Annotated in this window: 40 protein-coding genes, 11 tRNA genes and 1 pseudogene; 35 read left to right on the top strand and 17 right to left on the bottom strand. The window is 61.5% G+C overall.

The genetic code is table 11. The features are described from left to right. The first annotated feature begins 153 nt into the window (after positions 1-153). On the top strand, positions 154-1,542 hold the full coding sequence (gene mdtD / locus HKD46_RS04230; protein ID WP_010675801.1) for a multidrug transporter subunit MdtD: 1,389 nt from the start codon (positions 154-156) through the stop codon (positions 1,540-1,542). A gap of 9 nt (positions 1,543-1,551) precedes the next feature. Here the strand turns inward: mdtD and HKD46_RS04225 are convergent, their stop codons facing one another. The 3 genes from HKD46_RS04225 to folB all read right to left on the bottom strand — a co-directional run bounded on the left by HKD46_RS04225 (position 1,552) and on the right by folB (position 3,032). After that, a complete protein-coding gene (locus tag HKD46_RS04225) occupies positions 1,552-2,034 on the bottom strand; it encodes a YbaK/EbsC family protein (protein ID WP_042864868.1) in 483 nt (160 codons plus the stop codon). A gap of 117 nt (positions 2,035-2,151) precedes the next feature. Then, the gene (gene folK / locus HKD46_RS04220) at positions 2,152-2,661 is read right to left on the bottom strand and encodes a 2-amino-4-hydroxy-6-hydroxymethyldihydropteridine diphosphokinase (RefSeq protein ID WP_041211771.1); all 510 of its coding nucleotides are present in this window, start codon (positions 2,659-2,661) and stop codon (positions 2,152-2,154) included. Next, entirely contained in the window at positions 2,661-3,032 is a 372-nt protein-coding gene (gene folB / locus HKD46_RS04215) for a dihydroneopterin aldolase (protein WP_010675798.1), read from the bottom strand. The genes folK and folB overlap by 1 nt, the downstream gene beginning before the upstream one ends. A gap of 171 nt (positions 3,033-3,203) precedes the next feature. On the opposite strand from folB, the gene plsY reads away from it, so the two are divergent. From plsY to HKD46_RS04185, 6 genes and pseudogenes are all read left to right on the top strand, one after another. Next, complete coding sequence (gene plsY / locus HKD46_RS04210) at positions 3,204-3,866, top strand: glycerol-3-phosphate 1-O-acyltransferase PlsY (RefSeq protein ID WP_029314836.1); 663 nt, start codon at positions 3,204-3,206, stop codon at positions 3,864-3,866. Positions 3,867-3,913: 47 nt separating this feature from the next. Then, a tRNA-Phe gene (locus HKD46_RS04205) sits at positions 3,914-3,989 on the top strand. 52 nt (positions 3,990-4,041) lie between these two features. After that, a tRNA-Thr gene (locus HKD46_RS04200) sits at positions 4,042-4,117 on the top strand. Positions 4,118-4,120: 3 nt separating this feature from the next. Next, positions 4,121-4,196 (top strand) — tRNA-Phe (locus HKD46_RS04195). A gap of 8 nt (positions 4,197-4,204) precedes the next feature. Beyond that, positions 4,205-4,280 (top strand) — tRNA-Asn (locus tag HKD46_RS04190). A 98-nt stretch (positions 4,281-4,378) separates the two neighbouring features. Further along, positions 4,379-5,424: pseudogene (locus tag HKD46_RS04185) on the top strand (IS3 family transposase); the annotation flags it as partial. Positions 5,425-5,606: 182 nt separating this feature from the next. Here HKD46_RS04185 and HKD46_RS04180 read toward each other — a convergent pair. Then, positions 5,607-6,086 (bottom strand): MarR family winged helix-turn-helix transcriptional regulator, encoded by a 480-nt coding sequence (locus HKD46_RS04180; RefSeq protein WP_010672813.1) that lies wholly within the window; start codon positions 6,084-6,086, stop codon positions 5,607-5,609. A 163-nt stretch (positions 6,087-6,249) separates the two neighbouring features. On the opposite strand from HKD46_RS04180, the gene HKD46_RS04175 reads away from it, so the two are divergent. Together HKD46_RS04175 and HKD46_RS04170 are read left to right on the top strand one after the other, a co-directional pair. Then, a complete protein-coding gene (locus tag HKD46_RS04175) occupies positions 6,250-6,777 on the top strand; it encodes a hypothetical protein (RefSeq protein WP_010672814.1) in 528 nt (175 codons plus the stop codon). A 9-nt stretch (positions 6,778-6,786) separates the two neighbouring features. Further along, positions 6,787-8,385 carry a BCCT family transporter gene (locus HKD46_RS04170; RefSeq protein WP_010672815.1) on the top strand — a complete coding sequence of 533 codons (1,599 nt, stop codon included), beginning with the start codon at positions 6,787-6,789 and terminating at the stop codon, positions 8,383-8,385. A 70-nt stretch (positions 8,386-8,455) separates the two neighbouring features. Here the strand turns inward: HKD46_RS04170 and mutS are convergent, their stop codons facing one another. Continuing rightward, positions 8,456-11,026 carry a DNA mismatch repair protein MutS gene (gene mutS, locus HKD46_RS04165; protein ID WP_171864944.1) on the bottom strand — a complete coding sequence of 857 codons (2,571 nt, stop codon included), beginning with the start codon at positions 11,024-11,026 and terminating at the stop codon, positions 8,456-8,458. 263 nt (positions 11,027-11,289) lie between these two features. Next, a complete protein-coding gene (locus tag HKD46_RS04160; RefSeq protein ID WP_171864943.1) occupies positions 11,290-11,697 on the bottom strand; it encodes a Spy/CpxP family protein refolding chaperone in 408 nt (135 codons plus the stop codon). Between the two features lie 199 nt (positions 11,698-11,896). Between HKD46_RS04160 and pncC the strand changes: the two genes are divergently transcribed. The 12 genes from pncC (at position 11,897) to HKD46_RS04100 (ending at position 19,391) form a co-directional block, all read left to right on the top strand. Next, positions 11,897-12,388 carry a nicotinamide-nucleotide amidase gene (pncC, locus tag HKD46_RS04155; protein ID WP_029313644.1) on the top strand — a complete coding sequence of 164 codons (492 nt, stop codon included), beginning with the start codon at positions 11,897-11,899 and terminating at the stop codon, positions 12,386-12,388. A gap of 80 nt (positions 12,389-12,468) precedes the next feature. Beyond that, complete coding sequence (gene recA / locus HKD46_RS04150) at positions 12,469-13,533, top strand: recombinase RecA (RefSeq protein ID WP_043154135.1); 1,065 nt, start codon at positions 12,469-12,471, stop codon at positions 13,531-13,533. Positions 13,534-13,574: 41 nt separating this feature from the next. Beyond that, positions 13,575-14,081, top strand: a complete 507-nt coding sequence (locus tag HKD46_RS04145; RefSeq protein ID WP_171864942.1) for a regulatory protein RecX — start codon at positions 13,575-13,577, stop codon at positions 14,079-14,081. A gap of 272 nt (positions 14,082-14,353) precedes the next feature. Further along, positions 14,354-16,978 (top strand): alanine--tRNA ligase, encoded by a 2,625-nt coding sequence (gene alaS / locus HKD46_RS04140; protein WP_171864941.1) that lies wholly within the window; start codon positions 14,354-14,356, stop codon positions 16,976-16,978. Positions 16,979-16,994: 16 nt separating this feature from the next. Beyond that, the gene (locus tag HKD46_RS04135; protein WP_171864940.1) at positions 16,995-18,242 is read left to right on the top strand and encodes an aspartate kinase; all 1,248 of its coding nucleotides are present in this window, start codon (positions 16,995-16,997) and stop codon (positions 18,240-18,242) included. Positions 18,243-18,335: 93 nt separating this feature from the next. Continuing rightward, complete coding sequence (gene csrA / locus HKD46_RS04130; protein ID WP_005315760.1) at positions 18,336-18,524, top strand: carbon storage regulator CsrA; 189 nt, start codon at positions 18,336-18,338, stop codon at positions 18,522-18,524. Between the two features lie 212 nt (positions 18,525-18,736). Next, positions 18,737-18,829, top strand: a tRNA-Ser gene (locus tag HKD46_RS04125). 4 nt (positions 18,830-18,833) lie between these two features. Continuing rightward, positions 18,834-18,910: transfer RNA gene (locus HKD46_RS04120), tRNA-Arg, on the top strand. 94 nt (positions 18,911-19,004) lie between these two features. Continuing rightward, positions 19,005-19,081 (top strand) — tRNA-Arg (locus HKD46_RS04115). Positions 19,082-19,106: 25 nt separating this feature from the next. Beyond that, a tRNA-Arg gene (locus HKD46_RS04110) sits at positions 19,107-19,183 on the top strand. 27 nt (positions 19,184-19,210) lie between these two features. Beyond that, positions 19,211-19,287, top strand: a tRNA-Arg gene (locus HKD46_RS04105). A gap of 27 nt (positions 19,288-19,314) precedes the next feature. After that, positions 19,315-19,391 (top strand) — tRNA-Arg (locus HKD46_RS04100). A 329-nt stretch (positions 19,392-19,720) separates the two neighbouring features. Here the strand turns inward: HKD46_RS04100 and pbpG are convergent. The 6 genes from pbpG to pepA all read right to left on the bottom strand — a co-directional run bounded on the left by pbpG (position 19,721) and on the right by pepA (position 27,935). Next, the gene (gene pbpG / locus HKD46_RS04095) at positions 19,721-20,506 is read right to left on the bottom strand and encodes a D-alanyl-D-alanine endopeptidase (protein WP_370736847.1); all 786 of its coding nucleotides are present in this window, start codon (positions 20,504-20,506) and stop codon (positions 19,721-19,723) included. Between the two features lie 178 nt (positions 20,507-20,684). Next, positions 20,685-21,350 (bottom strand): DedA family protein, encoded by a 666-nt coding sequence (locus tag HKD46_RS04090; RefSeq protein ID WP_010672956.1) that lies wholly within the window; start codon positions 21,348-21,350, stop codon positions 20,685-20,687. 18 nt (positions 21,351-21,368) lie between these two features. Next, positions 21,369-22,661 carry a hemolysin family protein gene (locus tag HKD46_RS04085; RefSeq protein WP_029313724.1) on the bottom strand — a complete coding sequence of 431 codons (1,293 nt, stop codon included), beginning with the start codon at positions 22,659-22,661 and terminating at the stop codon, positions 21,369-21,371. 207 nt (positions 22,662-22,868) lie between these two features. Then, the gene (locus HKD46_RS04080) at positions 22,869-25,733 is read right to left on the bottom strand and encodes a valine--tRNA ligase (protein WP_171864939.1); all 2,865 of its coding nucleotides are present in this window, start codon (positions 25,731-25,733) and stop codon (positions 22,869-22,871) included. A 65-nt stretch (positions 25,734-25,798) separates the two neighbouring features. Further along, positions 25,799-26,254, bottom strand: coding sequence for a DNA polymerase III subunit chi (locus HKD46_RS04075; RefSeq protein WP_161470422.1), 456 nt, complete (start codon positions 26,252-26,254; stop codon positions 25,799-25,801). Between the two features lie 169 nt (positions 26,255-26,423). Beyond that, positions 26,424-27,935: a leucyl aminopeptidase gene (gene pepA / locus HKD46_RS04070; protein ID WP_010672960.1), complete on the bottom strand. Its 1,512-nt coding sequence runs from the start codon at positions 27,933-27,935 to the stop codon at positions 26,424-26,426. A gap of 172 nt (positions 27,936-28,107) precedes the next feature. Between pepA and lptF the strand changes: the two genes are divergently transcribed. Then, positions 28,108-29,220: an LPS export ABC transporter permease LptF gene (gene lptF, locus HKD46_RS04065; protein ID WP_029313726.1), complete on the top strand. Its 1,113-nt coding sequence runs from the start codon at positions 28,108-28,110 to the stop codon at positions 29,218-29,220. Between the two features lie 25 nt (positions 29,221-29,245). After that, complete coding sequence (gene lptG / locus HKD46_RS04060; protein WP_010672962.1) at positions 29,246-30,316, top strand: LPS export ABC transporter permease LptG; 1,071 nt, start codon at positions 29,246-29,248, stop codon at positions 30,314-30,316. A 144-nt stretch (positions 30,317-30,460) separates the two neighbouring features. Here the strand turns inward: lptG and HKD46_RS04055 are convergent, their stop codons facing one another. Beyond that, the gene (locus HKD46_RS04055) at positions 30,461-30,973 is read right to left on the bottom strand and encodes an RDD family protein (RefSeq protein WP_162540538.1); all 513 of its coding nucleotides are present in this window, start codon (positions 30,971-30,973) and stop codon (positions 30,461-30,463) included. A gap of 143 nt (positions 30,974-31,116) precedes the next feature. Between HKD46_RS04055 and HKD46_RS04050 the strand changes: the two genes are divergently transcribed. After that, positions 31,117-31,201, top strand: a tRNA-Leu gene (locus tag HKD46_RS04050). Between the two features lie 233 nt (positions 31,202-31,434). On the opposite strand, the gene HKD46_RS04045 is transcribed toward HKD46_RS04050, so the two are convergent. Then, positions 31,435-31,803, bottom strand: a complete 369-nt coding sequence (locus tag HKD46_RS04045; RefSeq protein ID WP_043154157.1) for a VOC family protein — start codon at positions 31,801-31,803, stop codon at positions 31,435-31,437. 533 nt (positions 31,804-32,336) lie between these two features. Here HKD46_RS04045 and amt point away from each other — a divergent pair. The 4 genes from amt to HKD46_RS04025 all read left to right on the top strand — a co-directional run bounded on the left by amt (position 32,337) and on the right by HKD46_RS04025 (position 36,221). Beyond that, entirely contained in the window at positions 32,337-33,764 is a 1,428-nt protein-coding gene (gene amt / locus HKD46_RS04040; RefSeq protein ID WP_010673021.1) for an ammonium transporter, read from the top strand. A 231-nt stretch (positions 33,765-33,995) separates the two neighbouring features. Continuing rightward, entirely contained in the window at positions 33,996-35,348 is a 1,353-nt protein-coding gene (gene rlmD / locus HKD46_RS04035) for a 23S rRNA (uracil(1939)-C(5))-methyltransferase RlmD (RefSeq protein ID WP_052816281.1), read from the top strand. 111 nt (positions 35,349-35,459) lie between these two features. Beyond that, on the top strand, positions 35,460-35,969 hold the full coding sequence (locus HKD46_RS04030; RefSeq protein ID WP_171864946.1) for a GNAT family N-acetyltransferase: 510 nt from the start codon (positions 35,460-35,462) through the stop codon (positions 35,967-35,969). An 81-nt stretch (positions 35,970-36,050) separates the two neighbouring features. Beyond that, a complete protein-coding gene (locus HKD46_RS04025; protein WP_171864938.1) occupies positions 36,051-36,221 on the top strand; it encodes a DUF5363 family protein in 171 nt (56 codons plus the stop codon). Here HKD46_RS04025 and tppF read toward each other — a convergent pair. Beyond that, positions 36,190-36,804: a type IVa pilus pseudopilin TppF gene (gene tppF / locus HKD46_RS04020; RefSeq protein WP_029313748.1), complete on the bottom strand. Its 615-nt coding sequence runs from the start codon at positions 36,802-36,804 to the stop codon at positions 36,190-36,192. The two genes, HKD46_RS04025 and tppF, sit on opposite strands and share 32 nt — an antisense overlap. 40 nt (positions 36,805-36,844) lie before the next feature. Between tppF and HKD46_RS04015 the strand changes: the two genes are divergently transcribed. The 7 genes from HKD46_RS04015 (at position 36,845) to deoD (ending at position 44,063) form a co-directional block, all read left to right on the top strand. Continuing rightward, positions 36,845-37,633, top strand: a complete 789-nt coding sequence (locus HKD46_RS04015; protein ID WP_052816277.1) for a TatD family hydrolase — start codon at positions 36,845-36,847, stop codon at positions 37,631-37,633. Between the two features lie 213 nt (positions 37,634-37,846). Further along, positions 37,847-39,121: a NupC/NupG family nucleoside CNT transporter gene (locus HKD46_RS04010; RefSeq protein ID WP_010673026.1), complete on the top strand. Its 1,275-nt coding sequence runs from the start codon at positions 37,847-37,849 to the stop codon at positions 39,119-39,121. A 123-nt stretch (positions 39,122-39,244) separates the two neighbouring features. Next, positions 39,245-39,415, top strand: coding sequence for a XapX domain-containing protein (locus tag HKD46_RS04005; protein ID WP_010673027.1), 171 nt, complete (start codon positions 39,245-39,247; stop codon positions 39,413-39,415). 387 nt (positions 39,416-39,802) lie between these two features. Continuing rightward, positions 39,803-40,576, top strand: a complete 774-nt coding sequence (deoC, locus tag HKD46_RS04000; RefSeq protein ID WP_039039946.1) for a deoxyribose-phosphate aldolase — start codon at positions 39,803-39,805, stop codon at positions 40,574-40,576. Between the two features lie 82 nt (positions 40,577-40,658). Continuing rightward, positions 40,659-41,990: a thymidine phosphorylase gene (gene deoA / locus HKD46_RS03995; RefSeq protein ID WP_043153005.1), complete on the top strand. Its 1,332-nt coding sequence runs from the start codon at positions 40,659-40,661 to the stop codon at positions 41,988-41,990. A 14-nt stretch (positions 41,991-42,004) separates the two neighbouring features. Then, a complete protein-coding gene (locus HKD46_RS03990; protein WP_039039948.1) occupies positions 42,005-43,213 on the top strand; it encodes a phosphopentomutase in 1,209 nt (402 codons plus the stop codon). A 133-nt stretch (positions 43,214-43,346) separates the two neighbouring features. Further along, entirely contained in the window at positions 43,347-44,063 is a 717-nt protein-coding gene (deoD, locus tag HKD46_RS03985) for a purine-nucleoside phosphorylase (protein WP_005341325.1), read from the top strand. Between the two features lie 61 nt (positions 44,064-44,124). On the opposite strand, the gene HKD46_RS03980 is transcribed toward deoD, so the two are convergent. Then, positions 44,125-46,371, bottom strand: coding sequence for a PAS domain S-box protein (locus HKD46_RS03980; protein ID WP_043153008.1), 2,247 nt, complete (start codon positions 46,369-46,371; stop codon positions 44,125-44,127). Between the two features lie 65 nt (positions 46,372-46,436). Further along, positions 46,437-47,045 (bottom strand): AhpA/YtjB family protein, encoded by a 609-nt coding sequence (locus HKD46_RS03975; protein WP_010673032.1) that lies wholly within the window; start codon positions 47,043-47,045, stop codon positions 46,437-46,439. Positions 47,046-47,076 lie beyond the last annotated feature (31 nt).

The raw sequence follows: 47,076 nt of genomic DNA, 5'->3' as shown, positions 1-47,076 counted from the left end.
GGACAGTCAGGCGCGATTCTCATCGTGGCGCGGAGAACATTCTCCATCAAGACGCCGGATAGATTTAAGCAAGCCAACCACAACACCCGAAATCAAGGTTGCAAAAAAGGGGGTGACCATAGATTTTCTTATGTGATGAGGAGAGACAGAACCATGCCTGACAGCTCCCCGATGGTGACGCCCGCCCAGCGCAAATGGCTGCCCTGGCTGACAGCGGTCGGTTTTTTCATGCAGACCCTGGATGGCACCATCCTCAACACTGCCCTGCCCAGCATGGCCGAGGCCCTGGGCGAGAGTCCGCTGCAGATGCAGTCCGTCATCATCGCCTACATGCTGACGGTGGCCCTGCTCATTCCCGCCTCCGGCTGGCTGGCGGACAGATTCGGCACCCGCCGGGTCTATCTGGTCGCCATCCTGCTGTTTACCCTGGGTTCCCTGGCCTGTGCCATCGCCAACACCCTGCCCATGCTGGTGATCGCCCGGGTGTTGCAAGGGGTCGGGGGGGCCTTGCTGATGCCCATCGGGCGTCTGGCGGTGCTGCGGGTCTACAGCAAACATGAGCTGCTGAGGGTGATGTCGTTCGTCACCATCCCCGGTCTGCTCGGCCCCCTCATCGGCCCGGCCCTGGGGGGCTGGCTGGTGGAGGTGGCGAGCTGGCACTGGGTCTTCCTCATCAACCTGCCGGTGGGCCTGCTCGGCTTCGTGGCGAGCTGGCACTTCATGCCCGACCTTCGCCAGCACACCGCCAGGTTTGACTGGCAGGGGTTTGTGCTGTTCAGTGTCGGCATGGTGCTGGTATCCGTCGGTCTGCAAGGCCTGGGGGAGCACAGCATCTCAACCGGCTGGGCCCTGTTTGCGGTATTGTTCGGTCTGGCCGCCATGGCGAGCTACTGGCTCTATGCCGCCACGGCGGAGCAGCCCCTGTTCAGTCTGGCGCTGTTCAAGACGTCCACCTTCGCTATCGGTATCTGGGGCAATCTGTTTGCCCGCCTCGGCAGCGGCGCCATGCCGTTTCTCACCCCGCTCTTCCTGCAACTGGGGCTCGGCTTCTCCCCGAGCAAGGCGGGGATGACCATGATCCCCACGGTGATCGGCGCCATGCTGACCAAGACGCTGGTGAACAAGCTCATTCCGCGCATCGGTTATCGCCGCATCCTGATCGGCAACACCCTGGCGCTCGGGGCCATGATCGCGAGCTTCTATTTCATCGACAACCAGGTGCCCCACGGTGTACTGCTGGTGTGGCTGGCGGTCTTTGGCGCCATCAACTCCCTGCAATTTTCCGCCATGAACACCCTGACCCTGCAGGATCTCAGCAGCGAGCACGCCAGTAGCGGCAACGGTCTGCTGTCGGTGGTAATGCAGCTCTCCATGAGCCTGGGGGTGGCCATCGCCGCCAGCCTGCTGGGGCTCTTCTCCATCGGCCAGCCCGAGGAGAGTGGCCGCTGGCTGGAGGGGTTCCACCTCACCTATCTGTGCATCGGCCTGATGTCCATGCTGGCTGCGCTGATCTTCGCCCAGCTGGCGCGAGAAAAGCGCTGAGTCCCAGGCTCAGGGAGCTGGCAGGTAGCTCACGTCGCAGGGCAATCGGGCCAGCAGTCCGGCCAGGTGGGTGGTCTCCAGCAGGAAAGTCTGCTCGGGGTGGCCCGGCGTCCAGGTAAAGGCGTGGTGATTCATGAGCACGGGATCCACCAGCAGGGGGATGTCGGCGCGGGGCAGGAAGGGGCAGACGGCTCCCGGCAGGCAGCCAATCTCGGTCTGCATCTCGTCGGCGGTGCAGATGGAGGGTTTGGCACCGAGCGCCGCCTTGACCGCCTTGCTGTCGAGCCGGCCGTCCCTGTGGGTCAGCAGCAGGGCGAAGCGACCATCCTTGAATTTGAGGAAAAGGGTCTTGCTGAACTCGGCCTGCCAGCCGAGGCGAGCCTTGACCCGCTCGTCGGTGGCGTAATCGAGGATGGGTTCGTGCTCGAAGCGCTGGTGGGGCAGGTCGGTGAGCAACTGACGGTTGAAGTCGTGAATGGCATCGAGTGGCATGGGGTTCTCCTGTGATGGCGGTCATCCTGCCACTTGCACCGGCGCAGGCCCAATCACCGTTTCTTATCCATCATCAGCGGAGTCATCAACAAGGGCACCCGAGGGTGCCCTTGTTGTTCAGTGATGCTGCAATTCGCCCGCTTTCCAGTGGAAGGGAATGGGGTCAAGGCGCTGGGAGGCTTTGTCGTAACCTGCCCACAGCTCACCGATGGTGCGACCATCGATGGGATGGCGGAATGTGGGAGCCAGCTCCGCCAGCGGCCAGAGCACGAAGGCGTTGGTGAGGATCTCGCCGCGCGGCAGCACCAGCGGCGTCTCGCAGACCAGCTCGCCGTAGAGCAGCAGATCGAGATCCAGGGTGCGGGGGGCGAACTTCTTGGCATCCGGCTCGCGGCCGTGAGCGAACTCCATGGCGCGCAGCCGCTGGCACAGGGTCGCCAGGGGCAGCTCGGTATCGGCACCCACCACCAGGTTGTAGAAGGGGCGGCCGTTGAAGCCCACTGCCTCGCTCTCGAATACCCGGGAGACCTGCAACTCGCCGAATTCGGCGTGCAGGGCATCGAGGCCGGCGCGGATATGGCGTTCCCGTTCGATGTTGGATCCCAGACTGATATAGATGCGGGTCATCAGTTGGCGCTCGCAGCCGGCGTGCGATGGCGCAGGATCTCGACCCCGACGCCTGCCGCATTGGGCACGGCACCCGGTTTGGTCAGGGTCACCTTGACCCACTGTACCCGCTCGTCTTCCAGCACCAGAGCGGCGACCTGCTCGGCCATGGTCTCGACCAGCTCCACTATCTTGCCCTGGGCGTGATCACAGATCTTGCGAGAGAGGGTGGCGTAATCCAGCGCCAGATTGATATCGTCGGTTGCGGCGGCTGGGCGATTGTCAAACCCCATCTCGAGGTCGAAACAGAGCTTCTGGCGAATGCCCTTCTCCCACTCATATACCCCTATGGTGGTCAAAACCTCGAGTCCGCGAATAAACACCTTGTCCATGACAGTACTTCTTCTTTACTCTTGATGGGCTGTGAAAACAGCGCAGGGATGCAGGCCCGGCAAGCAGATTGCCGCTGGCGGCCGGTTTGGGCGACACGCTTTCGGGCAAGCCCGGGCCTGGGAATGTGGCCCGCATCATACCCCATTCATATCGTGGTAAAAACGACCAAGATGACGGCCCTGACGATTTTGATGATTATTCTGGCCTATCTGGGCGGCTCGCTGTCCAGTGCCGTGCTGGTTTCCCGCATCACGGGTCTGCCGGATCCCCGTGACCATGGTTCCCACAACCCGGGGGCGACCAATGTGTTGCGCCTCGGCGGCCGGATGGCGGCGCTGATCGTACTGCTTCTCGACGTGCTCAAGGGGATGGCCCCCGTCTACCTCGCCTGGTATCTGCAGATCAAGCCCGTCTACCTCGGCTTTATCGGGGTGGCCGCCTGTCTGGGCCACATGTACCCCCTCTTCTTCCACTTCCGTGGCGGCAAGGGCGTCGCCACCGCCCTCGGTACCATGCTGCCCATCGGCTTTGCCATGGGGGGCGCCGTCATCACCACCTGGCTGCTGGTGCTGCTGGTGAGCGGCTATTCGTCACTGGCGTCCATCGTGACCGTGTTGCTGACTCCGCTCTTTACCTATCTGCTCAAACCGGAATACACGTTGCCGGTCTCCCTGCTCTCCTGTCTCATCCTGATCCGTCATCACGAGAACATTACCCGCCTGCTCAAGGGGGAGGAGTCCCGCCTCTGGGGGCGCCGGGGAGCGGTCCCGCCAGCAGAAGTGATGAAAATGGATGATGCTGCGCAAAAAAGAGACGAACGAGACGAAAAGTGAAATTTCCCGTTGACCACCTGCCCTAAAATCCGTTTAATAGCGCCCACGCCCAGATAGCTCAGTCGGTAGAGCAGGGGATTGAAAATCCCCGTGTCGGCGGTTCGATTCCGTCTCTGGGCACCATGTTTTGGTGCCATGAAATAAAAACGTGTTCATGCACAATGGTTTGAAGTGTGCCGGCTTAGCTCAGTAGGTAGAGCAACTGACTTGTAATCAGTAGGTCACCAGTTCGATTCCGGTAGCCGGCACCATTTGCCCAGATAGCTCAGTCGGTAGAGCAGGGGATTGAAAATCCCCGTGTCGGCGGTTCGATTCCGTCTCTGGGCACCACGAATAATTCCTCCTTAGCTCAGTCGGTAGAGCGACGGACTGTTAATCCGCAGGTCGCTGGTTCGAGCCCAGCAGGAGGAGCCAAATAAAAAGCCCAGCAGCAATGCTGGGCTTTTTCTTTTCCCGTTGTCCCCGTCCTGAATATGGCTAATACCTTCTTCCCCGAATAGATGGAGATCTCGATGGGACAAGGTGTGAAACGCACACAGCGCGATTACTCACTGAGGTTTAAATTGTCCCTGGTCGAGCAGATTGAAAAAGGTGAACTCACCTACCAGTAGACACAATTCCAATATGGCATTCAGGGCAATTCGACCATTCTGGTATGGTTGCATAAGCATGGTCTGCAGGGTTGGAGCCAGGGAGCATCGATTAGAGCTGGCAGGATCACATCATGCCTGATCCCGACAACCAAATGTCTGAACAGCGTATCAAGGAGCTCGAGTAGCTGGCGCTGATGAGCCTGGAGGCTCAGTTCTTTGAAAGCGCCTCAATCGTAAAAAACGACCTGGTAAGCTCTCTCGCAGCGGTATGTCGAAAAGCTGACCATCTTCAGTGCTTGCTGGTTCCTCGGAATAAACCGTTAGGCTGACTACAATCGCAATCGGGTCGCCGACTTGCGTCATGCACAAGGGCAGCAGGTGGTGAGCTTTGTGCGCAAAGTTCACTACGGGTGGGCATCCACAAGTAGCATTATCTGCTGCAGGGCCAAGACGATGCTGGGCTGACGGTCTGGTGGGACAGACTGTTTAGGATATTGGCCGAGCACCGTCTGTTGGTGCAGCCCAAACGGGCCTATCACAAGACGCTCCACAGTTTTCAGCGTTTCTATCGCCATCCCAACTTGCTCAAACCCGGCCCGGTGAAAATCACTGCGGTGGCGCCAGGGCAGGTCTCGGTTGCCGACATCACTTACCTGCCAGCAAAGAGCGGGCCACTCTACCTGAGCCTGGTGACGGATACCTGCTCGCGTAAGATAGCGGGGCATCACACGCACGAAGGGATGCATGCTGAGTTGGTGGTGATGGCGCTCAAGAGAGCACTGAAGCAACGGTGTGGCAGCGGGGAGTTTATCCATCACTCGGACGGCAGGGTGCAGTATTGCTCAGGCTTGAATCAGACGCTGTATGAACGGTACGGAGTACAGTACTCGATGACTGATGGGTATGACTGTTATCAGAATGCGCTGGCAGAGCGGGTGAACGGGATACTGAAAGGAGAGTTGCTGTAGCAAAGCCCGTAGGGCCTAGTGTAGACGAGGAAGATGGTGCATAAGGTGGTGGGTAGTTATAACCTAGAATGATCGCATTAGGCCTCGCAATGCAGAATCCCCGATGCGGTACATCGGGTTCTGAGTGCCAGAAGTTAACTGAAAACATGTAAACGGACTTCAGGATTAGGCACTGCAGTTCAGGCCCGCTCTTCGGTCAGGGGGCTGACACTCAGCACGGGGGCGGCATCGATACCGTCGGCATTCATCATGGCGGAGATGCGTTGCAGGGATGAGAGCAACAACCCCTGCTCCCAGTTCTCCAGCGCCTGAAAGCGTTGAATGAAACTCTCCTGCAAGGGGGTCGGAGCCTGGGCAAGCAGGGCACGTCCCGCGTCAGTGAGCGTCGCATGCACCTTGCGTTTGTCGGTTTCGCTGCGAATGCGCTGCACCAGCTGGCGGCTCTCCAGTCGGTCCATGATGGTGGTGGCGGTGGCCTGGCTCATGTTGGTGTGATCCGCCAGCTGGCGCATGGAGATCTGGCCAAGCTCGTCGATCCCCTTGAGCAGCAGGAGCTGAGGCGAGGTCAGGCCGGCCTCCTTGATCAAGCGCTTGGAGTGCATGTCGATGGCACGGATGATCTGGCGCAGGGCGATCAGCACTTCATCATGTTTTTCCATGGGGTCTGGGTCATCGCAGGGCTGTGGAGAGGCGCGAAATTCTCCGCCTAATCCATAACAAGGTCAATATGGTTTTTGATGTAATGGTTTTAGCTCTAATGAATATTGTGTTAGGTTATCGGACAATTGCCCCATTCCAACCCGATATTTGAGGAGTGAAATCATGCATGACGACCTGGATATCAAGTCCCTGGTTGCCGACCTGCGTGTGGTCAGAGTTCGCTATGAACTGCCGGATACCGCGGCATTTGTGCGTTATCAACCTGCCTATGACGAGGACCCCAACAACCTCAAGGTACACCACTACGATGGTGAGCTGCCGCTCTCTTGCAGCAACACAGGTTCTTTCAGCCTAAAGGAGTTGGTCAATGAGTTGCGCTATGCCTATGTGCTGGTTCACCTCTTCCCCGACGAGAGTGCCATGAACTTCTATCTGGCGGGTCTGGACAATGGACTGGCACAGCTGGAGTTCATCGGTGGCTCCTATGACTTCAACCGCCTCTGGATCACCAGCGGTGTCTCCAATCTGGGGGTGCCCATGGCGATCTTCCTCGGCAAACGCCACGCAGTGAACGGTCAGCCGTCGGTGACCCTGGTGGATCACCGTGAGCAGGTGGCAGGTCGTCTGGCCTATCGCGCCATCGGCGGTGCCGGCGATCACGTGGGTGAAGACTTTTTCAACAACGACTAAGGAGGCCCGATGCGAGCAACCAAAGGGCTTTTGAAAGGCCTCAATCCCACCATGGCCATGACGGCCCTCACCGTCGTGACCCTCTTCCTGCTGTTCGGCGTCTTTGATCCGGATACCGCAGGAACCTGGTTTACCGGGGCCAAGGACACCATCATTGCTGGCTTCAAGTGGTATTACATCCTGGTGGTCGCCCTGTTCCTGTTCTTCGCCGTCTACCTGATGTTCAGCCGCTTTGGCAGCATCCGGCTGGGCGACGACGACCAGGTACCGGAGTTTGGCTACTTTGCCTGGTTCTCCATGCTGTTCAGCGCAGGCATGGGCATAGGCCTGGTGTTCTGGAGCATCGCCGAGCCCATGTATCACCTGCAGGGCAACCCCTTCATCACCGAAGGCATGACGCCGGAAGCGGCCCAGATCGCCATGCGCCTCACCTTCTTCCACTGGGGTCTGCACCCCTGGGCCATCTATGTGATCGTCGGCCTGTCGCTGGCCTTCTTCAGCTACCGGCGCAAGTTGCCGCTGGCCATCCGCTCCGTGCTCTACCCCATTCTTGGCGATCGCATCTACGGCTTCTGGGGCCATGCCGCCGACGTGCTGGCGGTGTTCGGTACCGTGTTCGGGGTGGCGACCTCCCTTGGGCTGGGCGTCTCCCAGATGAACACCGGCCTCAACCAGATGTTCGGCATGGGCGTGTCACAAGCGAACCAGCTCTGGCTCATCGGTGGCATCAGCCTGATTGCCACCCTGTCGGCCATCTCCGGTGTCGGGCGCGGGGTGAAGATCCTCTCCGAACTCAATATCTGGTTGAGCGTGTTCGTGCTGGGCCTCTTCCTGGTGCTGGGGCCAACCACCTACATCCTCAACGCTTATGTGCAGAACATCGGTGATTACCTGCAGAACATCGTCAAGCTGAGCTTCTGGACCAATACGGAAGCCAACGGCACCTCGGCCTGGCAGTCCAGCTGGACCGCGTTCTACTGGGGCTGGTGGATTGCGTGGGCCCCCTTTGTCGGCATGTTCATCGCGCGCATCTCCAAGGGCCGCACGATCCGTGAATTCGTGCTCGGTGTTCTGCTGGTGCCCTCCCTGCTCGGCATGCTCTGGCTCACCGTGTTTGGCGGGACTGCCATGAACCTGGAGCTGTTCGGTGGCGGCGGCGTAGTGGAAGCGGTCAATCAGGATGTCACCATGGCGCTCTACAAGACGGTGGAACTGCTGCACTGGGAGACCTTCGGCTGGATTGCCAAAGGGGTGCTGACCCTGCTTATCTGCACCTACTTCATCACCTCCAGTGACTCGGGCACGCTCGTGATTACGACGCTGCTCTCCATTGGCGACCAGGATCCCCCCGTGCTGCACCGCGCCATCTGGGGACTGGGGCAGGGGCTGGTCGCGGCCATTCTGCTGGTCTCCGGCGGGCTGGCCGCCCTGCAGGCCGCCAGCATCATCGCCGCGCTGCCCTTCTCGGTCATCATGCTGGCCATGTGCTACTCCCTGATGCAGGGGCTCAAACAGGAGAGCCAGCACCAGTTCGAATACAGGCAGAAGCTCAAGCGCCATCCGGGGTCGGTCAATCTGAGCCTGATGGATCGCATCGGTCCGGGCTGATGACAGGTTCGGTCAAACAAAAGGGGAACCTCGCGGTTCCCCTTTTTCATGCCTGTTCGGCGGTCGGTAGTTACAGCATCTGCTTGAGTCGATAGAGCAGGTCAAGGGCCTGTCGCGGGGTCAGCTCGTCCGGACGTACTGCTGCCAGCTCCTCCACCACAGGATGGGGTTGCGGGGCGAGAGTGACCGGAGCCGGACGGCTTTCGCCGGCGGCCACCGGAGTGGCACTCTCCAGCTCGTGCAGCTTGTGGCGGGCCTGGTGGATCACCGATTTCGGCACCCCGGCCAGCGCCGCTACCTGCAGGCCGTAGGATCGGCTGGCCGCACCTTCCTGCACCGCGTGCATGAAGGCGATGGTGTCGCCGTGCTCCACCGCATCCAGGTGGACGTTGGCCAGCCCGCTCATCAGCTCGGGCAGGCGGGTCAGCTCGAAGTAGTGAGTGGCGAACAGGGTGTAGGCGCCAATCTTGCTTGCCAGCTGCTCGGCGCAGGCCCAGGCCAGGGAGAGGCCGTCGTAGGTGCTGGTGCCGCGGCCAATCTCGTCCATCAGCACCAGACTGCGGGCGGTGGCGTTGTTGAGGATATTGGCAGTCTCGGTCATCTCCACCATAAAGGTGGAGCGGCCGGAGGCGAGATCATCCGACGCCCCGATGCGGGTGAAGATGCGGTCGATGGGGCCGATGCGGGCGCTGTCGGCGGGCACGAAGGCGCCGATATGGGCCAGCAGCACGATCAGCGCAGTCTGGCGCATGTAGGTGGACTTACCGCCCATGTTGGGGCCGGTGATGATCAGCATCCGCCGCTCCCGCTCCAGCCGGATGGGGTTGGCGATAAAGGGGTCGGTCATCACCTGCTCCACCACCGGATGGCGGCCCGCCTCGATGAGGATCTGATCTTCGTCGATGAGGGTGGGGCAGCGATAGTCGAGGGTCTCTGCCCGCTCCGCCAGGTTGGCCAGTACGTCCAGCTCCGCCAGTGCGGCAGCAGACTCCTGCAGATCGCCGAGGTGGGGCAGCAGGGCGTCGAGCAGCTCTTCGTAGAGGCGTTTTTCCAGCGCCAGCGCCTGGGCCTGGGCGGTGAGCACTTTGTCCTCGTACTTCTTCAGCTCATCGATGATGTAGCGCTCGTTGTTTTTCAGCGTCTGGCGGCGGATGTAGTGAGCCGGCACCAGGTGGCTGTTGGCACGGCTCACCTCGATATAGAAGCCGTGCACCTTGTTGTAGCCCACCTTGAGAGTGTTGATGCCGGTGAGCGCCTTCTCCCGTTCCTCGATGCGGGCCAGGCTGGCGGTGGCGCCGTTGGCCAGATCCCGCAGCTCGTCCAGCTCCTGATTGAACCCTTCACGGATGACGCCGCCATCGCGGATGAGCACCGGCGGCACCTCCATCACGGCACGCTCCAGCAGGTCGAACAGTTCGGGGAAGGTGCTCGCCCGCTCGCGCAGTTGCTGCACCGCCTCGTGCTCGCTCTCCGCCAGCAGCCGCTGCAACTCGGGCAGCTGAGCGAAAGCCTGCCGCAACCGGGTCAGATCGCGCGGGCGGGCCGAGCGCAGGGCGAGACGCGCCAGCACCCGCTCCACGTCACCGACCTGGCGCAGCAATCCGCCCAACTCGTCATAGAGGTTCTGCTCGATGAGCTCCTTGATGGTGCTCTGGCGACCTTTGAGGATCACCCGGTCGCGGATCGGCTGATGGATCCAGCGCTTGAGCAGCCGGCTGCCCATCGGCGTGGCGGTGCAATCGAGCACGGCGGAGAGGGTGTTGTCGTGGCCGCCAGCCAGATTCTGGGTCAGCTCCAGATTGCGGCGGGTGGCGGCATCCATGATGACCGCATGATCGGGCTGCTCCAGGCGCACGCTGCGAATGTGGGGCAGGGCGGTGCGCTGGGTGTCTTTCACGTACTGCATCAGGCAGCCGGCGGCGCACAGGGCGGTCTCGCTCTGCTCGACCCCAAAGCCCACCAGATCCTGGGTGCCGAACTGCTGGCACAAGAGCTTGCGGGCGGTGCCGAGCTCGAACTCCCACTCCGGGCGGCGACGCAGACCGCGGCGACCCTCGACATGGTGCAGGAAGACGAACGATTCGGGGTAGAGCAGCTCCGCCGGATTGGTGCGTTGCAGCTCCGCCAGCAGGGTCTCTTCTTTCTCGAACTGGTTGATGAAGAAGCGACCGGAGCCGATGTCCATGGTGCCGTAACCGAAGCGGCGGCCATCGTGGTAGACGGCGGCGATCAGGTTGTCCTGCCGCTCGCTGAGCAGCGCCTCGTCGGAGACGGTACCCGGGGTGATGATGCGAATAACCTTGCGCTCCACGGGCCCCTTGCTGGTGGCGGGATCCCCCACCTGCTCGCAGATGGCGGCCGATTCGCCGAGCTGTACCAGCTTGGCGAGATACCCCTCGATGGCGTGATAGGGCACCCCGGCCATCGGGATGGGGCTGCCGGCCGACTGGCCGCGCTTGGTCAGGGAGATGTCGAGCAGCTGGGAGGCCTTGCGGGCGTCGTCGTAGAAGAGCTCGTAGAAGTCACCCATGCGATAGAACAGCAGGATCTCCGGGTTTTCGGCCTTGAGAGTCAGATACTGCTGCATCATGGGGGTGTGGGCGCTCAAGTTGGCGCCTGGCGCTTGGTATTGTGCTGTCATGTGCTATTCCAGAAGGTGCTCTTGCGGGCAAACGTCTGCCGTCATGGGTCTGAATCTGGGGGCCATTCTACATGCTCGAGGCAAGATGGTGAGGAGGAATCTCCGTCTTGGAGGCAAAGCCGGCATCCCGTCGCGGATCTGTGCATCCGGATGATGCTGACCAGAGTGGTCTGGGGGGAGCCTGGCCGAAAAGAGGCATGGGGGAGGAGAAATAACATCCCCGCACGGATGCGGGGATGGGAGAGACGGGGAGAGTGTCGCCCTCAGTACATGGCTTCGTCGCCGCTCAGCATCTCGTGCAGTTTGGCTTTCTGCTCGGGTGTCAGCACCCGGCTCACCTCGAAGAGGTAGTGGGCGCGATGGTAGCGGGCCTCGGCCTGTACGTCGCTGATGGTCTGCAACTGCTTTCTCGCCGCCACTTCATCCCATTTGCCGGACTTGATCATGTTGACGATGACGTCCTGGCCGATGGCATCAAGCTTGATTGAGCCCAGCTCCCTGGTGGCCTGCTCGCGCAGCCCCTTGATCTGCTCCACCTGGGCGCTGGAGAGGTTCAGCTCCTGGGCCAGGGTGGTCTCGCTCTGCAGCTCGGCGGTGCCCTCGGTGGCAAAGGCATGGGTGGCGATACACATTGCGAGGGCTGTCATGGCGACGTTGAACGGATGCATCATCCGGCTTTCTCCTTGGTCTGATGGGATGGAAACCGCATGCATGGCGGTGTTGGAACATGATAACGAGCAGCCATGTACTGGAGCTTAAGCGACGACAACTTGCTGACGCAGTGGCCCCGGGGTCGGTTGCCCGAGGGGCGGGGCAACTGCATAATAAGCGCCATATTTCGCCTGGAAGAGGCCGGAAGAGGACGCGATGATGGGACTTGAAGCAGAGATCTCCCGCTTATCCCGGGAACTGGGCGAAGCACTGCTGGCCAGAGGCTGGCTTGCCGCCACGGCGGAATCCTGCACCGGCGGCGGGGTTGCCACTGCCATCACGGATACTGCCGGCAGCTCGGCCTGGTTCGATCGCGGTTTCGTGACCTACACCAACGAAGCCAAACAGCAGATGCTCGGCGTCAGCATCGATAGCCTGTTGCGCCACGGTGCCGTCAGCGAACCCGTGGTGCTGGAGATGACCCGGGGCTGCCTGGCTCGCTCCGATGCGGGTATCTGCGTGGCCATCAGCGGTATCGCCGGGCCTGGTGGTGGCAGCGAGGAGAAACCGGTCGGCACTGTCTGGTTTGCCTGGGCAGATCGTACCGGTCGTCACCACTCCCTGCTCGCCCGTTTCGATGGGGATCGCCATCAGGTGCGCCAGCAGGCGGTCAGACAGGCCTTGTCCGGACTCCTGGCACTGCTCAAATAAATTGGGCTTGATACTGTATGCATAAACAGTATACTTAGCCCAACTTCACTTCTTACTCACGATTCCCAGCGGAGATTGGCATGGATCAGAACAAACAGAAGGCACTGGCGGCTGCGCTGGGCCAGATCGAAAAGCAGTTTGGCAAAGGCTCCATCATGCGTCTGGGCGACAGCAAGACCATGGATATCGAAGCCATCTCCACCGGCTCTCTCTCTCTGGACGTGGCGCTGGGGATCGGTGGTCTGCCGTGCGGTCGTATCGTCGAGATCTACGGTCCGGAATCGTCCGGTAAAACTACGCTGACCCTGCAGGTGATCGCCGAAGCCCAGAAGAAGGGCAAAACCTGTGCTTTCGTCGATGCGGAGCACGCACTGGATCCTATCTATGCCGCCAAGCTGGGCGTCAACGTCGACGACCTGCTCATCTCCCAGCCGGATACCGGTGAACAGGCACTGGAGATTTGCGACATGCTGGTGCGCTCCAATGCCGTCGACGTCATCATCGTCGACTCCGTGGCGGCCTTGACCCCGAAAGCGGAAATCGAAGGGGAGATGGGTGACTCCCACGTCGGCCTGCAGGCTCGTCTGATGTCGCAGGCGCTGCGTAAATTGACCGCCAACATCAAGAACGCCAACTGCCTGTGCATCTTCATCAACCAGATCCGGATGAAGATCGGTGTCATGTTCGGCAGCCCGGAGACCACCACCGGTGGTAACGCTCTGAAGTTTTACGCCTCCGTGCGCCTGGACATCCGTCGTACCGGCGCCATCAAGGAGGGTGACGAAGTGGTCGGTAACGAGACCCGCGTCAAGGTAGTGAAGAACAAGGTGGCGCCACCCTTCAAGCAGGCTGAATTCCAGATCTTCTATGGTGCCGGCATCTCCAAGGAGGGCGAGCTGGTGGACTTGGGCGTCAAGCACAAGCTGATCGACAAGGCGGGTGCCTGGTACAGCTACAACGGCGAGAAGATCGGCCAGGGTAAAGCCAACGTGATGAAGCTCTTCTCCGAAAACAAGGCACTGGCTGCCGAGGTGGAAGTGAAGCTGCGCGAGCTGCTGCTCTCCGGCGCCGCGCCGGTGGAGGAGAAGGCCACGGCTGCCGAATACGCCGAGTTTGAAGCCGAAAACGAACAAGAGTTCGAATAAGGAATGAGGAAAGGCCGGGTTGATACCCGGCCTTGTTGTTTATGGTGGATGAATCAGTGAACGAGCCGGGCGAGCCCGTCGAATTGACCTTTGAAGAGCAGGTCGCCGCCGCCCGCGCCTTTGCCATGCGTAGTCTTGCCCGCCGCGAAAGTGCGGAGTCCGAGCTGGCCAGACGCCTGCGTCAGAAGGGATTCGAGGAGGAGGTGGTCGCCGTTGTACTCGACCATTGCCGTGGCTATGGCTGGGTCAATGACGATCGTTACGGTGCCATGGCGGTGCGGGCCGGTGCGGCCAAAGGCCATGGTCCGCTCAGGATCCGCTTCGACCTGCGTCGCAAGGGGCTGGATGACACCCAGATCGAGGCGGCCCTGGATCAACCCGAGCTCGACTGGTTCGAACTGGCGCTTGCGTTGTTGTCGCGTCGGGCAAAGGCGACCGACTTTGCCGACTTCAAACTGCGCATGAAGTGGCTCAAATATCTGATGGGGCGTGGTTTTACCCAGGAGCAAGCCCGTTACGCCCTCTCAGCCATGCAAGGTGAGCAATAGTGGCGCGCCGAGGTTGAACACCTATAGCAACTGGCGTGCGGTGCGGCTGGTGGGGAATATCAGCCCTTCGCCGGGTCTGTCAATGGTGGCCCTGTGCTCGAGCGAGGCATCCCGAAGCCCCCCTGTTGCGACGTGCTTGCGGGTGCTGCTGCCAAACGCTGGCCCCTTGGGGGCTATTTCACCCGCCAAGGGTCCCCACGTTTTACTTTACCCTGCAGAAAACTTACATTAATGCGGTTAAAAGTCCGTATTCGAATCAAGCAGGATTTTCCATGTACATGTCCACGTCAGAGATTCGCGCTGCGTTTCTCGAGTATTTCCGCACCCAGGGACACCAGGTTGTCTCTTCCAGCTCGCTGGTACCGCACAACGATCCGACCCTGCTGTTCACCAACGCAGGGATGAACCAGTTCAAGGACGTGTTCCTTGGCGCCGACAAGCGTGCCTATCACCGTGCCACCACGGCCCAGCGTTGCGTGCGGGCTGGCGGCAAGCACAATGACCTGGAAAACGTCGGCTATACCGCCCGTCACCATACCTTCTTCGAGATGCTGGGCAACTTCAGCTTCGGTGACTACTTCAAACAGGACGCCATCCGGTTTGCATGGGAATTCCTGACCGGTACCCTCAAGCTGCCCAAAGAGCGCCTGCTGGTGACCGTCTACGCGACTGATGACGAAGCCTTCGACATCTGGGAAAAAGAGGTCGGCGTGCCGGCCGATCGCATCGTGCGCATCGGTGACAACAAGGGTGCTCCTTATGCATCCGACAACTTCTGGGCCATGGGCGATACCGGCCCATGCGGTCCCTGTACCGAGATCTTCTACGACCACGGCGATCACATCTGGGGTGGCCCTCCCGGTTCACCGGAAGAGGATGGCGACCGCTTCATCGAGATCTGGAACGTGGTCTTCATGCAGTTCAACCGTCAGGCTGACGGCACCATGGAGCCGCTGCCCCGTCCGTCCGTGGATACCGGCATGGGTCTGGAGCGTATCTCCGCCATCATGCAGGGGGTGCACTCCAACTATGAGATCGACATCTTCCAGGCGTTGATCAAGAAGGCGGCCGAGATTGTCGGCACCACGGATCTGAGCAACCAGTCCCTGCGCGTCATCGCGGACCACATCCGTTCCTGCGCCTTCCTGGTGGCTGACGGTGTCATGCCCTCCAATGAAGGTCGCGGCTACGTGCTGCGCCGCATCATCCGCCGCGCCGTGCGTCACGGCCGCAAGCTGGGTGCTACCGACGTCTTCTTCTACAAGCTGGCTGCCGAGCTGGCCGTGCAGATGAAGGATGTGGCGGCGGAACTGATCGCCCAGCTGCCGCTGGTCGAGCGAGTGTTGCGCATCGAGGAGGAGCAGTTCGTCCGCACGCTGGACAGAGGTCTGCTGCTGCTGGAAGACGCCCTGGCCAACCTCGGTGATGCCAAGGTGATCCCGGGTGAAGTGGTGTTCAAGCTCTATGACACATACGGCTTCCCGGCCGACCTGACCGCCGACGTGGTGCGCGAGCGCGAGATCGGCATCGACGAAGAGGGCTTCAAGGCCGAGATGGAGAAGCAGCGCGCCCGCGCGAAAGAGGCTTCCAGTTTCGGCGTGAACTACAACGACGTGCTGAAGCTCGATTTCGAGACCCCCTTTACCGGTTACAAGCAACTGAGCCAGAACACCCAGGTGGTCGGTATCTACAAGGATGGTGTCGAGGTCAATGGCCTCATCGCCGGTGAAGAGGCAGTGATCGTGCTGGCGGAGACCCCCTTCTATGCGGAGTCCGGCGGTCAGGTGGGTGACAGTGGCATCCTCAAGGTGGATGACGGCATCTTCGCCGTCACCGACACCCAGAAAGCGGGCAAGGCGATCATCCACAAGGGCTATCTGGAACTGGGTACCCTGGAGAAGGGAGCCGAGGTCGAGGCCGTGGTCGATGGCGACCGTCGCCAAGCCATCGCCCTTAACCACTCCGTGACTCACCTGCTGCACGCGGCCTTGCGCCAGGCGCTGGGTGAGCACGTGACCCAGAAAGGATCCCTGGTGGGCGCCGAGCGCATGCGCTTCGACTTCTCCCACTTCGAAGGGCTGACCATGGCGACCATTCGCCGGATCGAGGAGCTCGTCAACGCCCAGATCCGTGCCAACCACGAGGTGGTCACCCAGCTGATGGGGCTGGAAGAGGCCAAGTCAGCCGGTGCCATGGCGCTGTTTGGCGAGAAATATGAAGACGATGTGCGCGTGGTACGCATGGGCGACTACTCCACCGAGCTGTGCGGCGGTACTCACGCCAAGCGCACCGGTGACATCGGCTTCTTCAAGATCATCGCCGAGAGCGGCATCGCGGCTGGCGTGCGCCGTATCGAAGCGGTCACCGGCAAGAGCGCCATCGATCTGATGCACCAGTTGGGTGAACAGATCGAAGAGGCCGCCGCGCTGGTGAAGGGCGATCAGTTCTCCATCGCCGACAAGGTGCGCCAGGTACTGGACAAGGCCAAGATGATGGAGCGCGAGCTGGAACAGCTCAAGGCCAAGCTGGCGGCGCAGGCGGGTAACGACCTGCTGAGCCAGGTCATCGACATCAATGGCCAGAAGGTGCTGGTTGCCGCCCTGGAAGGGGTCGACCCCAAATCCCTGCGCGGCATGCTGGACGAGCTGAAGAACCAGATGAAATCCGGTGTCGTGCTGCTGGCAACCAGCAGTGATGGCAAGGTCAACCTGATCGCGGGCGTGACCAATGACCTGACCGGCAAGGTCAAAGCTGGTGAACTGGTCAATCTGGTGGCCCAGCAGGTGGGTGGCAAGGGCGGTGGTCGTCCCGACATGGCACAGGCGGGTGGTACCCAGCCTGAGGCGGTGCCGGCGGCGCTGCAATCCGTTCACTCCTGGCTGGAAGAGCGCCTGTAAGCGGGCGAGGTGATCTGTGGCACTCTATGTACAGAAGTACGGTGGCACCTCGGTCGGCACGCTGGAGCGGATCGAGGCAGTTGCTGAGCGGGTTCAACTGACCCGTGCCCAGGGACATGACGTGGTGGTGGTGGTCTCCGCCATGTCGGGCGAAACCAACCGGTTGCTGGGCATGGCCCAGCAGCTGGACCAGGATGCCAACCGGCGCGAGATGGATGTGCTGATCTCCACCGGTGAGCAGGTCACCATTGCACTGCTGGCGATTGCGCTCAACAAGCGCGGTTGCCCCGCAGTCTCGATGACCGGTGATCAGGTCCGCATCCACACCGATTCCGCCTATGGCAAGGCGCGCATCACCCGTATCGACACCGATCAGGTGGAAGCCGCACTCGGTGCCGGCAAGGTGGTAGTGATTGCCGGTTTCCAGGGGCGCGATGAGCACAATGCCATCACTACCCTGGGCCGAGGTGGTTCGGATACCACCGCGGTGGCCGTGGCTGCGGCCATCAAGGCCGACGAGTGCCAGATCTTTACCGATGTGGACGGGGTGTATACCACGGATCCGCGCATCGAGCCCAAGGCGCGCCGCCTCGATACCATCACCTTCGAGGAGATGCTCGAGATGGCGAGTCTCGGTGCCAAGGTGTTGCAGATCCGTTCGGTCGAGTTCGCGGGCAAGTACCGCGTGCCGCTAAGGGTGCTGTCGAGTTTCGTCGACGGAGAGGGAACCTTAATCACATATGGAGGTGAGAGGATGGAAGCACCCCTGGTATCCGGCATTGCGTTCAATCGCAACGAGGCCAGCCTGACCATTCTGGGTGTGCCGGACAGGCCGACCGTGGCCGCGCAGATCCTGAATCCGATCAGCGACGCCAACATAGATGTCGACATGATAGTGCAGAACACCATGGGGGATGGTACTGCCGACTTCACCTTCACGGTGAATCGCGATGATTATCGCCGGGCCCGCGCCTTGCTGGAGGAGACCGCCAGCGAGCTGGGGGCCGCCTGCGTGCAGGGCAACGGAGAGATCGCCAAGGTCTCCATCGTCGGGGTCGGCATGTGGAATCATCCTGGTGTAGCGCGCACCATGTTCAAGGTATTGGGTGAGGAAGGGATCAACATGCAGCTGATCTCCACCTCTGAAATCAAGATATCCGTGGTGATTGACGAGAAGTACCTGGAGCTGGCCGTGCGTTCGTTGCACTCGGCGTTCGGGTTGGATCAAGAGCCTCATGAGCAGCCCTTGGGAAACAATCCCTGATTGATTTAGTTTCAACCATTTACCATATCGGTATCTTTGTAAGATAATGGCGCATATCGATATAAATACAAAACAGGATACAGGAGCAAGCGAATGCTTATTTTGACTCGTCGTGTAGGGGAAACCCTGATGATTGGTGACGAAGTAACCGTTACCGTACTGGGCGTAAAAGGGAACCAGGTTCGTATCGGTGTGAATGCACCGAAAGAGGTTTCCGTACACCGCGAAGAGATCTACATGCGGATACAGGCCGAGAAAGTCCCGGGCCAACCGAATTTCTAAGCCATTTCATGGCTGCCTGAAGGCGACATCCCGGATGTCGCCTTTTGTTTTTTTGGGGCCTGCAAATCGGCCTGCAGAGCGCGTAACTACTGGGTAAGTGTCGATATTGCTTGAATATTCCACTCTTTGGCCAAATGCTGAGCGAACGCTCTGTTTTCTCCAAAAAAGTGTTTGACTAAAAATCCCTGTGAAGTATTATCAGCCCCGCAAACGGAGAGGTGGCCGAGAGGCTGAAGGCGCTCCCCTGCTAAGGGAGTATGCGGCTTATACCCGCATCGGGGGTTCGAATCCCCCCTTCTCCGCCATTTTGCGCCCGTAGCTCAGCTGGATAGAGTACCTGGCTACGAACCAGGTGGTCAGAGGTTCGAATCCTCTCGGGCGCACCATATTTGACTCTTGAAGTCATGTGTTGACCATCAGAAAGTCGACACTAAAGAAGGCTTACTGTTGAGTAAGCTTTTTTTATCGTTTGAAAACAGGGCGCCCGTAGCTCAGCTGGATAGAGTACCTGGCTACGAACCAGGTGGTCAGAGGTTCGAATCCTCTCGGGCGCACCATTTCAAGCAATACAATGATTTATGAGCGCCCGTAGCTCAGCTGGATAGAGTACCTGGCTACGAACCAGGTGGTCAGAGGTTCGAATCCTCTCGGGCGCACCATGTTTAAAGCAGTGCAACAATTTATGAGCGCCCGTAGCTCAGCTGGATAGAGTACCTGGCTACGAACCAGGTGGTCAGAGGTTCGAATCCTCTCGGGCGCACCATATTTCAAGCAGTGCAACAAGTTGTGAGCGCCCGTAGCTCAGCTGGATAGAGTACCTGGCTACGAACCAGGTGGTCAGAGGTTCGAATCCTCTCGGGCGCACCATACAGACAGCCTCGACGTCAGTCGGGGCTGTTTTTTTATGGGTGATATCCTCCTCCCCATCATGGGGTTGCCTCTCTCGTGTCCTTCTCCCTGACGCTCCCACGGGGGACGGTTCCCCCTTGCTGCACGTGCCCTCGGGTCACCACTCTCCACGTGTCTTGCCTGGCAGGCTGCTGACGCATCCCGTGGCCGTGCCTGTGGCGACCTGGGGGCCCGAACCATGCGCATCTATGCTGTACGGGGCTGGCGCCCTCTGGCGGCCTGCTAAGGCGTTTGGCTGGCAATAAAAAAGGATGCCGCGGCATCCTTTCATGTCTTCGTTGAGAGAATCAGCTTTTCAGCCACTTGCGGATGCGGTTGGCATCCCCGACAGGGGTGCGTTTGCCCACCGAGTTGAGCAGTACGATGGCGAGCTCCTGACGATCCGGTTTGGCACGCATCAGCAGGCAGCGGCCCGCCTCGTCGGTATAGCCTGTCTTGGAGAGGCGTACATCCCAGTCCGGGTTCTTCACCAGGGGGTTGGTATTGTTGAACATCAGGCTGTAGGCCGGCTTGTGAAAACGCATCTCCCTGCTGGTGTCCTGGGTGAATTCACGGATCAGCGGCTGTCGATAGGCCGCAGAGAGGAGCTTGGCCAGATCCTGGGCGGTGGAGACGTTGCGGGTGGAGAGACCGGTGGAGTCATAGTAGCGGGTGTTGCGCATGCCGAGCTGTCTGGCCTTGTTGTTCATGGCGCGGATGAAGGCTTGGCGACCCCCCGGGTAGTGGCGGGCAAGCGCCGAGGCCATGCGGTTCTCGGAGGACATCAGCGCCAGATGCAGGGCGTCGCGGCGGCTGACCTGGGTGCCCATGCGCACCCGTGAATAGGTGTGCTTGATGTTGTCCCTGTCGTTCTGATCGATGGTCAGGGTCTGATTGAGGTTCTGGCGGGCATCCAGCACCACCAGCGCCGTCATCAGCTTGGTGAGGGAGGCGATGGGGCGCACCCGGGTGGGGTTTTTCTGATACAGGGTCTTGCCGGTGTTGACGTCCATCACCAGGGCACTGCCCGATTTGAGCTGCAGCTTGGCCGGGTTGGGGGTCGCCAGGGCTGTCTGCGAACCCAGCAGTCCCATCAATCCACCTACCAGCGCGATTGCGCGAATCCAACACCCCATACAACCAACTCCATCCACAGCGAAAAAAGGCGCTAGATTCACTCATTTTTGTCCCTGCTTTACAAGAGCGAGCAGGGGGAATTCGCCACTATTTTCCATAAAAAAGGGCCGCCTGTGGGCGACCCTGTGGTTTGTCTCACTCTCTGGAGACGCCGGGCTTGCGTCTGCTCCACCAGCGCCAGACCAGAGCGATGAGGCCGCCCACCAGCAGCACGACCGGCAGGTAGAGAATGACGCTGAGAAATTGGGACTCATACTGCGCGGCCAGCTTGGTGTGGCTCAGGTAGTAACCCAGCCCGACCAGGGGGCAGATCCACATGATGGAGCTGATCAGGTTGACCACCAGGAAGCGCCCCTGGGGGATCTCGTTGGCGCCGACGATATAGGGGTAGGCGGTACGCACGAAGGCGATGTAGCGGGCGGTGATCAGGGTGATGATGCCGTACTTGTTGAGCAGGTAGTGCACCTTTTCCTTGTGCTTGTCATCGAGATGGGACATCAGCCTGTGATACATCCGGGTGTGGCCGAGGAAACGCCCCTGCATGTAGCCAAGCCAGGTACCGACGAAGGTCGCCATGATCAGCAGCGGGACCACCGCCATCGGCAACACCCCCTGATAGATCAGCACGCCGGTCAGGATCAGCAGGGTATCCCCTGGCAGGAAGGCGGTGGGGATAAAGCCATTCTCGAGCACCAGGAAGGTCAGCAGGACGACATAGACCATGAAGACCATCTTGGGATCAGAGAGTGTCGCCAGATCCTGATGCATAAAGGCGTGAGCCAGGTGGTAAAACTGCTCCATACATGCAAACTCCGCAGGTTAGCTGGGTTGGTCGGTCAAGGGCATGGCAAGTACCTTGTCGATGCGCAGGCCGTCCATATCCACGATTTCCAGTTGCCACTGTTCCAGGGTGACCAGGTCTCCGGTCTGGGGAAGGCGGCCAAGGAGCAGCATGATAAGCCCTCCAAGGGTGTGATAGTGATGTTTTTCTTCTTCCGGCAGACGAACCAGCTCCAGACAGTCCTTCAATTCTGGCAGTGGAATGAGGCCGTCGAGCAGCCAGCTGCCGTCGGCGCGCTGGAAGGCCCAGTTGTCCTCCCCATCTTCCTGCTGGAAGTCGCCGGCCAGGGTTTCCAGCAGATCCTGCTGGGTGACCAGCCCCTGCAGCTCGCCATATTCGTCCACCACCAGCACCATGTGCTCGGAGTGGGTACGGAAGTGGTTGAGCAGCTCCAGGCCGTTGAGGGTCTCCGGCAGTAGGCTGCCGTCCTGGGTCAGCGCCGCCAGATCGATGGGCTCTCCCTTGATGTAGGCGTGCAGCACCTTGCTGACGTTGAGGATGCCGACGAGATCCGACAGGCTGCCGTCACAGACAGGGAAGAAGCTGTGGCGATACTCCACCAGACGTTGGAGGTTCACTTCCAGCGGCAGTGACAGGTCCAGATAGCGGATGTCGCTGCGCGGCACCATCAGGGAGGCCAGGCTGCGTTCGTCGAGGCGGAACACGTTGCGCAACATAGTGTGCTCATGGTCCTCGATCACCCCCGCTTCGGAGCCCTCCACCAGCATGGCGTGGATCTCCTCCTGAGTGACGTTGTTGCTGCTGCGCTGATCGACCCGCAGCAGCCGCAGGCTGGCGTTGGTGGAGGCGGAGAGCAACCAGACGAAGGGACGGGTCAGGGTCGCCAGCCAGAGCATGGGGCGGGCTACCAGACAGGCGATGCGCTCGGCGCTGAGCTGTCCGAGGCGTTTGGGCACGAGCTCCCCTACCACGATGGAGAGATAGGTGACCAGCACGACCACGATGACGGTGGCGAGCAGGCTGCTGCTCTTGGGGGAGAGCCCCCACTCCTGCAGCCAGAGAGCGAAGGGCTGGGCCAGCAGGGACTCGCCATAGATACCGTTGAGCAGACCGATGCTGGTGATGCCGATCTGCACGGCGGAGAGGAAATGGGTCGGATCTTCCCCGAGCTTGAGGGCGATGGCGGCGGAGCGGCTCCCTTCGCTCGCCATTTTGGCGAGGCGTGCCTTGCGTGCCGTCACGATGGCGATTTCCGACATGGCGAAGACGCCATTGAGCAAAATCAATCCAAACAGGATCAATATTTCCATACTGCAGCAGCACTCCCGATAGAAAAGACCGCTGGCAGTGTAATGAATTTGCGGGCTCTGCGCTTGTGAAAGGAGGTGATTTGGCTCGTGAATTTTTGAATATCGCCCCGGCGGGAGGGATAAAACCGCGGGGCAGGAGAGGGAGAACTGAACCCCTGACATGAAAAAGCCCCCGATAAACGGGGGCTTGTCATGTTGCGCTGTGGCTTAGAGCGCGGCGATCTCGGCCTGTTGGGCTTCCAGCTTGGTCAGCTGGAGACGGTAATCTTCCAGCTTCTCGCGCTCCTTGGTGATGACCGCTTCCGGCGCCTTGGCGACGAAGGCTTCGTTGCCGAGCTTGCCTTCGATGCGGCCGCACTCGCCCACCAGACGGGCCACCTCTTTGGCCAGACGGGCCAGCTCGGCTTCCTTGTCGATGAGACCGGCCATCGGGATCATCAGCTCGGTGGCACCGATCAGCTTCTTCACCGACAGCGGGGCGGTTTCACCGGCCGCCAGTACGCGGATGGATTCCAGACGGGCCAGCGACTTGAGGAAGGCCTCGTTGTCAGCGGCGCGCTGGGCATCCTTGGCATCGCACTGGAGCAGCACGTTGAGGGGCACGCTCGGGGCCACGTTCATCTCGGCGCGGATGTTGCGGATGCTGACGATGAACTCCTTCACCCACTCCTGATCCGCCATCGCGGCGTCGTCCACCTTGGCGGCGTCGAACTCCGGGAAAGCCTGAATCATGATGGTGTCGGCGTGTACGCCAGCCAGCGGGGCGACCGATTTCCAGATGGTCTCGGTGATGAACGGGATGATCGGGTGTGCCAGGCGCAACAGGTTCTCGAGGACGCTGACGAGGGTGTGGCGGGCAGCGCGCTGCTCGGCCTCGGAGCCCTTGGTCAGTACCGGCTTGGTCAGCTCCAGATACCAGTCACAGAACTGGTTCCAGATAAATTCGTACAACACGCCTGCCGCGATGTCGAAGCGGTAGGTATCGAGGGCGGTGCGGAAGTCACGGATGGCCACTTGCAGCTGGGACTGGATCCAGCGATCCGCCAGGCTGAACTGCATCTCGCCACCATTCCCTTGCGAAGAGAAGCCGCAATCCTGATCTTCGGTGTTCATCAGCACATAGCGGGAGGCGTTCCACAGCTTGTTGCAGAAGTTGTTGTAGCCGTCCAGGCGTTTCATGTCCCAGTTGATGTCACGACCGGTAGAGGCCAGCGCTGCCAGCGTGAAGCGCAGGGCGTCGGTACCGTGGGCATCGATCCCTTCCGGGAACTGCTTGGCGGTACGCTTGGCGATCTTCTCGGCCATCTGCGGCTGCATCATGTTGCCGGTGCGCTTCTCCAGCAGATCTTCCAGCGATATGCCGTCGATCATGTCGAGCGGGTCCAGCACGTTGCCCTTGGACTTGGACATCTTCTGGCCCTCTTCGTCACGGATAAGACCGGTGATGTAGACGGTCTTGAACGGGACTTGCGGCTGGCCGTTTTCGTCCTTGATGAAGTGCATGGTCATCATGATCATCCGGGCAATCCAGAAGAAGATGATGTCGAAGCCGCTCATCAGCACGTCGGTCGGGTGGAAGGTCTTGAGTGCCTCGGTGTTGTTCGGCCAGCCCAGGGTGGAGAAGGTCCACAGGGCGGAGCTGAACCAGGTGTCGAGCACGTCTTCGTCCTGACGCAGTACGGTTACGGCCGGGATGCTGTGCTTGGCGCGCACTTCCTCTTCGTTGCGGCCCACGTAGACGTTGCCGGCATCGTCATACCAAGCCGGGATGCGGTGACCCCACCACAGCTGACGGGAGACGCACCAGTCCTGAATGTCGCGCATCCAGGAGAAGTACATGTTTTCGTACTGCTTCGGCACGAACTGGATGCGGCCATCTTCCACCGCCTCGATGGCGGTCTTGGCCATGGGGGCCACGCGCACGTACCACTGGTCGGTCAGCATGGGCTCGATGGGCACGCCGCCGCGATCGCCGTAAGGCTGTTGCAGCACGTGATCCTTGATCTCGGCCAGGAGGCCCAGCTCGTCCAGCTTGGCGACGATGGCCTTGCGGGCGGCGAAGCGCTCCATCCCGGCGAACTCGGTCGGCAGGGCGGCGTCATAGGCGGTGCTGGGATTGCCATTGGTATCGACCACTTCGGCCTCGGCACGCACGTGGGCGTCCAGGGTGAAGATGTTGATCATCGGCAGGTTGTGGCGCTTGCCCACTTCGTTGTCGTTGAAGTCGTGGGCCGGGGTGATTTTCACGCAGCCGGTGCCCTTCTCCATGTCGGCATGTTCGTCGGCGACGATGGGGATCAGACGATTCACCAGCGGCAGCAGGATGTGCTGGCCGATCAGCGCCTTGTAGCGGGGGTCTTCCGGGTTCACGGCCACGGCGGTATCACCCAGCATGGTTTCCGGGCGGGTGGTGGCGACGATCAGGTGATCCTGGCCTTCGGCGGTCTTGGCGCCGTTGGCCAGCGGGTAGCGAAGGTGCCACATGTGGCCCTTGATCTCGCGGTTTTCCACTTCCAGGTCGGAGATGGCGGTGTTGAGCTTGGGATCCCAGTTCACCAGACGCTTGCCGCGGTACATCAGGCCATCTTCGTAGAGACGGACGAACACTTCCTGCACGGCGGCGGAGAGGCCCTCATCCATGGTGAAGCGCTCGCGCTCCCAGTCCACGGAGTCACCCAGACGGCGCATCTGACGGGTGATGGTGCCGCCGGACTCTTCCTTCCACTGCCAGATCTTGTCGATGAAGGCTTCCCGGCCGTAATCGTGGCGGGTCTTGCCCTCTTCTGCGGCGATCTTGCGCTCAACCACCATCTGGGTGGCGATACCGGCGTGGTCGGTACCCGCCTGCCACAGGGTGTTCTTGCCCTGCATGCGGTTGTAGCGGATCAGGGTATCCATCAGGGTTTGCTGGAAGGCGTGACCCATGTGCAGGCTGCCGGTGACGTTCGGCGGCGGGATCATGATGCAGAAGGAATCTTTGCTGGTGTCGCCGTGGGGCTTGAAGTAGCCCTGGGCTTCCCAGTGCTGGTAGAGCGCCTGTTCGATGGCGTTGTGATTAAAAGTCTTTTCCATGGTCTCGCCGTATTCTGGATGGATGGATTCTGGTGTTGATTCGTCGTGGATCGAGGGTGGCACAGTCAGGGCTGCGCCGGATCCGGTGCGGCAAGGACGGGCTGATCCCTCATCTCGAGGGTATGGCCCGCCTGGCGATAGTGCTTGTAGCGCTCGCGGGCTTGCTGCTTTTGCGTTTCGTCAGTGGGGACAAAATCTACCACTTGAGCGAAGTGTCCTGCAAACAAAGGTGTCTGCCGGGCCAGGTTGATGAGGCAGGCATAGCGCCGCCGTGGCGGCTGATGGCCTATCTCCACCGGGGCCTGACCGCTCTCCCCCTGCAACTGGTGCGGCACGAAGCGATCGGGCGGCAACTGCCACAACAGCTCGTCCAGACGCAGGGCCTGGGCCTCGTCCTCGCACAGCAGATAGAGGTGACCTGCGCTCCAGCCATCGGCCGCAAGCTGGCAGGCGAGGCGCTCGACGGCGGAGGCATCCGCATCATCGGGCAGGCTCATCAGGTAAAAGGTCACTTGGCTCATCAGGTCGGTCCCGTTTGGCTGTGACGGACAGCGATTGGCCGTCTTCGGGAGCCGCGTCTGGCACGGACTTCCCGGATTCTCTCAATGAAACAAGGAAGAGGCAGGCCTCTTCCTTGTGATACAGGGTAACGCCTTCTCGCATCGCTCTTCGAGTCGATGGGGAAGGGGATCACTCCTTGTCTTCGACGTCCGCCACGCCGGCCCGGTTGAGCAGGAACTGGGTCAGCAGGGGCACAGGACGGCCGGTGGAGCCCTTCTCCTTGCCGCTCTTCCAGGCGGTCCCTGCGATATCCAGGTGGGCCCAGTTGTATTTCTTGGTGAAGCGCGACAGGAAGGCAGCGGCGGTGATGGTACCGGCCGGACGGCCACCGATGTTGGCCATGTCGGCGAACGGGCTTTCCAGCTGCTCCTGATACTCGTCGAACAGGGGCAGGCGCCAAGCGCGATCGCCGGCCTGTTCGGAGGCGTTGAGCAACTCGTGGGCCAGGGGGTTGTGGTTCGCCAAGAGGCCAGAGGTATGGTGGCCCAGGGCGATGATGCAGGCACCGGTCAGGGTCGCCACATCGATCACGGTCTCGGGATCGTAGCGGTCCACATAGGTCAGGGCATCGCACAACACCAGGCGGCCTTCGGCGTCGGTGTTGAGCACCTCGACGGTCTGGCCGGACATGGTAGTGAGGATGTCACCGGGGCGGTAGGCGTTGCCCCCCGGCATGTTCTCGCAGCCCGCCAGCACGCCGATGACGTTGATGGGCAACTGCAACTGGGCCAGGGCGTGCATGGTGCCGAGCACGGAGGCGGCGCCACCCATGTCGTACTTCATCTCGTCCATGCCGTCTGCCGGCTTGATGGAGATGCCGCCGGAGTCGAAGGTCAGCCCCTTGCCCACCAGCACGATGGGCTTGGCGTCGGCGTTGCCCTTGTATTCGATGATGGCCATCATGGCTTCGTTCTCGGAACCACGGGCCACTGCCAGGTAGGAGTTCATGCCGAGCTCGGCCATCTCCTGCTCCCCCACCACCCTGGTGGTGATGTTGTCATAGGCATCCGCCAGACGGCGGGCCTGGGAGGCGAGGTAGGCGGGATTGCAGACGTTGGGCGGCATGTTCGCCACGTCGCGGCAGATGCGCACCCCTTTCGCCACGGCCAGGCCGTGGTTGATGGCGCGCTCGCCTATGGTCAGTTCCCGACGCGTCGGCACGTTGAAGACCAGCTTGCGCAACGGACGGCGCGGTTCGGCCTTGTTGGTCTTGAACTGATCGAAGCTGTAGAGGCCCGCCTTGGTGGTTTCCACCGCCTGACGCACCTTCCAATAGGTATCCCGACCCTTGACGTGCAGCTCGGTCAGGAAGCAGACCGCTTCCATGGAGCCGGTTTCGTTCAGGGTGGTGATGGTCTTGTTGATGATCTGCTTGTACTGGCGCTCGTCGAGTTCGCGCTCCTTGCCGCACCCGACCAGCAGTACGCGCTCGCTGAGCACGCCCGGTACTTGATGCAGCAGCAGCATCTGGCCCGGTTTCCCTTCCAGGTCGCCACGGCGCAGCAGCGAGCTGAGGTAGCCGTCGCTGATCTTGTCCAGCTGTTCGGCAACCGGAGAGAGGCGGCGGGGCTCAAAAACGCCGACCACGACGCAGGCGCTGCGCTGCTTCTCAGGACTGCCACTCTTTACACTGAACTCCATGGAATCTCCTACATCCTAAAGACAAAAGGCACCATTTATTGAATAATGCGGTGCTTGTTGGGGTATCAGAGGCGGAGCGAACAGTCACAGGCTCCGCAGTTCAAACTGGTAAAAATCCAATATAGGGCCCTATTTTTCAGGCATTCGACTAAAAACACAAGTTTACTTGGGAATGACTGTGATCGTTTTCCGATATTTGTTCAGGGAGACCCTGAAAACCCAGCTGGCGGTGCTGTTCGTGCTGCTGCTTATCTTCGTCAGCCAGCAATTTATCCAGATCATTGGCGATGCCGCCGATGGTGAGGTGCCGACGCGCCTGGTATCCACCCTCCTGCTGCTCAACCTGCCGAATATGGCGTTGTTGATGCTGCCTATCAGTCTGTTTTTAGCCATTCTGTTTGCTCACGGCCGTTTGTACGCGGAAAGCGAGATGACGGTGATGCACGCGGTGGGTTTCAGTCACCGTTTCATCATGGGCAGCGCCCTGGTGCTGGCCTTGCTGACCGCCGCCGTCGCGGCGTTCAATACCGGCTGGGTCGCCCCCCAGGCCAAGGAGCGGGAGTACCAGGTGATCGACGAGTTCAAGGCCGATCCCGGTATCTCTTTCCTGCAGGCCGGTCGCTTCATGGAGCTCGACAAGGGGCGCCTGGTGGCCTACATCCAGGATCTGAACGACAAGGGGTCGGAGTTGCAGAAAATCTTCGTGCTGCAACGGGCCGAGGGGGGCTCACCCCCGTCAGTGGTGGTGGCCAACGAGGGGCAGGTGACCGCCGACAGCAACGGCTTGCAGTGGTTGACCCTGAAGGATGGCTCGCGCTACGAGGGGCATTTCACCGGCAAGCAGTTCCAGGTCTCGGAGTTTCGTGAATACAGCCTGGTGATCCGCCAGCAGGAGATGGAGCGATCCAACCGCAAGGCGGCGGCCAAGCCGACCCTGGCATTGCTCGGCACCCAGGACAACCAGCTGATGGCCGAATTGCAGTGGCGCCTGTCGCTGCCCCTCTCCATCCTGGTGCTCACCTTCCTGGTGGTGCCGATGGCGCGGGTCAATCCCCGTCAAGGGCGTTACGCCAAGCTGCTGCCGGCCATCCTGCTCTATCTCTCCTATTTCCTGCTGCTCAGCGCCGCCCGGTCGGCCATCGACAGCGGGCGTCTGCCCCACTGGCCCGGGATGTTCCTGGTGCCCCTGGTCTATCTGCTGCTGATAGGGTTGCCTCTCAACCTGCAGGGCACCAGCTGGTGGAACGGGGTCAAAGGGCAATTGTTCAAGAGAAAGTCAGCGTGATGCTGCAACCTGGGAGTCTCTGCTGATGTTCGGCATTCTCGATAGATACATAGGCAGGGTCATCTTCATGTCGATCCTGCTGTGCGAGCTGACCCTGGTCGGGCTCGCCGCGCTCATCAAGTACGTGGAGCAGTTGAAGGCGGTCGGGGAAGGCAACTACGACATGCTCAACGCCCTCTACTACGTGCTGCTCTCCATGCCCAAGGAGGCGGTGCTCTTCTTCCCCCTGGCTGCCCTGCTCGGTGGCCTCATCGGTCTGGGCCAGCTCGCGACCAGCTCCGAGCTGGTGGTGATGCAGGCGGCGGGACGCTCCAAGATCAGCATCGTCATGGCGGCGCTCAAGACCGCCATTCCCCTGATGCTGCTGGTGGGGCTGATGGGAGAGTACGTCGCACCGGCCGCCAAGCGGATGGCGGATGACATCAAGGCGGGGGCCATGTCGGAAGGGCGGCTTACGGTCTCGGCCTACGGGGTCTGGGCACGGGATGGCAACAACTTCGTCAACATCAACGGGGTGCGCAACGATGGCGCCCTGACCGGCATCACCCTCTACCGCTTCACTCCGTCCCGCAACCTGATCGACGTGGTGCAGGCGAAGGAGGGGGTGTTCGAGGATCACCACTGGCTGCTGAAACAGGTGCACATCACCCGGTTTGACGATCCCACCCGGATCCAGGACGAAGAGCATGCCCAGATGGCCTGGCAATCCGAGCTGACCCCCAAGCAGCTCGGGGTGGTCAGCATCGATCCCGAGAACCTGCCCATCTCGGGGCTGCGGGACTACATCGGTTATCTGGATGCTAACAAGCAGGATGCCGGACGCTACAAGCTGGAGATGTGGCGCAAGCTGCTCTCACCGCTCTCCGTGGTGGCCATGATACTGCTCGCCTCCTCCTTCATCTTCGGTCCGCTGCGCTCGGTGAGCATGGGGGCGCGGATGCTGATGGGGATCATGACCGGCTTCGCGGTCTATGTGAGCGACAGGGTGTTCGGCCCGGTCAGCCTGGTCTATGCGGTCCCGCCCATCCTCGCGGCCATCGCACCCAGCCTGCTGTTTGGCGGCATCTCCTTCTATATCCTGAGCCGCAAGCAGTAGCGGCCTGAAGGACGGCGGGTTGCTGACAAAAGGCGGCCATTGCTCTCGATGCACCGTTTCCGTCAAGGTTCTGGGCTGCAAGCCGTCAGTTCTGGTCAACAAAAAGGGCACCTCGGGGTGCCCTTTTTCGTTGCCGTCTTGGGATCAGCGATTGAGCTGCTCCAGGTTTTCCGTCTTGCCAAGCACCACCACCTCGCACTCGGCCCAGATGTCCTGGAAGGCGCGGGGGCGGGCGCGATTGAACACACACAGCAGGTTGCCCAGGCCAAAGGCCGAGGTAGCGAGCCGGATCAGGGCCTGGGTGACGCGAATGTTGCTGCCGTCCAGGTTCTGGATGCGCAGGCGCCAGGCCCGCATGCCGATGGTCTGGCCGGCGCGGACCCAGAACCAGGTGTAGAAACCGCAGATGACGAAGGCCAGCCAGGCGCTGTAGAGGGGGCTGGTGAGCAGCCAGGCGGCATCCTTGCCCTCGGGGACGTGCGCCATGCCGGTGGCCAGCAGCAGGTGGGCCACCCCCATGCCGATGAAGCCGGCGATGATCAGCAGGGCAATCACCACCAGATAGTCATAGAGCAGGGCGCCGAGACGGCGCAGCAGACCGGCGGACGGATGCCGGGGAGCAGGCTGGAGAGGGGTGGGGGTCTTGCGCTTGGCCATGATGATTATTCCATTAATATGATGCGGGCATTCTATGTAACTGGCCTGGCATCGGCAAGGCGTTGAATAAATGAGCAAACAACGGTGGGGGCAAGAAAAACACCTTGCATGGCCAAGCGCCATTCGTATAATCCCTCGCAGCTGCCCGGGTGGCGAAATCGGTAGACGCAGCGGATTCAAAATCCGCCGTAGCAATACGTGTCGGTTCGAGTCCGACCCCGGGCACCATCAGATTCCATGACAAAAGGCCATCCTCGCGGATGGCCTTTTGTTTTTCCGGGCGGTGCGAAGAGGTGTACCCTCAGACCCTCAGACCCTCAGACCCTCAGACCCTCAGACCCTCAGACCCTCAGACCCTCAGACCCTCAGACCCTCAGACCCTCAGACCCTCAGACCCTCAGACCTTCAGACCTTCAGACCCACAGGCTCTCGGGCCATCAGCCTCTCGGACTGCCATCCCCTCAGTCGATGTTCTGCGCGATGCGCCACAGCACGCCTGAGGGGTCGTACAGACAGAACTCCTTCATGCGCCACGGCTGGGTGACGAGCTCCGTGACCCGGACGCCGTAGCGGGCGGCGATCTGGCTCGCCTCCACTTGGGCCCGCCAGGCGGCCACGTCCTCCACCAGGAGGTGCATCATGAGCTGCTCGGCCAGCCCCGGGGGGTTGCCATCCTGCAGCAGGAAGCTTGCGTTGCCGAGATGAAAATAGGCCACGCCGTCGCCATCGGAGGCCAGGGTAAAGCCGAGATCCTGATAGAACTGCTTTGACAGCGTGAAATCCCGGGCAGGCACGAAGGCCTTGATTTCGGTCACGTTGAGATTGGGCATGGGCTCCTCGCGGCGCTGGGAACAGGGGAAGATGGCTTGCCAGTATGACCGGGCATTTCGGGGCAGGCTAGACGAATGGCGCGCGTTTGCACTCTTAAAGTGCTTGTGCCCCTCGGGTGGGGGGATATTGGCCGTCAGCCTCATTTGATTTCACCATGGTATGGCCCATTTCATTTATTTCATAAATACCTTAGCGGGATAGATAAGCCTGCCAGGGTGACATCACCAGGGGTTCGCCCCGTCATTGTGAGGCGATTGGGTCATCCTGGTGCATTTTCCCGGCAATGCACAGCCAAAGTGCGATTTTCCCCCTGTAACCGGGCATCGTGCGCCAAGATGGTGCGTGTTGAATGTGATAAAAACATAACGCCATGAAATAAAAGGATTATTTTTCTTGGCCTGCTTTATGCTTTCCCCATGTCATGTCGCCATGATGTCTCCGTGAGCCACACAGGTGCGGTGGGCAGGTGGCCAGGTTGGAAATGCATATCAGGAAATGGACCCGGATGCCGGGACGACAAGGAGAGGGCTGTATGTTCAAGAGACTCGTAATGACTGGCCTGCTGGCGCTGGCCGCCACCATGGCCGCCCCGGGCTGGGCCGAAGAGGTGGCCGCGCAGGCCGATGTGGTACAGGCGGCCGCGACCGTGACCATCAACAAGGGGGACAATACCTGGCTGATGGTGGCGGCGGCCCTGGTGATCCTGATGTCCGTGCCGGGCCTCGCCCTCTTCTACGGCGGCCTGGTGCGCGCCAAGAACATGCTGAGTGTGCTGATGCAGGTGTTCACCCTGTTCTGCCTCATCACCGTCCTCTGGGTGGTCTACGGCTACTCCCTGGCCTTCACCGAGGGCGGCGCCTTCTACGGTTCCTTCGACAAGGTGCTGCTGATGGGGGTGACGCCGGATTCCATCGCCGCCACCTTCAGCAAGGGGGTCGGGATCAGCGAGTTCATCTACGTGGTGTTCCAGGGCGCCTTTGCCGCCATCACCTGCGGGCTCATCGTCGGCGGCTTTGCCGAGCGGATGAAGTTCTCGGCGGTGCTGCTGTTCGCGGTGATCTGGTTCACCTTCGCCTATATCCCGATGGCGCACATGGTGTGGTACTGGGCGGGTCCGGATGCCTACACGGATGCGGCCGCCGCCGAAGCGGCCGGTGCCACCGCAGGCTATCTGTTCCAGCACGGCGCTCTGGACTTCGCCGGCGGCACAGTGGTGCACATCAACGCCGCGGTGGCCGGTCTGGTTGGGGCCTTCATGGTGGGCAAACGGGTTGGCTATGGCCGTGACCCCATGACCCCCCACAGCCTGACCATGACCATGATCGGTGCCGCCTTGCTGTGGTTCGGCTGGTTCGGCTTCAACGCTGGTTCCTCCCTCGAAGCCAACGGCACGGCGGCCCTGGCCTTCGCCAACACCTGGATCGCACCGGCCGCTGCCGCCCTCTCCTGGACCTTCGCCGAGTGGGCGATGAAGGGCCGTCCCTCCCTGCTTGGCGCTGTCTCCGGTGCGGTGGCGGGCCTGGTCGCCATCACCCCTGCCGCCGGTTTCGTCGGTGTGGGGGGCGCCCTCATCATCGGCCTGCTCAGCGGTGTGGCCGGTTTGTGGGGCGTGCACGGTCTCAAGCGTCTGCTGGGGGCCGATGACAGCCTGGACGTGTTCGGCCTGCACGGGGTGTGCGGGATCCTGGGTGCCGTGCTGACTGGGGTGTTCGCCAGCCCGGATCTGGGCGGCACCGGGGTGTGGGACTATGTGACCAACCAGGTGGCCGAGGGGTACTCCATCCTGGCCCAGGTCAAGGTACAGGTCATCGGCGTGGGGGTGACCGTGGTCTGGACCGCCCTGGTCTCGGCCGTGGCCTACAAGCTGGTGGACCTGCTGATCGGTCTGCGGGTGAAGGAAGATGCCGAGCGCGAAGGGCTGGACGTGACCAGCCACGGCGAGAAAGCCTACAGCCATTGATCCTGCTGCCATGAATGTCATACCGCCGGCCCCGTCCGGCGGTTTTTTTATTGGGGCGGACTGGCCAGGCTGCCCGGACCGGGCCGCTGGTGGCCGGGGTCGCTATTTGTGTTTGCGGGGTCTTTTATGCCTGCATTTTGGGCGGATCTCCGCTAAACTCTGCCACCCTTTATTCGGGGTCGCCGGGTCTGCCCCGTCGTCACCCTCTCTTTCATGCCTTCGGAGCCGCTCATGCCGTTAGTGGGACACCAACATCAGATCGATATTCTGGAACTGACCGACAAGGGGGATGGCAAGGGTCGCCTGTTCGATCGCCCCCTGTTTGTCGAGGGTCTGCTGCCCGGTGAGCAGGCGCTGGTCGAGTTGACCGAGGTCAAACCGAACTACCTGCACGGCAAGCTGGTCGAGTTGACCCAGCCCTCTGCCGATCGGGTGGCCGATTTTTGCCCCAACACCGAATGCGGTGGCTGCCAGGTGCGCCCGCTGGCCTATCCGGCCCAGCTTGCCCTCAAGCAGAGCCTGGTGCAGAGCGCACTGGAGCAGGTCGGGCTGGGTGAGGCCGTGGTCAACCCCATCCTCGGCATGGAGACGCCGTTTGCCTACCGCAACAAGGCCCAGTACGCGGTGCGTGGCAGCGAGGCGGGCGCCGAGATCGGCTTCTACCGCAAGCACTCCCATGACCTCATCACCGCCGATGATTGCGCGGTGCAGGATTCGCTGCACGTGGAGCTCAACGCCCGGGTACGCAACTGGATGCGCGAGCACGACATCGCGGCCTATGACGAGGTGGCCCACACCGGCTGCGTGCGCAACCTGATGACCCGCAAGGGCTTCAAGAGCGGCGAGCTGATGGTGGTGCTGGTGACCCTGGGCGAAGCGCTGCCGTTCGAAGCCGAGCTGCTGGCGGCCCTGGCGGATCTGCCGGTCACCACCCTGGTGCAGAACATCAACGAGGTGCGTACCAACCGCATCCTGGGTGACAAGAACCGGGTGCTGCTGGGCAGCGGTGTGATCCGCGACAAGATCCACGAGCTCGAATTCGAGATCTCGCCCCTCTCCTTCTTCCAGAACAACCCGAGCCAGACCGACGTGCTCTACTCCAAGGCGCTGGAGTATTGCGAGCTGACCGGCAGCGAGACGGTGTTCGACATCTATTGCGGCATCGGCACCATCTCCCTGTTCCTGGCAGGCAAGGCCGCCAAGGTGGTGGGGATTGAGTCGGTGGAGAGTGCCATCAGCGACGCCCGTCGCAATGCGGCCCTCAACGGCATCGAGCAGACCGAGTTCCACGTGGGCAAGGCGGAGCAGCTGATGCCTGCCCTGCATGCCGACGGGGTGAGTGCCGACGTGGTGGTGATGGATCCGCCCCGCAAGGGCTGTGACAAGGCGGTATTGCAGACCCTGGTGGCCATGGCGCCGCGCCGGCTGGTCTATGTCTCCTGCAACCCCCAGACCCTGGCCCGGGATCTCGCCTGGCTGGTCAAGCAGGGCTTCGTGCTGGACGAGGTGCAGCCGGTGGACATGTTCCCGCACTCCATGCACGTGGAAGCCGTTGCTCGCCTGAGCCTGTCAGCGAAAGCCTGATCGGGCCGAGGGCGTGGCGTTAGCCAGATGGCTCTGATAGAAACGACTCCTGAGGGAGTCGTTTTTTTATGGTCGTGGTCGGCAGAACCACCAGGCAGGGAGATCGGCGTGATGATTCGTATGGCAGGGGTGGAGGATGCGGCGGTGCTGGATCACTTCTTCGGGCAACTGGACAGGGAGACCCGCTTCATGCTGTATGAAGCGGGAGAGCGCCCCTCGGACATCGAGGGGCAGCGCAGGCGGCTCGAGGCCATGGCCGCAGCCCCCAATCAGGCCATGTGGCTGCTGGAGCTGGCGGGGGAGGTGCAAGGGTTTGCCGCGCTCCTTGGTGGCGGCCTGGCACGCAACCGCCACTGTGCCCTGGTGGTGATGGGGCTGTGTTCGAGGGCGCGCGGGCAGGGATGGGGGGAACGGTTGCTGCGTACCCTGATCGCGACCGCGAGGGATCTCGGTATCCACCGGCTGGAGCTGGGAGTGATGGCCCACAACGAGGTGGCCCACGCCTTGTATCGCAAGTGCGGGTTCGTGGAGGAAGGGGTGAGACGGCAGGCCTATCGGCTGGACGAGGGCTATGTGGACGAGATTTCCATGGGGCTGCTGCTGCCGCTGGACAGGCCATGACGCCGCTGGCCCCGAGATGCTGGTCTGGGGAGTTGGATTGGGGCAAGCTTGTGGGGAAACCATCGAGACAAGGAGGCGCCCATGAAGGGGATATTGCTGCGTTGGCTGGCTCGCTACGATGCCTGGTGCCAGGAGTGGGGACTCACACCGGAGAACCGGCGCTGCTGCGCGCCGGTACGCCATGATGAAGAGGAGAAGCGCCCGGACAAGGGCGACGACCTCACTGGAACTGGCGGGTCACGGCGCCAGTGACGCTGTTGTAGTCGAACGAGAGCCCGTCGGGGTATGCCGGGAAGCGGCCCACGGAGCTGCGCAGGGTATAGCGGCAGTTGTCGTGACGAAGGGCGCCGTCAGCCTGAGCGTCTGCCGGGATGAGCCGGGAGATGTAGTCACTGTCTGAATCCTGGTGCAACTCATCGGCCACCGTCAGATCGGTATCGAGCAGGGCGCCAAACAGGCTCTCGCAGTCGTCCCGGCTGCTGACGGAGATCTGATCGCTGTCGCCACCGGGGAAGACGGTATCGGGCCCCTGACCTCCCTGGTCCTCCTTGGTGCCCACCGGCCAGCCATGGCTGTTGATGTCGAGATCCTGCCTGCCCATGCCGCTAAAGTTGTAGAGTGCCAGGGGCTCCCCCTTAACCTTGACCGCCCAGCCGGCGTGGGCGAGCCGGGCGGCACTGGCAAAGCTGCCCGCCGTGGCCGAGACGCTGCTCTTGAGCCCGTCGTCCTGGATGTTGATGAAGCGGGGCAGGGCGGTCACGGCCAGGATCCCCAGCACGATGATGACCAGCACCAGTTCTATCAGGGTAAAGCCTCGGGAAACGTGTGTTGGCATGGAATGAACCCATTGAGTACGACAGACAGGTAAGCGCGACATGGAATTGATAGACACCCACTGCCACCTCGATTTTCCGGTCTTTGACGCCGATCGGGAGGCGCTGCTGACCCGGTGGCGCCAGCTGGGGGTGGGCGAGTATATCATCCCCGCCGTGGGAGAGGAAAACTGGGGGCGGGTGATGGCGCTGGCCGAGCGCCACGACGACATCCGTTATGGCCTGGGGATCCATCCCTGGTATGTGGGCAAGCAGCCCCGGGATGTACTGACCCGGCTGGAGACCCTGCTGGCGAGTCGGCCCCGTGGGCTGGTGGCCGTGGGGGAGTGCGGGCTGGATCTGCGCTCCCATGTGCCGCAGGAGGGGCAGGTCGAGATGTTCGAGGCGCAGGTGCGGCTGGCCATGGCGCATGCGCTGCCCCTCATCGTCCACTCGGTGCGTGCCAACGACACGGTCGCCAAGATCCTGCGGCGCTTCACTCCGCCACAAGGGGGCGTCATTCACGCCTTCAGCGGCTCCCTGCATCAGGCGGAGGTGTTCTGGCAACTGGGTTTCAGGCTGGGGATCGGGGGGGTCATCAGCTATGAGCGGGCCAACAAGACCCGGGAGGCGATACGCCAGATGCCGCTGGAGGCCTTGCTGCTGGAAACCGACGCTCCCGACATGCCGCTGCAAGGCCAGCAGGGGGAGGTGAACACGCCGGCCAGCCTGCCGACCATAGCCCGCTTGTTGGCACAATTGCGGCAGCAACCGCTGGAGGATGTTATTTCGGTGTTACATGACTCCACCCGGCGGCTGTTCCCCCCGGGAAATCATGAAATTAACATTTGATTATCAAATGATGACCGAGTGATAAAAAACAGGGCCCATAAAAATCGTTTGCGGTCTAATTAAACGATGTTCAGGCCGTTTGTGGCTTATAAAATGTGACCAGTATTCTATTTTGTCGCACCGTAATTAGTATAATGCGCACCCTTGATTAGCGGCTTCAATACACAAATCGTTAACAAGCTGGCAGGTGCTACTAAAGAGGAAGTGTTAATAATGAATCTGATAATGGGTCTGGTAGGGATGGCGACGCTCATCCTTATTGCGGTGCTGTTCTCCAGCAACCGCAAGGCAATCAAAATTCGTACCGTAGGTGGCGCCTTTGCCATCCAGGCCGGTCTGGGGGCCTTCGTGCTCTACGTGCCGGTCGGTCGTGACATCCTGGTGGGCGTGTCCGACGCCGTCTCCAGCGTCATCGGTTATGGCCAGAACGGCATCGAATTCCTGTTCGGTGGTCTGGTTGGCAACAAGATGTTCGAAGTGTTCGGTGGCGGTGGCTTCGTCTTCGCCTTCCGCGTCCTGCCCGTCATCATCTTCTTCTCTTCCCTGATCGCGGTACTCTACTACCTCGGCATCATGCAGTGGGTGATCAAGCTGCTGGGCGGCGGTCTGCAGAAGGTGCTGGGCACCTCCCGTACCGAATCCCTCTCCGCCACTGCCAACATCTTCGTCGGTCAGACCGAAGCCCCGCTGGTGGTACGTCCCTTCATCTCCAAGATGACTGACTCCGAGCTGTTCGCCGTCATGTGTGGTGGTCTGGCTTCCGTTGCCGGCTCCGTGCTGGCCGGTTACGCCTCCATGGGCGTCAAGATGGAATACCTGATCGCCGCCTCCTTCATGGCTGCCCCGGGTGGTCTGCTGTTCGCCAAGTTGCTGGTACCGGAAACCGAGACCCCGAGCTACGACGAGAACACCGCAGAAGGTGAGCTGGACGACAAGCCGGCCAACGTGATCGACGCTGCCGCCGCCGGTGCCTCCGCCGGTCTGCAACTGGCCCTGAACGTGGGTGCCATGCTGCTGGCCTTCATCGGCCTCATCGCCATGATCAACGGCATCTTCTCCGGTGTGGGCGGCTGGTTCGGTTACCCGCAACTCTCCCTGGAGCTGCTGCTGGGCTGGCTGTTCTCCCCGCTGGCCTTCCTGATCGGCGTGCCCTGGAGCGAAGCGGTCGTGGCCGGTTCCTTCATCGGTCAGAAGCTGGTGGTCAACGAGTTCGTGGCTTACCTGAACTTTGCCCCCTACCTGAAGGATGAAGTGCTGATCAACGGTGTGGCCATGTCCGAGCACACCAAGGCGATCATCTCCTTCGCCCTGTGCGGCTTCGCCAACCTGTCCTCCGTCGCCATCCTGCTGGGTGGTCTGGGCTCCATGGCACCGAACCGTCGCGGCACCATCGCCAAGTTCGGTCTGAAGGCCGTGCTGGCAGGTTCCCTGTCCAACCTGATGTCTGCGACCATCGCAGGCTTCTTCCTGGCGCTGTCCGGCATGTAACATCGCCTGACTGACAGGATAAAGACGAACGCCACAGCGATTTGCTGTGGCGTTCTCGTTTGGGGTGGTGACAACCGTTTTCCTGTCAAGACTAATAATAAAGTGAGTCAAATCGGAGGTTCTATGAATGAAGTGCTACTGGCTATGGCGGCCGGCTTTATCGTTGGGGTGTTGTTTTCTTTCCTCAAGTTGCCGATACCGGCGCCGCCCGTCCTCTCCGGCGTCATGGGGATCGTGGGGGTCTATCTGGGGGGCATTGCCTACTCCTGGATCCTGACCCGCTTCTTCTCTTAAGCGCCTTCCAGCGCTGGATTTGCCGGGTGTGAGGTACCTCTGAAATTGGCAAATCCGGCTTGCAAACACGGGGTATCTCGGCTGAAATAGGCGATGCCAGCAGGGTGCTGGCATTGACTAATGCCCGGTGAATCCGGGTGTTGGCGGTCAAATGGAATTGATTGGGAAGTCGGGTCTGCGTAGTCGGCCTTTCTCAAGTCTTCATGGAACCAAGTCCGCACTTTTGTAAGAAAGTGACAGGGCTCTTGCCTTATTTGCAGCCGTATTGCCTGTGCATTTGCGCTGCAATTCCATATCCCGTTGCTCCGGGAACGTCTCTGCCGACCCTTGGTGTTCGGTGAAGCCGATCGCGGGTGATGGGGCTTAACAAGACTTTGGAGACATAGCATGACTGATCTGAAAGTGGCCGCCCAACGTGCCCTGAACCTGATGGACCTGACCACCCTGAACGATGACGACACCGATCAGAAGGTGATCGACCTGTGCCACAAGGCCAAGTCTCCGGCCGGCCTGACCGCCGCCGTCTGCATCTACCCCCGTTTCATCCCCATCGCACGCAAGACCCTGCGTGACATCGGCGCCGCCGACGTGCGCATCGCGACCGTGACCAACTTCCCCCACGGCAACGACGACATCGAGATCGCCGTGGCCGAGACCCGCGCCGCCGTGGCCTACGGTGCCGACGAGGTGGACGTGGTCTTCCCGTACCGCGCCTTCATGGCCGGCAATGAACAGGTCGGCTTCGATCTGGTCAAAGCATGTAAGGAAGCCTGCGGCGCCAAGGTACTGCTGAAAGTGATCATCGAGACCGGCGAGTTGAAGGAAGAGGCGCTGATCCGTCGCGCCTCCGAGATCTCCATCGACGCCGGTGCCGATTTCATCAAGACCTCCACCGGCAAGGTGCCGGTCAATGCGACCCCGGAAGCTGCCCGCATCATGATGGAAGTGATCAAGGCCAAGAACCCGAAAGTGGGCTTCAAGCCGGCCGGTGGCGTGAAAGACGCCGCCGTGGCGGGTCAGTACCTGGCCATGGCCGAAGAGATCCTGGGCAAGGACTGGGTATCCGCCCGCACCTTCCGCTTCGGCGCCTCCAGCCTGCTGGCCAGCCTGCTGGCGACCCTGGGGCATGGCGACAAGCCTGCTAATACCAGCGGTTACTAAGCGGTGGCAGGGGGCGGTGCGCCGCCCCCTTCCGGATCTGGTTCGGTCTGTGTTCGTGCGTGATGCACGGAGGGAATGAAAGATGTTTTTGCCTCAAGAAATTATTCGCAAGAAGCGCAACGGTGAAGCGCTCAGTACCCAAGAGATTCAATTCTTCGTCCAAGGCATAACCAACAACACCATCGGTGAGGGGCAGATCGCGGCCCTGGCGATGGCGGTCTACTTCAAGGACATGACCATGGATGAGCGGGTTGCCCTGACCTGCGCCATGCGCGACTCCGGCATGGTATTGACCTGGGATCACCTCAACCTGGGCGGCCCCATCGTCGACAAGCACTCCACCGGCGGTGTGGGTGACGTCGTGTCCCTGATGCTGGGCCCCATGGTCGCTGCGTGCGGCGGTTTCGTGCCCATGATCTCCGGCCGTGGTCTCGGCCACACCGGCGGTACCCTGGACAAGCTGGATGCCATCCCCGGCTACCAGACCTCGGTCGACAACGACCGCTTCCTGAAAGTGGTGAAAGAGGCGGGTGTCGCCATCATCGGCCAGACCGGCGATCTCGCCCCGGCGGACAAGCGTATCTATGCGGTACGGGATATCACCGCCACCGTCGAGTCCATTGCCATGATCACCGGCTCCATCCTCTCCAAGAAGCTTGCCTCCGGGCTCGAAGCGCTGGTGATGGACGTGAAGGTGGGCTCCGGCGCCTTCATGCCGACCTTTGAAGCCTCCGAGGAACTGGCCAAGAGCATCGTCGCCGTGGCCAACGGGGCCGGCTGCCGCACCTCTGCACTCCTGACCGACATGAACCAGGTGCTGGCCTCCAGCGCCGGCAACGCCGTGGAAGTGCGCGAAGCGGTGCGCTACCTGACCGGTGAGTATCGCAACCCGCGCATCCACGAAGTGACCATGGCCCTGTGCGCCGAGATGCTGATCTCCGCCGGTCTTGCCAGCGATGACGGCGATGCCCGCACCAAGCTGCAGGCGGTGCTGGACAATGGCAAGGCAGCCGAGATCTTCGGGCGCATGGTGACCGGCCTCGGTGGTCCCGCCGACTTCATGGAGCGCTACGACGCCTACCTGCCCAAAGCCGCCATCGTGCGCCCCGTCTACGCGGCCCACAGCGGATTCGTCACCGCCATGGACACCCGTGAACTGGGCCTGGCGGTGGTCGCCATGGGCGGTGGTCGCCGCGCCGCCGCCGACAAACTCGATTATGCGGTCGGTCTGACCGACTTTATCCGCCTGGGTCAGAGCGTCGATGCTGACAAGCCGCTCGCCCTGATCCACGCTCAGACAGAAGCTCAATTTGCCGAGGCTGCCCGCATGGTGCAGGCTGCCGTGAAGATCGGCGACACCCGACCAGAGGCGCTGCCCGAGGTTTACCGTCGCATCGGTCTGGCTGATTTGTAACAAGGGGAAGTCCCATGAAACGTACCTTTATTCTGATGATGGACTCTTTCGGTATTGGTGCTGCCGCCGATGCCGACAAGTTCGGCGACGTGGGTGCCAATACCCTTGGCCATATCGCCAAGGCGTGCGCCGCCGGTGAGATCGAGGGCCGTGGCGCTCTCAACCTGCCAAACCTCAGCAAGCTGGGTCTGGGCCACGCGGGCGAACTCGCCAGCGGCACCTTCCCGGCCGGACTGAACAAGGATGTCGAGGTGATCGGTGCCTACGGCTTTGCCCAGGAGCTCTCCTCCGGCAAGGACACCCCGTCCGGTCACTGGGAGATTGCCGGCGTGCCCGTCTTGTTCGAGTGGGGTTATTTCCACGACCATCACAACAGCTTCCCGCAGGAGCTGCTGGATGCCATCGTCGAGAAGGCCGGTCTGCCCGGGTATCTGGGCAACTGCCACGCCTCCGGCACCCAGGTGCTGGACGATCTGGGCGAAGAGCACATGCGCACCGGCAAGCCGATCCTCTACACCTCCGCCGACTCCGTGTTCCAGATCGCCTGCCACGAAGAGACCTATGGCCTCGAGAAGCTCTATGAGCTGTGCCACATCGTGCGCGAGCTGCTGGAGCCCTACAACATCGGCCGCGTCATCGCGCGTCCGTTCGTGGGCAGCGGCAAGGGCAACTTCAAGCGCACCGGCAACCGCCACGACTACTCCGTGCTGCCGCCGGCGCCGACCGTGCTGGACTACATGAAGGAAGCGGGTGGCCAGGTGGTCTCCATCGGCAAGATCGCCGACATCTATGCCCAGCAGGGCATCACCAAGCAGGTGAAGGGGACCGGTCTGACCGAGCTGTGGGACAGGACTCTGGAAGAGGTGAAAGCGGCCGGTGACCAGACCATCGTCTTCACCAACTTCGTGGACTTCGACTCCTCCTACGGTCACCGCCGTGACGTCAAGGGCTACGCCGATGCGCTGGAGTACTTCGACTCCCGCCTGCCGGAGCTGTTCGACCTGCTGCAGGATGGCGACGTGGTGGTGCTGACCGCCGACCACGGCTGTGACCCGACCTGGAGCGGTACCGACCACACCCGCGAATACATTCCGGTACTGTTCTACGGCAAGCCGGTCAAGGCGGGCTCCGTCGGTCGTCGCGAGACCTTCGCCGACATCGGCCAGAGCATCGCGGCCTACCACGGCCTGCCCAAGCTGCAATACGGTACCAGCTTCCTGTGATGGTGACCCCGGGCCGGTTCGCCTGCCCGGGGTGCCACAGGGCCCCGGTTTCCTGTAATGTACCGCCGCCGCGCAGGCAGCGGACAATCCATAAAGACAATAAAACTCAACCTAGTGTGAAGGAATAAAGAGAATGGCAACTCCTCATATCAATGCGAAAGATGGCGCCTTTGCTGATACCGTGCTGATGCCGGGCGACCCCCTGCGTGCCAAGTACATCGCCGAAACCTTCCTGGAGAACGTCGAGCAGGTGTGCGACGTGCGCAACATGTTCGGTTTCACCGGCACCTACAAGGGTCGTCGCATCTCCGTCATGGGTCACGGCATGGGCATCCCGTCCTGCTCCATCTACGCAAAAGAGCTGATCACCGACTACGGCGTGAAGACCCTGATCCGCGTGGGCTCCTGCGGTGCCGTGCGTGAAGACGTGAAACTGCGTGACGTGGTGATCGGCATGGGTGCCTGCACCGACTCCAAAGTGAACCGTCTGCGCTTCAAGGACCACGACTTCGCCGCCATCGCCGACTTCGACCTGGTGGCCAATGCCGTTCAGGCCGCCAAGAACAAGGGTGTGGCCGTGCGCGTGGGCAACATCTTCTCCGCCGATCTGTTCTACACTCCGGACCCCTCCATGTTCGACGTCATGGAAAAATACGGCATCCTGGGTGTCGAGATGGAAGCTGCTGGTATCTATGGCGTGGCCGCCGAGTACGGTGCCAAGGCGCTGACCATCTGCACCGTCTCCGACCATATCCGTACTGGTGAGCAGACCACCTCCGAAGAGCGTCAGCTGACCTTCAACGACATGATCGAAATCGCGCTGGACTCCGTCCTGCTGGGTGACAACTGATCCCCCTCGCGCATAAAAAAACGGCGGCCCTCGGGCCGCCGTTTTTTTATGCGAAGCACGGTCAGAGATCGAGGGCGAAGCGCCCCTTGCCCGACTGCTTGGCCTGGTACATGGCGGCATCGGCCCGGTGCAGCAGATCATCGATGTGACAATACTGGCCCGATTGGCAGAGGGCGCCTCCTATGCTGCCGGCAAGGGGCAGCCGGTGACCGGCCACGTCCCCAGGAACCGCCATGGCCGCCAGCAGCCGCTCGCACAGGGCGGGCAGCTCCAGTTCCGGCTGGCGCAGGGCGGGCAGTATGATGGTGAACTCGTCGCCGGCCAGGCGCGCCACCATGTCCCCCGGGCGCACCTCGGCACTCAGCACCTGGGCGAAGCGTTGCAACAGGGCATCGCCGACGTGGTGTCCCAGCCTGTCGTTGATCCCCTTGAAGCCGTCGAGATCGAGGAACAGCAGGCCCAGGGGTTCGGCATTCTGGCGCACCCGCTCCAGCTCCCGGGAGAGGCGCAGGGTGAAGGCGCGCCGGTTGGGCAGGCCGGTGAGGGGGTCGTGAGCCGCCTCGTGTTCCAGCTGGCTTTGCAGCGCCTTGAACTCGGTGATGTCGCTGCCGAGGATGTAGACCCCGGGCTCGTCGCCCCGGCTCGGGATCATGGTGATCCTGAGGTCGCGTCGGCCTATGGGGAGATCGAAACGGTGCTCGAAACTCACCTGCTCACCGGCGAGGGCCTTTGCCACATAGGCCATGGCCCTGCCGTGGGCCTCCTCGCCGATGACGTCCCGCACGCTCATTTCCCGCATCTGTTCGGTATCGAGCCCGAAGTAGCGGCAATAGGCCTGGTTGGCGAACAGGTAACGCCCCTCGGGCGACACCATGCTGATGGTGACCGGCAGGCCATCGGTGATGGCCCGCAGTCGGGCACGGCCACGCTCGATCTCCGCGAGCACCTGGCGGCGGGCCGTGATGTCGTGCAAAAACAGGGCGATGCGCACCTTGCCGTCGAACTGGTAACGCTCGGCAATCACCTCGACCGGGATGTGCCGGCCTGTGCGGGTGATGATGTCGCACTCCAGCCGCCGTGGCGGACTCTGCGGGTTGCCTGACAGGCTCAGCAGGGGATGCTCGGCGCCGAGCAGCCCGAAGAGGGGACGGCCCAGCATCTCGTCGGCGTGCCAGCCGAGCAGGGTGGTGGAGGCCGGGTTCCAGCCTGTGATGATGAAATCGGCATCGAGCTCGAGGAAGGCATTGCTGGTGTGCTCCAGCATGTGCTGCAAGCGGCGCTGCTCCTGCCACAGCTGCTGCTGCATGGCGCCGCGCTCGCGCATCTCCTGATGCAGCTGTTCCACCGTGCGGGAAAGCTCCCGGGTCCGTGACTGCACCTGCTGCTCGAGCCCTTGCTGCAGCCGCACGAGTTCGGCCTCGGCCTGTTTGCGCTCGGTGAGGTCGGCAAACACGGCGATCATGTGGGGGGCCATGGTGCGGCTCTGGCAGAGGGTCACGCTGAGCTGGACCCAGCACTGGGTGCCATCGGCCCGGATCATCCGCTTCTCCAGCCGGTAATCCTGCCGTTGCCCCGCGATCAGGGCATCGAACAGGGGCTGCTCCCGTTGCAGATCTTCGGGATGGGTCATGGCGAGCCAGGTCCGGCTCAGCATCTCATGCTCGCTGTAACCGAGCAGCCGCTCCAGCCCCGGGTTGGCCCGCAGCCACTTGCCTTCGAGGGAGGAGAGGGCCATGCCCACCGACGACTGGTTGAAGGTGAGGGTGAAGAGATGCTCCTTGTCTTCCAGCACCTGATTGAGGGTGCGCACCTGGTGGCGCCGCTCCAGATCGTGCAGGGTGTTCTCCACCAGGCGGCCGAAGTCGTCGAGATCCCGGCAGGCATCTTCGTCGAGATGGCGCGGCACATGGTCCACCAGGCAGAGGGTGCCGAGCACCACGCCATCGAGGGCGCGCAGGGGTCGGCCGGCGTAGAAGACCACACCGGGATCATCGGTCACCAGCGGATTGTCGGCAAAGCGGAGATCCCGTCTGGCATCCGGTACCTGCATGATGTCGGGGCGCAAAATGGCATGACCGCAGAAGGAGTGCTCCCGGTTGATCTCGCACATATCGACCCCGGTGCGGGCGAGAAACCACTGCCTGTTCACGTCGGTCAGGGAGACCATGGCGATGGGGAGTGCGAAATGCCTGGTGATGAGCCGGGTGAGGCGATCAAGCTGATCGATGGGCTCGTGGTCGAGCAGGCCGAGGATGCGCAGTCGTTCCAGTCGACTGTGTTCATCCAGCGGTAAGGGGGGGGCAATCATGTGGCTCTCCTGCCAGTGATCTTGCCAGTGTTATATACAAGCCGGAGGATGTGATCCACTCCCGCTTATTGCGGAGCGGCGGGTTTGCTCTGTTTCTTGTGCTTGCGCACCCGCATGTAGTTGCGACGGACCCCGTAGGAGATGAGCAGGCCGGCCAGCAGCATCACCAGCAGCATCAGGCGCTGTTTCTCCTGGTTGACCTTGAGATGGGTATCTTGTGCGGCCAGCAGTTTCTGCTCTTCCAGGGTGATCCTCAGATAGCCCAGGGTCAGGTTTCCGTCCTGGATCTCCTGGACGAACTGGATGCGCCCCTTGCCCTGCTCCGGCAGGGATTTGTTGTCGCTGCCGATGGGCAGCAGACTGTCCAGCGGCAGGGCGTTGTCCGACTGGGCGAGGGGAATGCCGCGGGCGTCATAGAGGGTGACATCCAGAATGTCAGGCTCGGCGGCCAGATCCTGCGCCAGTCTCTCCAGTTCGCTCTCCTTGTCCTCCTTGATCCAGCGGCGCATGTCCCGGGCGGCATAGGCGACCAGCGCCTGTGCCCTGTCCCGTGCCGCCGCGTGCAGGGCGGCCTGGCTCTCTCCCTGCATGTGGATGAGCAGCACCAGCACCCAGAGACCGAGCAGGACTCCCGCCGCCAGGCTGACAACACGTTTGATGGGAAGATGACGCACAGAACCGGGCCTCTGGTAATGGATGAGCGGG

This window comes from Aeromonas sp. TW 6, from assembly GCF_013168745.1.
In the GTDB taxonomy this organism is placed as follows: Bacteria; Pseudomonadota; Gammaproteobacteria; order Enterobacterales; family Aeromonadaceae; genus Aeromonas; species Aeromonas caviae.
Note: the sequence above shows the minus strand (reverse complement) of the source record. Positions and strands in the feature narration are given on the sequence as shown.

Excerpts from the sequence above, each read along its gene's own strand:
- mdtD (WP_010675801.1), top strand. The coding sequence starts at position 154 with ATGCCTGACAGCTCCCCGATGGTGACGCCCGCCCAGCGCAAATGGCTG.
- HKD46_RS04225 (WP_042864868.1), bottom strand. The coding sequence starts at position 2,034 with ATGCCACTCGATGCCATTCACGACTTCAACCGTCAGTTGCTCACCGAC.
- folK (WP_041211771.1), bottom strand. The coding sequence starts at position 2,661 with ATGACCCGCATCTATATCAGTCTGGGATCCAACATCGAACGGGAACGC.
- folB (WP_010675798.1), bottom strand. The coding sequence starts at position 3,032 with ATGGACAAGGTGTTTATTCGCGGACTCGAGGTTTTGACCACCATAGGG.
- plsY (WP_029314836.1), top strand. The coding sequence starts at position 3,204 with ATGACGGCCCTGACGATTTTGATGATTATTCTGGCCTATCTGGGCGGC.
- HKD46_RS04180 (WP_010672813.1), bottom strand. The coding sequence starts at position 6,086 with ATGGAAAAACATGATGAAGTGCTGATCGCCCTGCGCCAGATCATCCGT.
- HKD46_RS04175 (WP_010672814.1), top strand. The coding sequence starts at position 6,250 with ATGCATGACGACCTGGATATCAAGTCCCTGGTTGCCGACCTGCGTGTG.
- HKD46_RS04170 (WP_010672815.1), top strand. The coding sequence starts at position 6,787 with ATGCGAGCAACCAAAGGGCTTTTGAAAGGCCTCAATCCCACCATGGCC.
- mutS (WP_171864944.1), bottom strand. The coding sequence starts at position 11,026 with ATGACAGCACAATACCAAGCGCCAGGCGCCAACTTGAGCGCCCACACC.
- HKD46_RS04160 (WP_171864943.1), bottom strand. The coding sequence starts at position 11,697 with ATGATGCATCCGTTCAACGTCGCCATGACAGCCCTCGCAATGTGTATC.
- pncC (WP_029313644.1), top strand. The coding sequence starts at position 11,897 with ATGGGACTTGAAGCAGAGATCTCCCGCTTATCCCGGGAACTGGGCGAA.
- recA (WP_043154135.1), top strand. The coding sequence starts at position 12,469 with ATGGATCAGAACAAACAGAAGGCACTGGCGGCTGCGCTGGGCCAGATC.
- HKD46_RS04145 (WP_171864942.1), top strand. The coding sequence starts at position 13,575 with ATGGTGGATGAATCAGTGAACGAGCCGGGCGAGCCCGTCGAATTGACC.
- alaS (WP_171864941.1), top strand. The coding sequence starts at position 14,354 with ATGTACATGTCCACGTCAGAGATTCGCGCTGCGTTTCTCGAGTATTTC.
- csrA (WP_005315760.1), top strand. The coding sequence starts at position 18,336 with ATGCTTATTTTGACTCGTCGTGTAGGGGAAACCCTGATGATTGGTGAC.
- pbpG (WP_370736847.1), bottom strand. The coding sequence starts at position 20,506 with ATGGGACTGCTGGGTTCGCAGACAGCCCTGGCGACCCCCAACCCGGCC.
- HKD46_RS04090 (WP_010672956.1), bottom strand. The coding sequence starts at position 21,350 with ATGGAGCAGTTTTACCACCTGGCTCACGCCTTTATGCATCAGGATCTG.
- HKD46_RS04085 (WP_029313724.1), bottom strand. The coding sequence starts at position 22,661 with ATGGAAATATTGATCCTGTTTGGATTGATTTTGCTCAATGGCGTCTTC.
- HKD46_RS04080 (WP_171864939.1), bottom strand. The coding sequence starts at position 25,733 with ATGGAAAAGACTTTTAATCACAACGCCATCGAACAGGCGCTCTACCAG.
- HKD46_RS04075 (WP_161470422.1), bottom strand. The coding sequence starts at position 26,254 with ATGAGCCAAGTGACCTTTTACCTGATGAGCCTGCCCGATGATGCGGAT.
- pepA (WP_010672960.1), bottom strand. The coding sequence starts at position 27,935 with ATGGAGTTCAGTGTAAAGAGTGGCAGTCCTGAGAAGCAGCGCAGCGCC.
- lptF (WP_029313726.1), top strand. The coding sequence starts at position 28,108 with ATGACTGTGATCGTTTTCCGATATTTGTTCAGGGAGACCCTGAAAACC.
- lptG (WP_010672962.1), top strand. The coding sequence starts at position 29,246 with ATGTTCGGCATTCTCGATAGATACATAGGCAGGGTCATCTTCATGTCG.
- HKD46_RS04055 (WP_162540538.1), bottom strand. The coding sequence starts at position 30,973 with ATGGCCAAGCGCAAGACCCCCACCCCTCTCCAGCCTGCTCCCCGGCAT.
- HKD46_RS04045 (WP_043154157.1), bottom strand. The coding sequence starts at position 31,803 with ATGCCCAATCTCAACGTGACCGAAATCAAGGCCTTCGTGCCTGCCCGG.
- amt (WP_010673021.1), top strand. The coding sequence starts at position 32,337 with ATGTTCAAGAGACTCGTAATGACTGGCCTGCTGGCGCTGGCCGCCACC.
- rlmD (WP_052816281.1), top strand. The coding sequence starts at position 33,996 with ATGCCGTTAGTGGGACACCAACATCAGATCGATATTCTGGAACTGACC.
- HKD46_RS04030 (WP_171864946.1), top strand. The coding sequence starts at position 35,460 with ATGATTCGTATGGCAGGGGTGGAGGATGCGGCGGTGCTGGATCACTTC.
- HKD46_RS04025 (WP_171864938.1), top strand. The coding sequence starts at position 36,051 with ATGAAGGGGATATTGCTGCGTTGGCTGGCTCGCTACGATGCCTGGTGC.
- tppF (WP_029313748.1), bottom strand. The coding sequence starts at position 36,804 with ATGCCAACACACGTTTCCCGAGGCTTTACCCTGATAGAACTGGTGCTG.
- HKD46_RS04015 (WP_052816277.1), top strand. The coding sequence starts at position 36,845 with ATGGAATTGATAGACACCCACTGCCACCTCGATTTTCCGGTCTTTGAC.
- HKD46_RS04010 (WP_010673026.1), top strand. The coding sequence starts at position 37,847 with ATGAATCTGATAATGGGTCTGGTAGGGATGGCGACGCTCATCCTTATT.
- HKD46_RS04005 (WP_010673027.1), top strand. The coding sequence starts at position 39,245 with ATGAATGAAGTGCTACTGGCTATGGCGGCCGGCTTTATCGTTGGGGTG.
- deoC (WP_039039946.1), top strand. The coding sequence starts at position 39,803 with ATGACTGATCTGAAAGTGGCCGCCCAACGTGCCCTGAACCTGATGGAC.
- deoA (WP_043153005.1), top strand. The coding sequence starts at position 40,659 with ATGTTTTTGCCTCAAGAAATTATTCGCAAGAAGCGCAACGGTGAAGCG.
- HKD46_RS03990 (WP_039039948.1), top strand. The coding sequence starts at position 42,005 with ATGAAACGTACCTTTATTCTGATGATGGACTCTTTCGGTATTGGTGCT.
- deoD (WP_005341325.1), top strand. The coding sequence starts at position 43,347 with ATGGCAACTCCTCATATCAATGCGAAAGATGGCGCCTTTGCTGATACC.
- HKD46_RS03980 (WP_043153008.1), bottom strand. The coding sequence starts at position 46,371 with ATGATTGCCCCCCCCTTACCGCTGGATGAACACAGTCGACTGGAACGA.